This is a genomic window from Rathayibacter sp. AY1E8 (assembly GCF_002931415.1).
GTDB lineage: Bacteria > Actinomycetota > Actinomycetes > Actinomycetales > Microbacteriaceae > Rathayibacter.
Genome location: NZ_PSVI01000007.1, coordinates 1 through 56,573, shown reverse-complemented (window position 1 = coordinate 56,573; position 56,573 = coordinate 1). Strand labels below are relative to the sequence as shown.

Genomic DNA, 56,573 nt, shown 5'->3' with positions numbered 1-56,573 from the left:
GGGCTGGTCGCGCAGCTCCACGAGGACCGACAGGTCGAGCACGCTCGGCACCGGCGGGTGGTGCAGCGCGAGGATCGTGCCGTGCGGGGCCGGGCTGGAGAGCTCCTCCGCCAGCCAGTCGAGCTGCGCGTCCGAGATCTCCCCGTAGTGGGCGCCGGGCACGGTGGAGTCCAGCGCGATGATCCGGAGCCCGTTGACGTCGTGCACGCGGTCGATCGGCTGCGTGGTCGGGAGCTGGTCGAGCAGCCCCGAGCGGAACGCGCCGCGGTCGTCGTGGTTGCCCATCACCCAGATCACCTCGGCGCCGAGGCGTGCGGCCGCGGGCTCGACGACGGCGCGCAGCTTCGCGTACGCCTCCGGCTCGCCCTTGTCGGCGAGATCACCCGTGATGACGATGGCCTCCGGACGTCCGCCGGACGCCTCCAGCTCGTCGAACAGGAGCCGTAGCTGGGCCTCGCTGTCGACGTCGGAGCCGTACAGGCCGCCGTCTCCGGCGATGAAGTGGGTGTCGCTCAGGTGAAGGATGAAGTGGTTGGGCCGGGGGTACTCGGCCTGGCGGAGGGACATGATCCTCGGGTTCCACGATCGGCGGGAGCCGGATCACGCGACCCGGCGTCGGCACTTGCGCACTGCTCCAGCGGAGGCGACCCCGCTGCGATCAGTCCATCATCGCGGGGTGAACTCCGGGCCAACACCGGTCGGCGCGTCATCGAACGGTTCTCCCAGGTTGCCGGTCGCTGCGCGGTCCTCCCGGACCCCGGAGGACCGCCGCGATCAGAGCCGGGCGAGCAGCCGCGCGTAGAACTCGATGGCGCGCTCGAACTGGTCGGCCTCGACCGACTCGTCGACCCCGTGGATCCCGAGCTGCTGCCGCGGGCTGATCTCGAACGGGATGAAGCGGTAGACGTGGTCGCTGATGGCGTGGAAGTGCCGGGCGTCGCTGCCGCCGGTCTGCACGTAGGGGGCGACGACCGCGTCCGGGAACGACTCCTGCACGACCGCGCGGAGCAGGTCGTACGGCCCGCCGTCGCCGGGCTCGCCGGTGGGGGAGACGGGGGAGGGCTCGTGGGCGACCTTCACCTCGACCTCGACCTCCGGGTCGTCGATGACGGCGCGGATGCGCTCGACCACGCCCGCCACGGTGCCGCCCGGGTTGATCCGCACGTTCGCGGTGGCGCTGGCGCTGGAGGCGAGGACGTTCGCTCCGGTGCTGCCGCGCAGCTCGGTGATCGCGACGGTCGTCCGCAGCATCGCGGCCGAGCGGTTGGAGTGGGCGGCGAGCGCGCCGATGACGGCGTCCGGGTGCTCGTGCGGGCGGGCGTACCAGACGGCGTGGGCCGCGTCCGCGTGGTCGGCCGCCGCGCGCACCAGCTGGGCGATCGGCTCCGGGAGGGTCGAGGGGAACGGGTTCTCGGTCAGGCGGTGGATCGCCCTCGCGAGCCGCTGGGTGGCGAGCAGCCCGGGCGGGGGCGGCGGAGCGGAGGCGTGGCCGCCGACGTCGCGGCAGGTCAGCTCGAGGTTCATGATCCCGCGCTCGGTGACGCCGATCACGGCGATCGGGGTGGTGACGCCGGGCAGGATGCCGCGCCGCACGTTCCCGCCCTCGTCGAGCACCAGGCGGGGCCGCACCCCGCGCGCGCCCAGCAGGGCGACGACCGAGGGGGCGCCGTCGCCCGCCGTCTCCTCGTTGTGGGTGGAGAGGAGGTACACGTCGTACCGTGGCCGCTCGCCCCGCAGGACGGCCGCCTCGACCGCCTCGAGGAGGGCGACGAGGGAGCCCTTGTCGTCGAGGGCGCCGCGCGCCACGACGGAGGTGCGGCCGTCCGCGGCGACGATCGTCTCGGCCGCGAACGGGTCGTGCGACCACTCCGCCGCCGTCACGCTGACCACGTCGTAGTGGGCCATCAGCACGGCCGACTCGCCCGGCTCCTCACCGCGCCAGCGCCAGAGGAGGGAGTGGCCGGCGACTGTCTCGAAGTCCAGGGCCGCGTGCAGTGCCGGGTAGAGCTCGGCGACGAGCGTGCGGAACGCCTCGAAGCGGCTCCAATCGGTGGCCGTCTCGTCCGAGTGGGACACCGTCTCGACGCGCAGCAGGGCTTGGAAGCGCTCGAGCGCGGTCGTCGTCACCGGGCTAGCCTACGACGGCGGTGCCGGGCTCCCGGCCCCGGCGAGCGTAGGTGCGCGGTGGGACTGCCCGAGGTGTGCGTCGTCTACGTCCTCCGCGAGGGCCCGCGGGGCGCGGAGGTGCTGCTCGGCCGGAAGCGCCGCGGCCTCGGCGAGGGGCGCGTGGTCGCTCCCGGCGGCAAGCTCGAGCCCGGCGAGTCGCCCGTCGCCGCCGCCGTCCGCGAACTGCAGGAGGAGGCCGGGCTCGTCGCCCGAGCGGCCGATCTGGAGCCGCGCGGCGTGCTCGACTACTCCTTCCCGCACCGGCCGGCCTGGAGCCAGCGCTCGCACGTCTTCCTCTGCCGCCGCGTCACCGGCGAGGTCACCGAGTCGAGCGAGCTCGCCGCCGCCTTCGTCCCGGTCGAGGAGGTGCCGTTCGAGCGGATGTGGGATGACGCCCGCCTCTGGCTGCCGGGCGTGCTGCGCGGGGGCGCGCCCGTGCGCCTCCGGGTCGAGTTCGGCGCCGACCTCGCGAGCGTGGCCTCGTGGGGGCCGGCCGACGCTCAGACGAACGTTCCCGCCACCAGCAGCGCCAGCAGCGAGATCACCGAGGCGATCGAGAGCGTCAGCGAGTAGGCGGTGAACGTGCCCCGCACGGTGAGGCCGAGCACGGACTTGAAGAGCCAGAACGCGTTGGCGTTGACCATCCCGAGGAAGAGCGCGCCGGAGCCGGCGGCCAGGGCGATCAGCGCCGGGTTCACGTCGAGCACGGGGATCAGCGGGGCGACGATGCCGACCGCGGTGATCGCGGCCGTCGAGACCGAGCCGATCGCCGCGTGCAGCACGGCCGCGACGACCCAGGTGAGCAGGATCGGCGAGAGGGCCCGCCCGTCGAAGGCGCCGGCGAGCGCGTCGCCGACCCCGGTTCCTCCGACCACGGCGGCGAGGCTGCCGCTGACCCCGGTCAGGACGACGATCGGGCCGCTGCGGGTCAGTGCTCCGCCCAGTGCCGTGGCCACGGCGCCCTTCGGGAGCGTCCGCAGTGCCGTCGCGTAGGCCAGCACCAAGCCGGCCAGCAGCGCGATGTGCGCGTCGCCGAGGAACCGCAGGAGGGGGACGTCGAGCTCGGCCAGCTGGGTGAGCGAGTTCGCGGCGATCAGCACGATGGTGAGGGCGATCGGAGCGACGGCCAGCGCGAGCGGCACCCGCCGCGTCGCGAGCGCCGTGCCTCCCGTGGCCGCGCCCGCCTCGGGCTCGAGAGCGGGCCCCGGGACCGCCCCGCCCTCGAGGTCGCGCTCGTCCCGCCAGCCGCCGCGCTTCACCAGGGCGCTGTACACCAGCACGGTCAGCACGATGGTGACGATGCCCAGCGGGGCGCCGATGGCGACCATCGACGGCAGGGGAGCGCCCGCGATGCCTGCCGTGGCCAGCGCGGCGGCTCCGGGGACGACGAAGACCACGCCCACGATCATCCCGACGATGGAGGAGCCGGCCAGCAGCCCGTAGCCACCGGCACCGAGCCCCCGCGAGGCCAGACGAGTCAGCGGTGCGCTCATCACGACCAGCACGTCGGAGTAGATCGAGGGGAAGGCGACGCCCAGGGTCAGCGCGTAGGCGACCGGGAGCGCGCGCCGACCGAAGCGCTTCACGAGCCAGCGGGCGAGCAGCGGGGCCACGCCCAGCGCCTCCAGGAGCGATCCGAGCAGCAGGCCGAGCGCGATCAGCAGGCCGATGTCGCCGAGGACCGCGCCGAATCCGGACGTCATCGCGGTCACCGTCCCCTCGCCGCCCTGCCCCGAGACGAGGCCGAGCCCGAGGGCCGAGACGAGGAGGGCGATCACCGGCTCGACCTTCAGCACGACGATCAGGACCACGACGGCCACGATCGTGAGCAGGATGAGGAGCACGGGCCAGTAGTCGGTCATGGGCGGTCCTTCTGTCGAGGAGCGGGAGGGCACGGAGACCGGGTCGCCGCGAGCCGTCCAGCCCCGGCCGTGGTGCGCCGCCAGACGGACGATCGCGCGGATCCGCGGAGCCGGGAGAACGCCGCGGAGATGCGGCGCGTCAGCGGAACATACCGATCCCCGACCCTGCTCCCCGACGTCGACGACTTCTTTCGTCATGCAGCATCGCGAACACGCGGGCCGGATGCGCACGGTGCTACTTTCACCGGGCAGACGTCCTCGGGGGGAGGACGCAGCCGCATCTCTCCTCCGTGGTCACCCGCATCCGGACGGCCTCCGCCGTCCGACCCGCCAGGCGCCCTCCGTGGGGCGCCGCCGTCAGCGGGCCACACGACAGCGACGCGATCCGGCCCCGCCCGGACGCGCCCGAGCGCAGCAGGAGCACTACCCATGACGGCACAGATCATCGACGCGACCGATCTCGACGAGCTCCGGCGCGTCGGGCAGGAGCTCCGCGAGGGCGCGACCGTCATCGCGCAGACCGACACGAACTACGGCGTGTTCGCCAGCCCCTTCTCGCGCAGCGCCTGCTTCCGCCTCTACGACATGAAGAAGCGGGACGGCGCGAAGCCGCTCACCCTCTTCGTCTCCGCGCCCCGCGACTGGGCGACCTGGGCCTTCGCCCCGGAGACGGCCGACATGGACGCGCTCGTCGCAGCGTTCTGGCCGGGGCCGCTGAACGTCATCCTGCGCCGCAAGCCCGTCGTCCCGGACTGGGTCACCTCGGGCCAGGACACGGTGTCGGTCGTGCACAACCTCAGCGCCCCGATCAACCTGCTCTCGATATTCGCGGGCCTGCCGCTCGCGGCCACCTCCGCCAACATCAGCGGCACGGTGTCGACCGGACTCGTCGACTTCGACCTCGCCGCGGAGCACCTCGGCGGCGACAGCGACTACCTGATCCGCAGCACCACCGCCCCCGACTCCACGATGAGCAGCACGATCGTCTCCCTCGTGGGCGGCGCGTCGATCGTCCGTCAGGGCGACGTGGGCGCCGACGCACTGCGCGTCGTCGTGCCCTCCCTTGTCTGACCTCGGGCGCGGGGACGCCCCGCGCGGCCGCAGCGCCGCCGGGCTGATCACGGTCTACCGGATCGTCTCGCGCGCCTACTTCCACCTGCCCGTGGTCGCGGTGTTCCTGCTGGCGCGGGGCTACCCGATCCTGGCCGTGGCGCTGCTGCTGGCGCTCTACGGAGTGGTGGCGGCGCTCGCCGACGGCCCGCTCTCGCCGCTCACACGCCGCCTGTCCTCGGCGGGCGCGCTCGTCGTCGGCGAGGGCGTGAAGGCACTGGGCCTCGTCGTGATCGTGCTGGACGCGGATCCGGTCGCCGTCGTGATCAGCCAGCTGCTCGCCGGCTGCGGCTTCTCGCTGACGGCCGGGCGGGACGCCGCGCTGGCCTCCTCGCTGCGCGCCGGAGCCGATGCTCGCCGCCAGGAGACGCGGGTGCAGAGCGGAATGTTCCTCGCCTCCTTCGGCGCGGGAGTGCTCGGGGCCGCCTCGCTCGCGCTCTGGGACCGGCTGCCGTTCCTCCTCAGCGCGCTCGTGTCGTGCGCCGCGCTGGCCGTGGTGCTCCTTGCCCGCCTGCCGCTCGGCGCGAGCGCCGCCTCGGGAGTGGCGGCGCGCGCCGTGCGGCCGGCCGTCCTGCCCGCCGCGGTGCGCTTCTGGTCCCTCTACTACTCCGTGAACCGCGCCGTCCTGCTCGCCGCTTACACCTTCGTGATCCCGCTGCTGCTGTTCCAGGAGCTGCGTCTGACGCTGCCCGCGTTCGGCCTGGTGCTCGGCCTCTACACGCTCGCCGGCCTGGCCGCCGCCCGGCTCTCGCCGCTCATCGCCGGCACGCCCCTGGTCTTCCGGCTGACGGCGCTCACCCAGGTGCTGGGCCTCGCCCTGACCACCCTCGGGGTGCTCGGCGCCGCGATCGCCGGCCTGGCCCTGCTCGGGATCGCGGGCGGCTTCGTGCGGCCCGCGACGATGATCGCCCTGGCGCCGGCGATGAACGGGCTCGAGGACGGCGCCCGGGTCGCGGTGATGCGCGGACTGGAGCGCAACCAGGGGATCCTCCAGGCCGTCCTGCTCGTCGGCGCCGGGATACTCGTCCCCCTCACGGGAGGGACCGCGCCGACCCTCATCGTCCTCGTCATCCTCGCGGTCCTCGCGCAGACGATCGGGGCCGTCTCGATGCGACGACAGGAGAGGAGGGCCGTCACCGCGGAAGCGGAGTGACAGAGGAAGTCCGGGACGAGCCCGGCGGCGGCGTCCCTCATCCACGTGCAAGGAGTGAAGCAATGCAGCCCATCTACACGTTCTCCGATTCCGACAGATCGACCCTCCAGCAGTCGCTGCTGGCGGTCGCCATCGACCCCTATAAGGACTACGACCGCTTCCGCGACGCGATCGCCGCGCTGATCGACAGCGGCGACGTCCCGCAGGGCTTCGTCGACGCGCTCGCCCGCATCCGGCGCGAGCGCGACGAGAAGATCACCTACGCGCACCTGATCTCGAACAACCCGGTCGACGACGAGATCCCCTGGCTCGACCAGGACGACGCGCTCGAGGACAAGTACCGCAAGAAGCTGACGTTCGTCGGCGAGGGCCTGCTCGAGCTGCAGTCGCAGTACCTCGGCTCGCCGCTGCTCGCGTACGCCACCCGCAACAACGGCGACTTCTTCCAGGACGTCTACGCCGACAACCGCTTCTCGAACACCCAGACGCAGAAGACCGACGGCGAGCTGTACTGGCACAACGAGCGGACCGCGCACCCGGTGCGCGCCGACTTCATCTCGCTCCTGGGACTGCGCACGCCCGAGACCGACCTCGTCTACACGAAGTACGTCGACGGCCGCGAGATCCTGCGCTTCATCTCACCCGAGAACCAGGCGCTCCTGCGCGAGGCGGTCTACATCACCCCGTTCGACGAGCTCTCGCGCGCCCAGAACAAGAACCAGATCGTGTCGGACCAGCACGCTCTGCTCGAGAACGAGCACAGCTTCCGCTACTACGACACCCGGACGGTGCCGGCCGACCCGGACGACCTGCCGCACCTGTGGGCGCTCTGGCAGTTCCGCGATGCGCTCTCGAAGGTCAGCGAGCAGTACCACCGGATCCGCGACGCGGACCTGCTGATCATCGCGAACCAGGACGGCCTGCACAGCCGTCAGCTCGTCGACGTCCAGGACCGCGACAAGACCCGCTTCCGCTGGCTGCTGAAGACGTACTCGTTCCGCGACGCGGCGACCGCGGACCGCCACTCCGACTACTGGCTCGACGGCGTCCGCGGCCGAGTCACCGACTGAGAGAGAAGGAGAACGACATGACCGATCTGACCAGGAGCACGCCCCCGCACCCGCTCGACTTCCTGCCCGCGACGGCGCCCCTGGAGGTGTCCAGCGACGACGTGACCGACGGCGAGCGGCTCGCCGAGGCCCAGGGGAGCGGCGACACCAGCCCGTCCCTGCGCTGGAGCGCCGGCCCCGAGGGCACGCAGTCGTACGCCGTGACCGTGTTCGACCCCGATGCGCCGACCCTCGGCGGCATCCACCACTGGGTCCTGGTCGACATCCCGAAGGAGGTCACCGAGCTGGCCGCCGGCTCGACGGAAGTGGGGCGCCCGGCGCTCAACGACCTCGGGTCGCTCGCCTACGCCGGTGCGGCCCCGCCGCCCGGTGACCGCCCGCACCGCTACCTCTTCACGGTGCACGCGCTCGGAGTGCCGACGCTGCCGGTCGACGAGTCGACTCCGGCCTCGCTGGTCGGCTTCCATCTGACCGTCAACACGCTCGCGCGAGGCTCGCTCACGGCCCTCGCCTGAGCCGTCCCGTCGGCGCGCGCGGCGCGGACGGGCGCGCACCGGGCACCGGAGTCGATCCGGAGCCCGGTGCGCGTCCGTTCGCGGCATCACCGCCGCGGACGACGGGAGGCGATCCGCTAGGCTTCCGCTCGGCCGGGGCCCCGCCCATGGCGTCTCTGGACACCACGAAAGGGAAAGAATGACCAGCACGACGGTGATCGAATGGCGTGAGCAGGCTCCTGCGGAAGCGGTGGACGCGCTCTACGCCCCCGGTGGACTGGTCGTCTGCGCGACCAAGGTCGGCTACATCCTGATGACGACCGACGGAGCGGGCCTCGAGCGCAAGTTCTCGGCCAAGCAGCGCAACCGCAACAAGCCGGGCGTCGTGCTCTGCTCCAGCATCGAGCAGCTCACCGAGCTCGCCGAGCTCAACGAGGAGGTCCTCGCCTTCTACCAGAAGCACTGGGACCAGGACGTCCTGCTCGGTTGCATCCTCCCGTGGAAGGCCGAGGCCGTCGACCTGATCGACGAGGACGCCCGCGAGCTGGTCCGCGACGGACGGGGCACCAGCTGCTTCGTCATCCGCTTCGGCCGCCCGGCCGAGCAGCTGGTCGCCACCATGTGGGAGCGCGACCGCACCCTCACCTTCGCCAGCTCGGCCAACCCCTCGGGCGTGGGCAACCGCGGCCGCGTCGCGAACATCGGCGAGCGGATCGAGAACGAGGCCGACGTCATCGTCTCGGCCGACTCCTACGTCTCCTCGATCCAGCCGGACAAGGACGAGGACTCCCGCCACGAGCAGGGCGTCATGGTCTCGATGGTGGACGCCTCGGGCGCCCTCATCCCCGTGCAGGGCGGCGAGCGCTCGATCACCCCGGGCCCCGTGCTGATCCGCCGCGGCCTCGACTACGAGCGCATCATGCTGAACCTCGCCGAGCAGTTCAACTCCTGGGACTACCGCCAGGGCGAGTACTACTGATCCGCTAGCGGATCGCGACGACGGCCGGGCCGGGGCTCGCCCCCGACCCGGCCGTCGTCGTCCCCGGCGTCAGAGCTCGAGCACGTCGCCGGGCTCGAGCGCGTGGTACTCCCCGCCCCCCTCGCGCACGGCCCAGCCGAGCCGGTCGTGGCCGAGCGCGCGTCCCGCCTCCGAGAGGACCTGCTCGTGGGTCGCGAAGGCGTGCCGCGGCGCGATCTCGAGCAGGTAGTCCATCGCCTCGGCGATCTTCATCCACGGCGCGCCCGACGGGGCCGCGAGGACCTCGACGTCGACGCCCTCGGGGACGGTGAAGGAGTCGCCGGCGTAGTAGACGCGGCCGTCGACGAGGACGCCGACGTTGTCGATGACGGGGATGCTCCGGTGGATCACCGCGTGGCGGGCGCCGAAGAAGCGCAGCTCGAACGGGCCGACCGTCACCAGGTCGCCGTCGGCGACCGTCTCGACGTCGAAGCCCTCGGCGGCGGCGGCGACCCCGGCCGGGCCGAGGATCCGCAGCGACGGGGCCGCGTCGCGCAGGCGCTGCAGCTGCTCCGGGGTCCAGTGGTCGGCGTGCTCGTGGGTGAGCACCACGGCGACGGTGTCGGTCGTCCCCTCGACGGGCCGGGTGAAGGACCCCGGATCGATCACCAGCCGGGCGCCGTCCTCCTCGATCAGGACGGCGGCGTGCTCGAGTTTCGTCAGTCTCATGCCCCGAGCCAACCGCCTCGGCGGGCGGCGGGCAAGGCCGGGGCCGAGCGGAGACCGGATGGGCCGGGTGCTCGATTTGCGTCGATGCGGATCCGTGTGCAACACTCTTCGAGTTGCAAAAACGCGGCCCCATCGTTTAGCGGCCTAGGACGTCGCCCTCTCACGGCGGTAACGCGGGTTCAAATCCCGCTGGGGTCACCACGGCAACACGAGAAGAACCCCCGGTCTGACCGGGGGTTCTTCTCGTTTAACACCCGGGTGCTCGCCACGCGGCACCCGCTCGACGCATCGCGCCGATCGCCTCGTTCCCGCTCCGCCTCCCCGGGGCCGCATCCCGCCGGATCGGCGCTAGGATCGCATCCGCGAAGGGGAGTATCCCGCCTTTCCGCTCCCGTCAGTACGCACCGCCCCTGCGCGGCGCCGGGGCGGGACGGGTGACGCGGACCGGCACGGCCGTCCGCTCCCCGGGGAGAGACTTTCGGCCCCTCATCCACTCGGAAGGCCCCCATGCTCGATCTGCCCGTCTGGTTCGTGATCGGCTCGTTCGTCGTCCTGAGCCTGATCCTCGCCTCCGACCTGCTGCTGGTCTACAAGCGCCCGCACGTGCCGAGCCTGAAGGAGTCGGGGCTGTGGGTCGGCTTCTACGTGTCGCTGGCGCTCGTGTTCGCGCTGCTGATGCTGATCCTCGGCGGCGGCGAGCTGGCCGGCCAGTTCGTCGCAGGCTGGCTGACCGAGTACAGCCTCTCGGTCGACAACCTGTTCGTCTTCGTCATCATCATGGGCCGCTTCGCGGTGCCGGCGAAGCTCCAGCAGGAGGTGCTGATGGTGGGCATCATCATCGCGCTGGTCTTCCGCGGCGTCTTCATCCTGCTCGGCGCGCAGCTCATCGAGAGCTTCAGCTGGATCTTCTACCTCTTCGGCGCGTTCCTGGTCTACACGGCCTGGAACCAGGCGTTCGGCGCGGAGGACGAGGACGAGGGCACCGACAACCTGCTCATCCGGCTCCTGCGCCGCCGCGTCAAGATCTCGGACTCGTTCGACGGCTCCAGGATCCGCACCACGATCGACGGCACGCGCCACTTCACGCCGATGCTGATCGTGTTCCTCGCGATCGGCTCGACCGACCTGCTCTTCGCGCTCGACTCGATCCCGGCGATCTTCGGCATCACCGAGAGCCCCTTCATCGTGTTCACCGCGAACGTCTTCGCGCTGATGGGGCTCCGCCAGCTCTACTTCCTGCTCGGCGGGCTGATCGACAAGCTCGAGTACCTCAAGTACGGGATCGCGTTCATCCTCGCCTTCATCGGCGTGAAGCTCGTCCTGCACGCCCTGCACGAGAACGACCTGCCCTTCCTCAACGGGGGCGAGCCGGTGCCGGTGTGGGACATCGACACGATCACCTCGCTCGTGGTCATCGTGCTGAGCATGACCGTGGCGACGCTGGCGAGCCTGGCGAAGATGCGCCGCGAGCACCGCCACATCCAGCTGCACGACGGGCACCCCGAGGTCGTCGCGGACGACGCCCGGTCCTCCGCCGAGGAGAAGTGATCCCGCGATGACGACGACCACGGTCGACCTGCCCCAGGGGGCGCTGCGGCTCGCCGTCAGCAGCAGCACCGACGTCGGCGCCGTCCGCCGCGTCAACGAGGACGACCTCCTCGCCGACGAGCTGCTCCTGGCAGTCGCGGACGGGATGGGCGGGCACGCACGAGGGGACCTCGCGAGCGCAGCCGCCGTCGAGGCGCTGCGCGAGAACCGGCCGACGAGCCTGGGTCCGGTGGACGCGGTGTTCGACCTGGTGGAGGGCGCCAACACGGCCGTGCGCGCGCTCGACGTGGGCGGTGCGCTCTGCGGCACGACGCTGACCGGGCTGATGCTCGTGCTCCCCGAGCCCGCGGGCCCGGCCCGCTGGGCGCTGTTCAACGTCGGGGACTCCCGCGTCTACCGCTGGGACGGTGCCGAACTCCAGCAGCTGACGGTGGACCACTCCGCCGTGCAGGAGCTCGTCTCGGCCGGCCTGCTCACCCCCGAGTCGGCGGAGTCGCATCCCGACCGCAACATCGTCACCCGCGCCCTCGGCGCCGACGAGGAGGTCGAGACGGACGTCTGGACGCTGCCCGTCGTGCCGCGCGCCAGCTACCTGCTCTGCTCCGACGGGCTGACGAAGGAGCTCTCCGACCAGCGGATCGCCGCCCTGTTCGCCCGCCGCGACTCCGGCGACCCTGCCGACCTCGCTCAGGCGCTCGTGCGTGCGGCGGTCGAGGCCGGCGGACGGGACAACGTCACCGTCGTCGTCGTCGACGCCGTGCTCGACGCCCGCGCCTGAGCCGGGCGACTCCGTGCCGCGCCCGCCCGGGAGGCGGGGGAGCGCGGTGCTATTCTCGGTCCATGCTGAGTGGCCCGCACCTCCTTCCGTGCCGCGACGAGACCTCGAACTGACGGCCTCCCTCGTCGCGGTGCCTCGCCCGGCCGAGCAGCGACTCCAGGAGGAGAAGGAACCGTCATGATCGAGACCACACCCGGCACAGCCGCGCCCGCGTCGAGTGGAGCAGGGACCGGCAGGAGAGCCGAGAAGCCGCGCACCCTCGCCGAGAAGGTCTGGGACGACCACGTCGTCGTCGCGGGCGAGAACGGCGCTCCCGACCTGCTCTACATCGACCTGCACCTGCTGCACGAGGTGACCAGCCCGCAGCCGTTCGACGGCCTGCGTGCCGCGGGGCGCCCGCTGCGCCGGCCGGACCTCACCATCGCCACCGAGGACCACAACACGCCGACCCTCGAGATCGGACGCCCCATCGAGGATCCGATCAGCCGCACCCAGATCGACGCGCTGCGCCGCAACGCCGGCGAGTTCGGCGTCCGCCTGCACTCCCTGGGCGACGTCGAGCAGGGCATCGTGCATGTCGTCGGCCCCCAGTTGGGCCTGACGATGCCCGGCGTCACGGTGGTCTGCGGCGACTCGCACACCTCCACGCACGGCGCGTTCGGCGCGATCGCCTTCGGCATCGGCACGAGCGAGGTCGAGCACGTGATGGCGACGCAGACGCTGCCGCTGCAACCCTTCAAGACGATGGCGATCACGGTCGAGGGCACGCTGAAGGAGGGGGTGACGGCCAAGGACATCATCCTCGCGGTCATCGCCCGCATCGGCACCGGCGGCGGCCAGGGCTACATCCTCGAGTACCGCGGCTCCGCGATCCGCGCGCTCTCGATGGAGGGCCGGATGACGATCTGCAACATGTCGATCGAGGCGGGTGCGCGGGCCGGCATGGTCGCGCCGGACGAGACGACCTTCGCCTACCTGCACGGCCGCCCGCACGCTCCGGCGGGCGAGGACTGGGACGCCGCGGTCGCCTACTGGCGGACGCTGCCGAGCGACGAGGGCGCCGTGTTCGACGCCGAGGTCGTGATCGACGCCGACGCGCTCGAGCCGTTCGTCACCTGGGGCACGAACCCCGGCCAGGGCGTCTCGCTCTCGCAGGCGGTACCGGACCCTGACGTCCTCGACGATCCGAACGAGCGCGCCAGCGCTCTGCGAGCGCTGGAGTACATGGCGCTGGAGCCCGGCACGCCGATGAAGGAGATCCCGGTCGACGTGGTCTTCATGGGCTCCTGCACCAACTCGCGGATCGAGGACCTGCGGGCCTTCGCTGCCGTCGTCGAGGGGCGCACCAAGGCCCCCGGCGTCCGCGTGATGGTCGTCCCCGGCTCCGCCCGGGTGCGGCTCGAGGCCGAGGCCGAGGGGATCGACCGGATCGTCACCGCGTTCGGCGCGGAGTGGCGCTTCGCCGGCTGCTCGATGTGCCTCGGGATGAACACCGACCAGCTCGTCCTGGGGGAGCGCGTGGCCTCCACGTCCAACCGCAACTTCGAGGGTCGTCAGGGCAAGGGGGCGAAGACCCACCTCGTCTCGCCCCTCGTCGCCGCGGCCACGGCCGTGCGCGGCACCCTCTCCAGTCCCTCCGATCTGGAGCCGGTCCGCGAGAGAGCAGGAGTCTGACCGTGCAGAAGTTCGAGACCGTCACCGCGATCGCCGCGCCCCTGAAGCGCGCCAACGTCGACACCGACCAGATCCTCCCCGGCATCTACCTCCGCCGCATCACGAAGACCGGCTTCGAGGACGCGCTCTTCCACGGCTGGCGGCAGGACGCGGACTTCGTCCTCAACCAGGAGCGCTACCGCGGCGCCGGCATCCTCGTCGCCGGCCCCGACTTCGCCATCGGCTCCAGCCGCGAGCACGCCGTCTGGGCGCTGCGCGACTTCGGCTTCCGGGTCGTCATCTCCCCCCGCTTCGGCGACATCTTCCGGGGCAACGCCGGCAAGCAGGGACTGCTCGCGGCCGTCGTCTCGGAGCCCGACGTCGAGCGGCTGTGGGAGATCATCGAGGGCACCCCGGGAATAGAACCGACGGTGGATCTGGTTGCGCGTACGGTCACCGCCGGTGGCGAGACCTTCGACTTCGAGATCGACGACTACACTCGATGGCGCCTGATCGAGGGCCTGGACGACATCGGCCTGACCCTGCGCGACGAAGCGCTCATTTCCGAATTCGAGACCCGCCGCGAGAGCTGGCGGCCCAAGACATTGCCGGTGAAATAGCGTGAACACACTTCTTCAGGACGCCAAGGCCCTGCAGGACGCCAAGGCGTCGGGAGCACGGGTGGGAATGACGACCGAGCGGATCACCATCAACGGCGGGCGACCGCTGGTGGGCCGGATCGAGCTCAAGGGGGCCAAGAACCTGGTCACCAAGGCGATGGTCGCGGCGCTGCTCGGCGAGACCGCCTCCACCCTCCGCGACGTGCCCGACATCAGCGACGTCCGCGTCGTGAAGGGCCTGCTCGAAGTCCACGGCGTCAAGGTGAAGCAGGGCGCCGAGGTGGGCGAGCTGATCCTCGACCCTTCCAACGTCGAGTCCGCGCACTTCGCCGACATCGACGCGCACGCCGGCTCCAGCCGCATCCCGATCCTCTTCTGCGGCCCGCTGCTGCACCGCCTGGGCGAGGCGTTCATCCCCGACCTCGGCGGCTGCCGCATCGGCGACCGCCCGATCGACTACCACCTCGAGGTGCTGCGCAACTTCGGCGCCGTCGTCGAGAAGCTGCCCTCGGGCATCCGGATGTCGGCACCCGAGGGCCTGCACGGCGCCAAGGTGTCGCTGCCCTACCCGAGCGTCGGAGCGACCGAGCAGGTCCTCCTGACCGCGGTGCGCGCCTCCGGCATCACCGAGCTCTCGGGCGCGGCGATCGAGCCCGAGATCATGGACCTGATCAACATCCTGCAGAAGATGGGCGCCATCATCTCGGTCGACACCGACCGCGTGATCCGCATCGAGGGCGTGGACCGGCTCACCGGCTACTCCCACCGCGCGCTCTTCGACCGCAACGAGGCGGCCTCCTGGGCGGCCGCGGCCCTCGCGACCGACGGCGACATCTTCGTCGGCGGCGCCCGCCAGCAGGAGATGACCACCTTCCTCAACGTCTTCCGCAAGGTCGGCGGCGCGTTCGAGATCGCCGAGGACGGCATCCGCTTCTACCACCCGGGCGGCGAGCTCAAGCCGGTCATCATCGAGACCGACGTGCACCCCGGCTTCATGACCGACTGGCAGCAGCCGCTGGTCGTGGCGCTCACGAAGGCCAAGGGCGTCTCGATCGTGCACGAGACCGTCTACGAGCAGCGCTTCGGCTTCGTCGACGCGCTCGTCGAGATGGGCGCGACCATCCAGATCCACCGCGAGTGCCTCGGCGGGCAGGCCTGCCGCTTCGGGCAGCGCAACTTCATGCACTCGGCCGTGATCTCGGGACCCTCGAAGCTGCACGGCGCCGACATCGTCGTGCCGGATCTGCGCGGCGGCTTCTCGCACCTGATCGCGGCGCTCTCGGCCGAGGGCACCTCGACGGTCTCGAACGTCGGCATCATCAGCCGCGGCTACGAGAACTTCCTCACCAAGCTCGAGCTGCTGGGCGCCGACTTCTCGCTCGACGCGTAGCCGCCCACCGGGACCCCGGTGCCGCGGAGGACGACCGTCCTCAGCGGCCCGGGGTCCTGTCGCGCCCGGGCGCGCCCCAAGCGGGCGGTTCCGCGTCCTCCTCCAGGCGTCCCCGGATCCGCTTCTCGAGGAGCGCGAGCGTCGTCTCCGGCGCGGGCCGGAGGCCCAGCGGTCCGGGCGACTCGACCAGGACCAGCGTCAGGCGTCCGCGCCGCGTGCCGGCCAGGACGACCTCGAGGGCCTCGCGCGGACGCAGGCCCACCAGCACCCACCGCCGCTCCAGCCGCGCGATCCGCGCCCAGGGCACGACGATGCCCCAGTCGCCGAAGGAGACGGTCAGTCCCCGGCGGCGCGGCACGACCACCGCGTAGGGCCGCAGCGTCGGCAGCGGGAACCGCGGCTCGACACGACGGAGGCCCGCTCCGAGCCGGCCGCGTCCGAGGACCGCGACGCCGCCGGTCGCCTCCGCCTCGACGTGGGCGAGCGGTGCCACCGCCACGCGCCAGAGGGCGTCGACCCCGCCGATCACGAGGGCGACTGACGCCGAGCCGCCGACGAGGACCGCGAGCGTCAGCAGGAGGCCGTCGCCGAGCGCGGCCGCATCGCGTCCGGCCTGCGTGGCGAGCAGCACGACTCCCCACACGATCAGGAGCACCAGGCCGGAGAGCGCGATCGGCGAGTCGGCGAGGCGGCCGAGGGCCCTGCCGACGGCGTCCCACGGCGACGGGCGGCGACGCGGACGGGGCATGCCGGTACCGTACCCGGCGGCCGGGCCGCTCCTCCCACCGCGGGGCCCCGCTGCTCCCAGGCGTGGGGACGCGGCCCCTCCGATGCGGGATGCGAGGATGGGCGGGTGTCTGAGCGAAGCCGTCCGTCCATTTTCTGGTTCCTCGCGGCGGCGGTGATCCCCGTGATGACCGCCTCGGTCGACCTGCGGATCCGGAACGGCGACAAGATCCCGAGCACCGGGGCCTTCGTGTTCGCGCCGAACCACTACAGCGAGATCGACCCGATCATCACGGGCTGGACCCTGTGGCGCGCCGGCCGCGCACCGCGCTTCCTCGCCAAGGCCTCGCTGTTCTCGGTGCCCGTGCTCGGCTCGATCCTGCGCGGCTCCGGGCAGATCCCCGTCGAGCGCTCGGGCTCGGTCCGCGGCAGCGAGCCGCTGAAGACCGCCAAGGCTCTCGTGGACGAGGGCCGCTCGGTCATCATCTACCCCGAGGGCACCCTCACCCGCGACCCCGAGCTCTGGCCGATGCGCGGCAAGACGGGAGCGGTGCGGATGGCGCTGCAGTACGGCCTGCCTGTCGTCCCGGTCGCGCACTGGGGCGCGCAGCAGCTGATGGGCCGCTACTCCAAGCGGATCACCCTCTTCCGCCGCAAGCGCGTCGACGTGATCGTCGGCGACCCCGTCGACCTGTCCGCCTTCCGCGGACGCAGCCTCGACTCCGCCACACTCAACGAGGCCTCCGCGGTCGTGATGGCGGCGATCACCGCCCTGCTCGAGGAGCTGCGCGGCGAGGCGGCGCCCGAGAAGCGCTGGAACCCCTCCGAGCACAACCAGAAGGGCACGGGTCGCTTTGAGTCCGAGCAGTAGGAAGGCGCCCATCCCCGTGCCCCGCCGCGTCGCCGTCCTCGGCGCCGGCAGCTGGGGCACCACGTTCGCGAAGATCCTCGCCGACGGCGGCTCCGACGTCGTGATGTGGGCGCGCCGCGCCGAGCTGGCCCGCGAGATCACCGAGGCCAAGCGCAACAGCGACTACCTCCCCGGCATCAACCTCCCGCGCAACATCCGGGCCACGCCGCGCATCGAGGAGGCGCTGGAGGGCGCGGACCACGTCTACCTCTCCATCCCGTCGCAGTCGCTGCGGAGCAACCTCGAGGCGATCACGCCGTTCCTCACCGAGCGCACGGTGCTGGTGAGCCTGATGAAGGGCGTCGAGAAGGGCACCGGCCAGCGGATGAGCGAGGTGATCGCGCAGATGCTGCCGGTCTCTCTCGACCGGATCGCCGTCGCCTCCGGGCCCAACCTCGCCCTCGAGATCGCCAAGGAGCAGCCGACCGCGGCGGTCATCGCCTCCGAGAGCCTCGTCACCGCGCAGGAGGTGGCTCTCGCGGCGACCAACCGCTACTTCCGCTCCTACGTCAACACCGACGTGATCGGCACCGAGTTCGGCGGCGTGCTGAAGAACCTCATCGCCGTGGCGATCGGCATCGTCGACGGCGTCGGCTACGGCGAGAACACGAAGGCATCGATCATCACGCGCGGTCTCGCCGAGATGACCGACTTCGCGGTCGCGTACGGCGGACGGGCCGAGACGATGGCCGGACTCGCTGGGCTCGGCGACCTCATCGCGACGTCGAGCTCGTCCCTCTCGCGCAACAACACGGCCGGGCGCCTGCTCGGCCAGGGCTACAGCTTCACCGACGTGGTGAAGTCGATGCAGCAGACGGCGGAGGGGCTCGCCTCCGTCGCGCCGGTCCTCGAGCTGGCGCGCGCCAGGGGAGTCGACATGCCCATCGTCGAGCAGGTGTCGCAGGTGCTCGCCGGTACGCTCGATCCGAAGGACATCGCGCCGCACCTGACCACGGATTCGGACGAGCCACAGGGTGAGAGGAACCTCGATGACCAGCAAGCTCCGCGTGGCCGTTCTGTTCGGGGGGCGCTCCAGCGAGCACTCGATCAGCTGCGCAACGGCGGCCGGGGTGCTGCGGGCGATCGACCGTGACCGCTTCGAGGTGATCCCCGTCGGGATCACCTCCGACGGCGCCTTCGTGCTCGAGGAGGACCGTCCTGAGAAGTTCGCTCTCGATGCCGCGTCGCTGCCCCGCGTCGAGGACGACGGCTCCCGTGTGCGCTGGCCGGAGTCGGCCCTCTCGCGTGAGCTCACCGTGACGACCGAGGACGGCGCGACGCGCTCGCTCGGCGAGGTCGACGTGGTGCTGCCGATCCTGCACGGCCCGTGGGGCGAGGACGGCACCGTCCAGGGGATGCTCGAGCTCGTCGGGCTGCCCTACGTCGGCTCGGGCGTGCTCGCGTCGGCGCTCGGCATGGACAAGCACTTCACCAAGACGGTGCTGCGGGCCGCGGGCCTCGCGGTGGCGCCCTGGTACCTCGTGACCGAGGCGGAGTGGCGCGCCGACCCGGGCGACGCCTCCTCGGCCCTCGACGAGCTGGGCCTGCCCGCGTTCGTGAAGCCGGCGCGGGCCGGCTCGAGCGTGGGCGTCAGCCGGATCGACGAGCGCGAGCAGCTCGAGGCCGCGCTGGAGGAGGCGTTCGCGCACGACTCGCGGGTGCTGATCGAGTCGGGCATCGTCGGCCGCGAGGTAGAGATCGGCGTGCTCGGCGGCCGCCGCGGTGCTCCGGCCCGCGCCTCCGTCGCCGGCGAGGTGGTCGTCACCGGCCGCGGCTTCTACGACTTCGAGGCGAAGTACCTCGGGGCGTCCGGCATCGAGCTGGTCTGCCCGGCCGATCTCACCGACGGCGAGCTCTCCGAGATGCGGTCCCTCGCGATCCGCGCCTTCGACGCGATCGGAGCCGAGGGCCTCGCCCGGGTCGACTTCTTCCTCACCGCCGACGGCTTCGTCGTCAACGAGATCAACACCATGCCCGGCTTCACGCCGGTCTCGATGTTCCCGCGCATGTGGGGCGCGAGCGGCGTGGACTACCCGGACCTGATCAGCGAGCTGCTCGACTCGGCGCTCGACCGCGTCCCGGTCGCCGCCCGATGACGTCGGCGCTCGCGCTCCGCGTCGAGGCGGGCGCGGCCGCGGCGCCCTTCGAGCAGATCCGTGAGCAGATCACCGCTCTGATCGCCGCGGGCGAGCTGCCGGTCGGCACGCGGCTGCCGCCGGTGCGCGCGCTGGCCGAGACGCTGGGCGTCGCCGCGGGGACGGTCGCCCGCTCCTACCGGGAGCTGGAGTCGGCGGGCCTGGTCGAGACGCGCGGCCGGGCGGGCACGGTCGTCGCGGGAGGCGTGGACGCGCTGGAGCGCGAGCTGCAGGCCGCGGCCGCCGTGTTCGCGTCCCGCGCGCGCGAGCTGGGGGCGACCTCCGATGGTGCGCTCACCGCAGCGAGTCGAGCCCTCGGCGTCTGACGCTGAAGCTCAGCCGGTGGGCGTGTCCGTCGGATCGAGGGTGTCGGCGTCCGAGACGTCGGTGCACTCGCGCGTCTGCGGGACGTAGGAGACGGCGTTCGCCAGGTCGAGCGCGGCGGAGGATCCGGACGCGCGGCTCTGGTCGACGGTGATCTCCACCGCGGGATCGCGACCGTAGGTGGTCAGCGTGTAGATGTCCTCGTCCTTCTGCGTCTCGTCGATGATCCAGTCGACTCCGCTGACGTTCACGCAGAGGTCCGTCGTCGGGCCGGGCACCTCGACTCCGCAGTGGAGGATGACGGCGGCCGGGGTGCCCCAGGCGGCGGTGCCCTGAGCGTTCGTCTCGCGCTCGGGCTGCTCCGCGACCACGTCGGGCAGGCGCACCGAGACTTCCGCGCAGCCGGTGCTCGTCGCATCGGCGGCGGGCTCGAGGGCGACGCTGGCCGAGCAGCCCGAGAGCAGCAGGACGGCGGCGGCGGCGAGAAGGGGGGAGCGGAGTCGGCGGGGGGACATCGCCGTCAACGCTAGCGTGTGAACCATGGCAGAGGATCGGAGTCCCACCCTGGCCGAGCTCAGCGAGGGCGAGGTGCTCGCGAGGGTGCTGGCCCGGCTCGGCGGCCCGGGCGCGGAGACCCTGGTCGGGCCCGGCGACGACTGCGCGGTGCTGCGGGCTCCCGACGGCCGCTTCGTGGTGACCACGGACATGATGGTGCACGGCCCCGACTTCCGGCTGGCCTGGTCGAGCCCGGCGGACCTGGGCTGGAAGGCGGCGGCCTCGAACCTCGCCGACGTCGCGGCGATGGGAGCCCGTCCCACCGGGCTCGTCGTCGCCCTCGCGGCGCCCCAGTCGCTGGGCGTCGACGTGCTGGAGGGGATCGCGGGCGGACTCGCCGCCGGCTGCGCCGCGATGGCGCCGGGATGCGGAGTCGTCGGGGGAGACCTGTCCGCCTCCGCGACACTGACGCTCTCGATCACGGCGTTCGGCTCGCTCGACGGACGACCGCCGGTGCTCCGCAGCGGTGCGAGGCCGGGGGACGTGCTCGCCGTGGCCGGCCCGCTGGGACGAGCGGGGCTCGGGCTGCGCCTGCTGTTCGAGCAGGCGCGGCGGGACGGGGAGCCGTCGGCCGACCTCGCCGACCGGCTCCGCGAGCGGCATCCGTCCCTCCTCGAGGCACAGCTGCGCCCGACCGCGCCGATCTCCGCGGGCGAGGCCGCGGGCGGGACCGCCACCGCGATGATGGACGTCTCGGACGGCGTGGTGCTCGACGCCCGTCGGATGGCGCGTGCGAGCGGAGTGGCGATCGACCTCGATGCCGCGGCGGTCGACGTGCACGCGCGCGGGCTCACGGGGGTGGAGGGCGTGGACCTCGACCTGGCGAGGGCGCTGGTGCTGGGAGGTGGCGAGGACCACGCGATGCTCGCGTGCTTCCCGCCCGCCGCGGCGCTGCCGGAGGGCTTCGTCCCGCTCGGGGCCGTCCGCGAGGGGGACCCGGAGGTGCGACTGGGCGGGGTCGCGCTCGAGGGGCGCGGGGGCTGGGACCCGTACCTCGGCTGGGACGGCGCGGCGGGCTGAGGCCGGTCAGCCGGCCGTGGAGGAAGCGGGCGAGACGGGCGACGCGAGCGACGCCGGTGACGCCCACCAGATGGTGGTCTCGCCGTAGTCCTTCCTCCGCTCCCGCTCCAGGCCCGCAGGCCAGCGCGGCTCCGGGCTGCGGGAGCTCCGCTCCACGACGACCACCGCGTCCTCGCGCAGCAGCGGCAGCACACCGGCGAGATCGGCGGCCAGGTCGTCCTCGCCGAGGTCGTAGGGCGGGTCGAGGAACACCGTGTCCGTATTGAGGGCCGGGGAGCCGTCGAGGAAGGAGCGGACCGAGCCGGTCACCACCTCGATCCGCGGGGCGGGCCGCTTGTTCTTGGCCGCCGCGGTCGCGATCGCCCGTGCGTTCTCGCCCGCGGTCCTCGCGGCCTTCGGGTCGCGCTCGACCAGGACGACCGCGCTCGCTCCGCGGCTGGCCGACTCGAGCCCGAGGGCGCCGGAGCCCGCGTAGAGGTCGACCACCGTCGCGCCGTCGAGGGCGTCCCGGGCCTCGAGGGCCGAGAAGACGGCCTCGCGCACGCGGTCGCTGGTGGGGCGGGTGCCCGCGCGCGGGACCCGGAGGGTGAGCGAGCCGGCGAATCCGGCGATGATCCTGGTCACCGGACCGAGCATAGGGCGGCACCCCTGCCTGCGGCGTCCGGTGGCCGCCGCGCGGCTCCCGCCTGGCGGCACACTGCGAACTCGCGGAACCTGGACCCTTTTCCCGTCAGGACTGCGAGAATCCGTAGCTATGACGTCGCTCGAAGACACCCGCTCCGCTGTCGGCCGCCGGGCGGCACCCGAGACGCCCCTGACCCGCGAGGAGTTCACGGCGCACTGCGGCGCCGTCCTCGGGAACCTCACCAGCGTGATCGACGGCAAGTCGGCCGAGGTCTCGATGGCGCTGACGGTGTTCCTCGCCGGTGGGCACCTCCTGATGGAGGACGTCCCCGGCACCGGCAAGACGGTCCTGGCGAAGTCGCTGGCGGCCTCGGTCGGCGGCAGCGTCGCGCGCATCCAGTTCACGCCCGACCTGCTCCCCTCCGACGTCACGGGGGTCTCGGTCTACAACCAGGCGACCCGCGACTTCGAGTTCAAGCCGGGCCCGGTCTTCGCGAACATCCTGATCGGCGACGAGATCAACCGGGCCTCGCCCAAGACGCAGTCGGCGCTGCTGGAGTGCATGGAGGAGCGCCAGGTCTCGGTCGACGGCACCACCCACCTCCTCCCGCGCCCCTTCGCCGTGATCGCGACGCAGAACCCGGTCGAGATGGAGGGCACCTACTCGCTGCCCGAGGCCCAGCGCGACCGCTTCATGGCCCGCCTCTCGCTCGGCTACCCCGATGAGCGCGCCGAGCTCGAGATGATCCGCACCCGCGACTCGGCCAGCCCGCTCGAGGAGCTGCGGCCCGTCGTGGGCCTCGCCGAGCTCGAGCGGATGATGGCCTACGTGCGCTCCGTGTACGTCGCACCGCCCGTTCAGGAGTACGTGGTGGCGATCATGCAGGCCACGCGGGTGGACCCCGAGCTGCGGCTCGGGGGGAGCCCGCGCGCCACGCTCCAGCTGATCGCCGCCGCGAAGGCGCTCGCCGCTCTCAGCGACCGCGACTTCGTGGTGCCGGACGACGTGGACGCGCTCGCCGTCCCCGTGCTCGGCCACCGCCTCCTGCCCGCCACCCGCCTCCCCGGCCGCTCCGGCGCCGGATCCTCGCACTCGGTCACGGAGATCGTGCAGCGCATCGTCGCGGCCACCCCCGTCCCCTTCGGCAACCGTGGCGACTGAGGCCCGCCCCGCCGAGACGCCGTCGTCCCGTCTCGGCGGTCTGCCCGCGCTCCGCGGGATCGCGCTGACGCTGCGCGGCTGGGCGCTCGTTCTGCTGGGCGTCGCGGGAGTGGTGATCGCGCCGCTGACAGAGTTCCGCGAGCTGCTGTTCGTCGGCCTGGTGCTGCTGGGCCTGCCCCTGGGCGCGCTCGTCTCCCTGCTCCTGGCGCCGGCGTCGTTCCGGGTGCAGCGCCGCTTCGCTCCCCAGACCGTCGCGGCCGGCGACGTGGTTGAGGTCGACGTGCTGCTCGAGAACCGCGGCCGCGCCGTCCGCAGCGGGGCCCGCGCCCACGACCGGCTCGAGCGCGTGGAGCGCGGGGTCGTCGTCGGCCGGCCGGTCGCCGAGGGCGTCTTCGGGCTGCCGGGCGTCCCGTCGGGCGGCCGCGTGCGCGCCCGCTACCGTCTGCCCGCCGAGCGGCGCGGGATCCACCGCATCGGCCCGCTGCGCCTGGTGCGCGGCGACGGCCTCGGGCTCGCGCTCCGCGAGAGCGTCGTGGGGGCTGCGCAGCCGTTCGTCGTGACTCCGCGGGTCGTGCCGCTCCAGAGCGACGTCCTGGACGCGCACGGAGCAGGCGGATCGAGCCCGGTCGCGCACGCGACAGCCGGCGCCGGCACGGACGACGTGATCCCGCGCGACTACCGCCCGGGGGACGCCATGCGCCGGGTGCACTGGCGGGCGAGCGCCCGCTCCGGTGAGCTCATGGTCCGCCAGGACGAGCAGAACACCGATCCGCACGCGTGGATCCTCCTCGAGACCCGGGCCGAGCGCGTGCTCGAGCGGCGCGGCGACGACCGGCTCGAGTGGGCGGTGTCGATGACGGCCTCCCTCGCCGTGCACCTGCTCGACCGCGGCTTCGAGACCCACCTCGTCGAGACGGGTGCGGACGGCGAGCCGGAGCACTCGGAGGACGAGCGCGAGGTGGCGCACGACGTGCTGCTGCGCCTGGCCGAGCTGGCGCCCTCGCGCGAGTCGGTCGACGCGGTGACCCGGATCTCGGCCGACATGCGCGACACCGGGGGAGTGCGACCGGTCTTCGCCGTCCTCACCCGACTCCTCGAGTCGGACCTCGACGCCCTCGGCTCCCTGGCCGCGCAGTCGCGCCCCGCGATCGCCTTCGTCGTCGCCGGCACCGCTGAGGAGGAGGCGGCTCTCGCCTCGCTCGGCTGGTACGCGGTGTCCGTCGACCCGAGTGCCTCCGTCGAGGAGGCGTGGGCGCAGGCTCTCGCTCTGCGGGTGGTGGCGTGAGCCGCCGCGTCGAGAGCGATCCGCGCGCCGGGTCGGCTCCTCTGAGCGGTCTGCTCTTCCTCGCGATCACGGCCGCCGCCGCCGGGATCGGGCGGCTCCTCGTCGGCGTCGACTGGCTGGTGCTCCTCGCGAGCGCGGTCGCCGTGGTGCTCGGCGTCCCGGCCGCCGCCCGGGCTCTGCGCGTGCACCCCGTCGTCCCGCCGATCCTCGGCACGCTGACGATGGTCGGCGTGCTGACCGCGATGTTCGTGCCCGGTCGGGCCCTGCTGTTCGTGATCCCCACGCCCGGCGCCGTCGCGCAGGCGGAGGCGCTCGCGCAGGGCGGCTTCCAGTCCATCGCCCAGCAGGGGCTCCCGGCCATCGCCGACGACGGCATCTCGTTCCTCCTGATCGGCGGGGTGGTCGTGCTCGCCTGGGCGGCCGACCTGTTCGCCTTCTCCGTCCGCCTCCCCGCCCTGGCCGGTCTGTTCCCTGCGGCGCTGCTCGCGGTGCCGGCGATCGTGGACCCCTCCGAGGTGTCCTGGGCGAGCCTCGTCGTCACTGCGCTCGCCTACGCGGGCGTGCTCGCCGCCACGGCCGCCCCTCGCCGCCCGAGCGGCCCGAGCGCGGCCGCGGCCGTGCTGCCCGCCTTCGCGGCCGTGACCGTCGTCGTCCTGGGCGCGGGAGTAGTCGCCGGTTCGGCGGCAGGCTACGCGCGCACCACCGCCCCCTCGGGCGTCTCCGGCAGCCTCTTCAACGGCGCGATCGACCCGGTGGTCGCTCTCGGCGCGGACCTGCGCCGCCCGAACCCCGTGACCGTGCTGCGCTACGCCACCGACTCCGACCTGCCCGTCTACCTCCGCGTGCTGACCGTCTCGGACTTCGACGGTGACGACTGGGCGCCGAGCGAGACGGAGCAGACCGCTCCGATCGAGGCGCCGATCGCGCCCGAGGGGCTCTCCGAGAGCGTGCCGCGCGAGGCGGAGGAGGTCGACGTCTCGGTGGAGACGCTGCGGAGCCAGTGGCTCCCCGTGCCGTATCCGGTCTCGTCGCTGACGGGCGTCGGCGACGGCTGGCTCCAGGACGCGCAGGACGGCTCGATCCGCGGCGACGCGACGACCCGCTCCGGAGACGACTACCAGGTGCAGGCGCTGCGGCTCGAGCCCGACCCGCAGCAGCTGCTCGCCGCGCCCGCGCCGTCCGGCGTCGACCGGTACCTCTCGCTCCCCGACGACGTGCCCGAGATCGTCCGCACCACCGCGGAGGAGGTCACGGCGGAGGCTCCGACCGCCTACGACCGGGCGCGCGCGCTGCAGACGTACTTCCGCTCGTCCGAGTTCCGCTACTCCGAGGACACCCCCGCGGAGGAGGGCTACGACGGCGACGGAGTCGGCGTGCTCTCGGCGTTCCTGACGACGAAGGAGGGCTACTGCGTCCACTTCGCCTCGGCGATGGCGGTGATGGCGCGCGAGCTCGGGATCCCGTCGCGGCTCGCCATCGGCTACCAGCCCGGCTCCGTCGTGCCCTCCGGCGGCAGCGACCTGACCACCTACCGCGTCCTCTCCTCCGACCTGCACGCCTGGCCCGAGCTGTACTTCGAGGGGGTCGGCTGGCTGCCCTTCGAGCCGACGCCCAGCCGCGGCGCTCCGGCCTCGTACACCCTGCCGAGCGCGACGGCGTCCTCGGGCCCCACCGCCCCGGGCTCGACCGCGACCACCGCGCCCGGTGCGACCAGCGCTCCCGCCGCGACACCCACTCCGACGGCCGCGTCGGCGACGCCGACCCCCGGTGCCGTCGGCGCCTCGAGCACCACGGCGGCTCCCGCGGCGACGCTCTGGGTGCTGCTCCTGCTGCTCGTGCTCGTCCCCTGGCTGATGCGCGCCGTCCAGCGCGCGCTGCGGCGCCGGTCCGCGCGCTCCGGCTCCGTCGAGGCCGCGTGGGCCGAGCTGCTGGCGACCGCCCGCGACCTGGGCGTCCCCGTGGAGGACACGGAGTCTCCGCGCGCGCAGGAGGCCCGCATGGCTCCCGCCCTCGACCCCGGAGCGGCGGCACGTCTGCAGGGGCTCCGGGAGCGCGTCGAGCGCCGGCGCTACTCGCCGTCCGCGAGCGAGTCGGAGGCGTGGGACGACGCGACCGCCGTGGCCGCCGCGCTCCGCGGCTCCGCGGGTGCCGGTCGTCGGGTGCTCGCGTCGGTCGTGCCGCGCTCGGCGCTGGACCCGGTCGCCCGGCTCGCGCGTCCGAGGTCCGACCTATGATCGCTAGGTGATCCCGGACCCCCTCGACGCCTCGCTCGCGCCGCTGATCGGGCCGCGCACGGCGAGTGCGGTCGAGAAGGCCTTCGGGTACCGCACGGTCGGCGAGCTCCTGGGCCACTACCCGCGCCGCTACGCGAAGCGGGGCGAGCTGACGGCGCTCTCGCGTCTCCCCGTGGGAGAGAGCGTGACGATCGTGGCGGAGGTGCGCGAGGTGCGCGAGCGGCCGATGCGCAACCGGCGCGGCACTCTGCTCGAGGTCGTCATCTCGGACGGCTCGGGCACGCTCTCGCTGACGTTCTTCGGACAGCCCTGGCGCGCGGCGAAGCTCCACCGCGGCGTGCGCGGGATCTTCGCGGGCACGGTCTCGATGTTCCGCGACACCCCGCAGCTCACGCATCCCGACTACCGCCTGTTCGACGACGAGGAGGCCGCCGCGACGGAGACGGGAGGCGGTGAGCTCGCGAAGGACTGGGCCGAGCGGCCGATCCCGATCTACCCGGCGACCAGCGCGATCTCGAGCTGGCAGCTCCAGGCCGCGATCGGCGTGCTGCTGGACGGCTTGCGCGACGTGCCCGACCCGATGCCCGAGCAGGTGCGCGCCGGCCGCTCGCTGCTGGGCCTCGGCGAGGCGCTGGAGCTGATCCACCGCCCGCAGCGGGAGGGCGAGGAGGCGCAGGCGCGCGAGACGCTGCGCTTCCACGAGGCGTTCCTCCTGCAGCTCGCCCTGCTCGAGCGCCGGGCCTCGGCGCGCAGCAGCCCCGCGACCGCCCGCGTGCCCGGCCCCGGCGGGCTGCTCGAGCGCTTCGACGCCGCGCTGCCCTTCGCCCTCACCGGCGACCAGACCGAGGTGGGGCACGAGATCGCCGCCGATCTGGCCGCCGAGAGCCCGATGACCCGGCTGGTGCAGGGCGAGGTCGGCTCCGGCAAGACCCTCGTCGCGCTCCGGGCGATGCTCGCCACGGCCGAGAGCGGCGGGCAGGCGGCGCTGCTCGCTCCCACCGAGGTGCTCGCGGGACAGCACCTCCGCTCGATCGCGAGGACCCTCGGCCCGGAGCTCGCGGCCGAGCTGGTGCCGACCCTCCTCACCGGCGGGCTGGGGGCGGCGCAGCGCCGCGCGGCCCTCCTCCGGATCGTCTCGGGCACGGCGAAGATCGTCGTCGGCACGCACGCCCTCCTCGGCGACGCGGTCTCCTTCTACGACCTGGGCCTCGTCGTGATCGACGAGCAGCACCGCTTCGGCGTCGACCAGCGGGACGCCCTGCGCCGGAAGGGCGCCACCCCACCGCACGTGCTGGTGCTGACGGCCACGCCCATCCCGCGGACCGTCGCCATGACGGTCTTCGGCGATCTCGACACCTCGACCATCCGCGAGCTGCCCGCCGGGCGCCCCGGCATCACGAGCCACGTGGTCCCGCTCGCCGACCATCCCGCGTGGATCGCGCGGGCGTGGGAGCGCGCCGAGGAGGAGATCCGCTCGGGCCACCAGGTCTACCTCGTCTGCCCGGCGATCGAGCCGGGGGAGCCCGCCGAGGGCGCGCAGCCGCCCGAGGAGGACGCCGCCGCGCCGCTCACGACCGTCGCGGCGACGCTGGAGGGCGTGCGCGCGCATCCGCTGCTCGGGAAGCGCCGGTCGGCCGCGCTGCACGGGCGGATGACGACGGAGGAGAAGGACGCCGTGATGCGCTCCTTCGCCGCGGGGGAGATCGACGTCCTGGTGTCGACGACGGTCATCGAGGTCGGCGTGGACGTGCCGAACGCCTCGATGATGGTCGTGCTCGACGCGGAGCGGTTCGGGGTCTCGCAGCTGCACCAGCTCCGCGGGCGCATCGGGCGCGGCGGCGTCGCGGGGGTGTGCCTGTTCGTGACGGCGGCGGAGGCGGGGACGGTCGCACGCGAGCGGGTGGAGGCGGTCGCCGCGACGCTCGACGGCTTCGCGCTCGCCGAGGTCGACCTGGAGCTGCGCCGCGAGGGTGACGTGCTGGGCGACTCGCAGTCCGGCGGGCGCTCGTCGCTCCGCCTGCTGCGGGTGGTGCAGGACGCGGACGTGATCGTGGAGGCGCGGGCGCTGGCCGAGCGGCTCCTCGCGGAGGACCCGTCGCTCGCCGCGCACGACCGGCTCCGTGCCGCGCTCGCGCGCCGCGTGCAGGACCGCGACCGGGAGTTCCTCGCCAAGAGCTAGGCGGTGCCCGCCCGCTACTCTGTCGGCATGGCCCGCATCGCCGTCGTCCCCGGCTCCTTCGACCCCGTGACCCTCGGTCATCTCGACGTGATCGAGCGGGCCGCGCGCCTGGTCGACGAGCTGCACGTCGTGGTGGTGCACAACCCCGCCAAGACCGCGCTGCTGCCGATCGCCCAGCGCGTCTCGCTCATCGAGCAGTCGATCGCGGAGGCGGGGGTCGAGGGGCGGATCGTCGTCGCCTCGTGGAGCATGGGCCTGCTCGTCGACTACTGCACCGACGTCGGCGCGAGCATCCTGGTGAAGGGCATCCGCTCGCAGGTCGACGTGGCGTACGAGACCCCCATGGCGATCGTGAACCGCAACCTCGCGCACGTCGAGACGGTGTTCCTCCTGCCCGATCCCGCGCACGCCCATGTGTCGAGCTCGCTGGTGCGGCAGGTCTCCTCCCTCGGCGGCGACGTCGCCCCCTACGTGCCGCCCGCGGTCGCCGCGTACCTCGCCGCCGGCTGAGGCGCAGCCGGTCGTCCACCCGGGCGATCTCGGGCCGTGGACCCGTGCGCCCGCGGCAGCCGGGAGAATGGACCGGTGAGCGAGACGCGCGTGCAGGCCTGGGCCCTCGACGGCATCCCGGAGGTGACTCCCGGTGACGACGTGCTCGAGCTGATCCTCGCGGCCGTCGTCGCCGCCGCCGAGGAGGACCGGCCCGCGGACGGCGACATCCTCGTGGTCACGAGCAAGATCGTCTCGAAGGCGGAGGGGCGCGTCGTCGCCGCGGCCGACCGCGAGGACGCGATCACGGCCGAGACCGTCCGCGTCGTCGCCACCCGGGCGCACGGCTCCGGCGTCACCCGCATCGTGGAGAACCGCCTCGGGATCGTGCAGGCGGCGGCCGGAGTCGATGCCAGCAACGTCGCGGAGGGGACGGTCCTCCTCCTCCCCGTCGACCCGGACGCCTCGGCGCGGGCCCTCTGCGCGGGTCTCCGGGAGCGGCTCGGCGTGGAGGTGGGTGTGCTCGTCAGCGACACCCTGGGTCGCGCGTGGCGGGTCGGACAGACCGACGCGGCCATCGGGGCCGCCGGCGTCCTCGTGATCGACGACCTCCGCGGCGGAGTCGACGCGCTGGGGCGCACGCTCGGAGTGACCATGCCGGCCGTGGCGGACGAGATCGCCGCGCTCGGCGACCTGGTGAAGGGCAAGGCGAGCGGTCGCCCCGTCGCCGTCGTCCGCGGGCTCGCCCGCCTGGTGACGGGGGTCGAGAGCCCGGGCGCCCGCACGCTGACCCGCACGGGCCCCGACGACATGTTCCGCCTCGGCGCCGACGAGGCCTTCGCCGAGGGCTTCGCGGCCGGAGCCGCCTCGCGCGAGGAGCGCGCGTGACCGGCTGGAGCGCGGTCGTCGTGTTCAAGGGCCGCGGCGGCTCGAAGACGCGCCTCGACGTGCCGGGCCGCGCGGCGCTGGCCGAGGCGTTCCTCCTGGACACGCTCGCCGCCGTGGCCGCCGCGGAGCCGGTGGCGAGCCTTCTCCTGGTCACCTCCGACGCCGGTGCGGCCGACCGCGCACGGGCGGAGCACCCGCAGCTGGTGGTGGTGCCCGACCCGGGGACCCTCGACGCCGCCGTGTCCGGGGGAGCCGAGGCCGCCCTCCACCGCCGGCCGGGCGCCCCGGTGATCGTGCTGACCGGGGACCTGCCCGCCCTGCTGCCGTCGGACCTCTCCGAGGCGCTCGCGACGCGGTCGCTCCCGGCCGTCGTCCCGGACCGCGAGGGGAGCGGCACCACGGCGCTCCTGCTGGCGGCCGGAGCCCTCGTCGCTCCGGCGTTCGGCCCGGGCTCTCTGGCCCGGCACCGCGACGCGGGCTGCGCCGTCGTCGTGCTGCCAGGCTCGTCGACGCTGAGGCTGGACGTCGACACGCTCGCCGATCTCGGAGACGCGGAGGAGGCCGGCGTCGGCCCGCACACCTCCCGCGCGCTGGCCGCAGCGGCCTGACGCGCAGGGAGTCCGAGCCGCGGACGCGATCAGCCGGCGAGCAGCCCCGCCTCGAACGCCGCCGTCAGGCCCGCGTCGATCGCGAGCGGTGCGCCGTCGACCGAGCGGACGGGGATCGCCCGCCGGGTGCTCGACACCAGCCACGCCGCATCGGCACCGGTGAGCGCCGAGACCGGAAGCTCGCGGCGCGACGACGCGAGCCCGCGGCGCTCGCCCAGCGCGAGGACCCGCTCGACCGTCGTGCCGGCGAGCACGCTGCCCGAGAGCGGCGTCGCGAGCACCCCGTCGCCGAGGAGCACCAGGCTCGACGTCGCCCCCTCGAGGAGCAGCCCGTCGCTCGTGCGCCAGACCACGTCGTCGGCGCACCGGGACGCCGCCTCGCGCAGTGCCGCCCGGGTGACGGCGCCCGACGTGGTCTTGACGCCCGGGAGCAGCCACGGCGCGAGCGGACCGCTCGCGTACCCGCGGTCCAGCACGACGACGGCCGCGCCCTTCTCCCGGAGAGCGCTCGAGTCGGGAGTCGGAGCCGCGCGCACGGTGCACCGGGCGGAGTCGCCCGAGCCGTGGGCGGCGATGAAGCGGACCGTCAGGTCGTCGACCCGATCGTGCTCCGCCACGGCGAGGTCGACCGCTCGGGACCAGAGGGGCGCCTCCGGGATCGTCAGCCCGACGGCCCGGGCCGATCCGGCCAGCCTCTCGAGGTGCTCGCCGAGCGCGCGGGGACGTCCGTCGAGGACCGCGACGGTCTCGAAGACCCCGTCGCCGCGGAGGTAGCCCGCCTCGTCGACGCGGACGAGCGGACCCTCCGGGTCGCGGAGGACGACGGCGCCGGAGGTGATCTCGACCAGGACGGGGGTGCTCATCCGCCCATCCTGCCCCCGGCGGAGCCTCAGCGGGGGAGGAGGCCGCTCGCCACGTCGGACGGCTCGACGATCTCGCGCCACGGCTCCGGCCGGAGTCCTGCCGAGCCGAGCACGTCGGCCCCGGCGAGGAGGTCCACGTCGAGACCTGTCAGCTCGCCGATCGCGGCGACCGGCAGCTGGAACGTCCTGAAGCCGCCGAGCGGCACCAGGCCCTCGCGCACGCGCTCCACGAGCTCGCTCTGGTCGAGCAGGTACGCGCTCGTCGCGAGCGTCGATCCGTCCGGGCTCCACGCCGCGATCTTCCAGAAGCGGCGGGGGATGCCCGTACCGCGGTAGACCGGGTCGTCGTCCGCGAGCACGGGCCCGGTGAAGACGCTCAGGCGCGTGCGCCAGGTCTGCGCGTACTCGAGCACCAGGGTCTCGAGCCCGAGCCACAGCTCCTGCGACTGGTTGAAGCCGCTCGCCTGGGGCGCGGCGTTCGTGTAGCAGAAGCTGTCGCGGTTGGCCGCGGCGGCCTCGTCCCGGTCGCCCCAGACGGGGTCGCGGCGGCGGACGAGGTGGCCCCGGTCGAGGTCGTTGCGGGCGTACACCTCCGGCCCGGTCTGCTCGGAGGCGGGGATGCGGTCGTCGAGGTGCCAGTCGTCGCCGCGGCCGAGCTCGACCAGGCGCGCGCCGTCGATGTTCACGGCCGTCGAGACGGCCAGGCGCCGCTCCGGATCCAGCAGCACCTCGAAGTGCGTGTACGGCAGGAGCCGCACCGGGCGCTCGACCCTCAGGCGCGGCGCACCCGCGGGGACGCCGAGGAAGTCCGCGTCGAAGCTCACTCCTCGACCTCCGCCGTCGGAGTCGCCGTGGCTGTCGCTGTCGGGGTCGCCGTGGGCGTCGCCGGGGGAGCCTCGGTCGCGGGGACTCCCGTGCCGGTCGGAGCCGGAGCCGGTGCCTGGGTGGCGGGAGCCGGGACCTGCGAGCCGTTGCTGATCAGCAGGGCGATGTCGGAGTAGCGCGCGACGGTCGTGCCCGCGGCCGGGTCGGTGCCCGCCACCACGCCGGCCGGGAGCGACGAGTCGATGGTCGCCCCCTCCTCGACGTCGAAGCCGAGGTCCTCCAGCGCCTCCGTGGCGTCGTCGACCGAGCGGCCGGAGACGGTCGGCACGGCGATCTGGCGGCCGTTCAGCAGGGCGCTGCTGGGCTCCTCGAAGTCGTCTCCGCCGTACTTCTGGTCGGCGCGGGTCATCACCGAGTTCCAGATGTAGTGGCGGATGTTGGAGGCGTACGGGCGGCTCTCGAGCTCCGAGTTCGGGAAGCGGACCTCGCGCATCGAGGTGTGGCCGTCGATGTTGCCCACCCAGACCACGGTCGCGACGCGCGAGCTCGCGCCGTCCATCCAGGTCGACTCCGCGTTGTCGGTGGTGCCCGTCTTGCCGATGTGCTCGATGCCGTCGTCCGGGTCGGACTGGGCGGCCGTGCCGCCGGTGACGACGCGCTGCAGGGCGTAGTTCGCGACCGCCGTCAGCTCGGGGCTGAGGGCCTGGTTGCAGGTGGAGGTCGGCGGCTGGACGGCGGCGCCGGTCGCGTCGGTGATCGCGTCGATGGCGATCGCGGAGCAGGCGGTGCCGTTGTTGGCGAAGCCGGCGAAGGCGGTGACCATCGAGAGGGGGGAGATGAGCGTGTCCGAGCCGAGGACGGCGGACGGCTTGTAGTCGACCTCGCCGCCGTCGGCCGCCTTCACGCCGAAGCCGACCGCGCGGTCGCGGATCGCGCAGAGGTCGAGCTGCTGCGCCATCGAGACGTAGACGGTGTTGATCGACTGCATCGTGCCGGTCAGCACGCTGTAGCTGCCGTTCTCGCTGTCGTCGTTGTTGACCTCGTAGGAGGTGTCGAGCTCGCCGCCCGGCGCGCAGCTGGCGGGGAAGCCCGAGAAGGTGCGCTCGCGGCCGTTGATCGTCTCGTTCAGGGTGCGTCCGCTCGCGAGCCACTGCGCGAGCGTGAACACCTTGTAGGTCGATCCGACCTGGAACCCGGCGGAGCCGCCGTAGGCCGTGTCGGTATTGAAGTTGACGGCGGAGAAGTTCGCGCCGTTCACGGCGCCGGCCGCGTCGTAGTCCTTGTTCTGCACCATCGCCAGGATCCGGCCGGTGCCGACCTCCATCGAGACGGTCGCGCTGCCGATGTTGGTGTCGAGGGTGGGGACCTTGGGGACGGCGTTGTTCGTCGCGTTGGCCGCGGTGTCCTGCAGGTCGCGGTCGAGCGTCGTGTAGATCTTGTAGCCGCCGCGCTGGAAGTTCGCGAGGCGGGTGTCCGCGTCGTCGCCGAACGCCGGGTCGTTCTGGACGACGCGGGTGATGTAGTCGCAGAAGAAGGCCGCGTTGCCGGCGGTCTGGCAGCCCGTGGGCGTCTGAGTGATCGCGGGGACGACCTCCTCGGCGACGGCGGCGTCGTGGTCGGCCTGCGAGATCTTCCCCTCCTGCAGCATCTGGTCGAGGACGTAGTCGCGGCGGACCTTGTTGTCCGGGATGTTCTCGGGCTGGTCGATCCTGAGGCCGTTGGGGTTGTTGACCGTGGCGATCAGGCTCGCGGCCTGCGCCAGGCTCAGGTCGGCCGCGGTGGTCGAGAAGTAGTACTCGGCCGCCGCCTGGATGCCGTAGACCTGGCCGCCGAAGCCCGCGATGTTGAGGTAGCCGAGGAGGATGTCGTCCTTGCTGTACTTCTTCTCGAGGTCGACGGCGAGCTTCATCTCCTTGAGCTTGCGGCTCGGAGTGGTCGCGGTCGCCTCCTCGTAGGCGGCCTCGGAGGCCGCCTCGTCGGTCGCGCTCAGCGACTCCGCCTTCTGCACGAGGACGTTCTTGACGTACTGCTGAGTGATGGAGGATCCGCCCTGGAGGTCCCCGCCGACGATGTTGCTGAGCACCGCGCGGATCGTGCCCTGCAGGTCGACGCCGCCGTGGTCGTAGAAGCGCGGGTCCTCGGTCGAGACCGCCGCGTCCTTCACGGACTGGCTGACCTGGTCGAAGGCCACCTCCTCGCGGTTCTGCGCGTAGAAGGAGGCGAGCAGCTCGTCCGAGCCGTCGGTGCGCTTGGCGTAGATCTCGGTCTTCTGGGCCAGCTGGCCGAGCTCGAGGTACTCGGGCACCGTCTCGAACAGCCCGATCGGGTTGTTCTCGGCGAGACCGGTGACGGCGAGGGCGGGAGTGACCCCGACCGTGATCAGCAGGCCCCCGGCGAGGCTGGCTCCGACGATCCCGAGGACCCGGGCGAGCACGCCGCCGCGGGCGGTTCCTTGCGCAGACATGGCTACGAGAGTAGGCGACGAGTCTGGATCCGTCGTGCGGCCGCGCTCGGGGGCCCGGATGCCCGCCCTCCCGGCTCCGGGAGCGGCGGCCGCCGGTACGGTGAGCGGGTGACCAGAGCCCGAGCATGACCGCCTCCGCCGACCCCGCCGAGACGCGCCGCCGCGCGGTGCTCGTGGTGGCCGTCCTCGCCTCCTTCGTCGCCTTCCTCGACGGCACCGTCGTCAACGTCGCCCTGCCCGCCATCACCCGCGAGCTCGGCGGCGGGCTCGCGGTGCAGCAGTGGGTGGTCGACGGGTACCTGATCACGCTCGGCGCGCTGATCCTCGTGGCCGGCTCGCTCGCCGACCGCATCGGCCGGGCCCGCAGCATGACCATCGGCCTGATCGGCTTCGGCGTCACCTCGCTGCTGTGCGCGCTGGCCCCCACCGCCGAGGTCCTCATCGTGGCGCGGATGCTCCAGGGTGCCGCCGGCGCGATCCTCGTGCCCAGCTCGCTCGCCCTCATCATCGCGACCGTCCACGGCGCCGCGCAGGCTCGGACCATCGGTGCGTGGACGGCCTGGACCGGCACGGCGACGATCGCCGGGCCCGTGCTCGGCGGCCTGCTGGTGGACGCGGGCTCGTGGCGGTACGTCTTCGCGCTCAACCTGCTGCCGATCGCGGTGACGCTGGTCCTGCTGCGCAGGCTCGGCGCGGTCGACTCGGGGACCCGGGTGCCGATCGACGGCGTCGGCGCGGTGCTCGGGGTGATCGGCCTGGGAGGGCCGGTGTTCGCGCTGATCGAGCAGGAGCGACTCGGGATCCAGCATCCGCTCGTGCTGACCGCCCTGATCGGGGGAGTCGCCGCCCTCGTCGCGTTCGTCGTGTGGGAGCGGCGAGCGGCGCATCCGATGCTGCCGCTGTCGCTCTTCGCGTCGCGGAACTTCACCGTCGGCAACGTCTCGACGGCGTTCGTCTACGGAGCGCTCTCCTTCGGCTTCTTCGCGCTGGGCCTGTTCCTGCAGCAGACCCTGGGCTTCTCGGCGACCCTGGCCGGGCTCGCGACGCTCCCGCCGACGATCCTGCTGCTCCTGCTCTCGCAGGTCTCCGGGTCGCTGTCGGCGCGGTTCGGTCCGCGGCTCTTCATGGGCGTCGGACCGCTGATCGCCGCGGCCGGGTTCCTCCTGCTCTCCTTCGTCGACGAGGGCGCCGACTACGCCACGCAGCTGCTGCCGGGCATCCTCCTGTTCGGCTTCGGCCTCGCGGTGACGGTCGCTCCGCTGACCTCGACGATCCTCGGCGCGGTGGAGGACGGGCACAGCGGAGTCGGCTCCGCTGTGAACAACGCCGTCTCGCGCATCGCGGGGCTGGTCGCCATCGCCGCGACCTCGCTCGTGGTCGGCGACTCGCTCGACGTCGAGGGCTTCTCCCGTGCCGCCGTCGCGACCTCCGCCCTCCTGGTGGCCGGGGGCGTCGTCTCCCTCCTCGGCATCCGCAACCCGGCTCCCGCCGACCGCTGACGACTGCTCGGGGAGCGTCTCCGACCCCCGTCCGGGGTGCGGCGCTCCGTGTTCACGCGGTGTCCGCCGATCCTTCGACGGAACGTGGATGAAATAGTTGTCGCTACATGGAATACTGATCGACGTCGATGCGCTTGCATACATCGGACGGGGACGCTCTCCCCGCGACGACCGTCACACTCGAGGAGAAACCATGACCGACACCGTCACCATCCCCGGCTACAAGGCCGGCACCTGGGTCATCGACCCCACCCACAGCGAGGTCGCGTTCAGCGTCCGCCACCTGATGATCAGCAAGGTCAAGGGCAAGTTCGAGCGCTTCACCGCCACGTTCACCACCGGCGAGAACCCGCTCGACTCCAAGGTCGAGGCCACCGCCGAGGTCGCCTCCGTCAACACCAACGAGCCCAACCGCGACGGCCACCTCCGCACCGGCGACTTCTTCGAGGCCGAGAAGTACCCGGAGATCCACTTCGTCTCGACCGCCGTCCGCCCGAACGGCGACGACTTCCTCGTCGACGGCGAGCTCACCATCAAGGGCACCACCAAGCCCGTCACCTTCGAGGTGGAGTTCGGCGGCTTCGGCACCGACCCCTACGGCAACTACAAGGCCGGCCTCACCGCCAAGGCCACCATCGACCGCACCGACTTCGGTCTGACCTACAACGCGGCCCTCGAGACCGGTGGCGTGCTCATCGGCGAGAAGGTCACCATCACCCTCGACCTGCAGGCCGCCCACCAGGCGTAGTCCGAGCCGATCGACCGGAGCCGTCCCTCCCCCCGGGGAGCGGACGGCTCCGTCGTTCCCGGAGCCGGTCCGGGATCAGAGGATGCCGAGCTCCGTCAGCTGCTCGGAGATGCCCGCGCCGTCGGGCGCGAAGACCCAGGTCGTGCCGCTGGTCAGGGAGCGGTCCTCGGCCTTGGAGCGGCCTCCCGCGAGCACCGCCTCGCCGGTGGAGAGCTGGCGGATCGCGATCGCCGCGACCTTGTCGGGGTGCTCGTCCGCGAAGTCGGAGTAGATCTCCTCGTCGTGCTGCCCGTCGTCGCCGACCAGCAGCCAGCGCACGTCCGGGAACTCGGCCGCGAGTCGGCGGAGGTTCATCTCCTTGTGCTGCTTGCCGCTGCGGAACCAGCGGTCGTGCGTCGGGCCCCAGTCGGTAAGGAGGAGCGCTCCGGCCGGGTACAGGTGCCGCGACAGGAAGCGGGTGAGCGCCGGGGCGACGTTCCACGCGCCGGTGGAGAGGTAGATGACCGGGGAGCCCTCGTACTGCCGGGCGAAGCGGTCGAGGAAGACCGCCATGCCGGGCGTGGGCATCCGGGCGTGCTCGTCGAGCACGAAGGTGTTCCAGGCGGCGACAAAGGGGCGGGGGAGCGCGGTGACCATCACCGTGTCGTCCACGTCCGACACGACTCCGAGCCGCGACTCCGGACGCACGATGAAGACGGGCGCCTCGACGGGCTTCGAGCCCGCGGTCGAGAAGGTGATGGTGTGCCAGCCGGGCTCGAGCGTGATCGGGAGGTCCGCGTCGACGACTCCGCCGCGGTCGGCCGTCACCCGGTGGGTCTGCCCGTCTGCTTCGACGGTCACGACGGCCCCGCTCACGAAGACGCTGGTGAAGCTCCGCCAGCCGCGCACGCCCTCGACGGGGCGGACCTCCTCGACCCCGGGAGGGGTCGGCCGCGTGTAGAGGACGCGGGCCAGGACGCGCAGCTGCGTCGTCGAGCCGTAGCCGGTGTAGGGGATGACCCTCGGGACGTAGCCCTTGCGCTTCACGCGCCTCATCCGGAAGGAGTGGAGTCGGTCCTCGAGGCGGGCGGCGCGGTGCATGACCTCCGCCTTGCCTGCGCTCAGGGGCTTGCTCTCGGGCGTCAGCGGCATCCGCCCAGTCTGTCAGACCGGATGCCGGACCGCGGATCGCGCTCTCACGCGATCGTCAGGCTCCGGTGGGCTCGATCAGCTCGGGGCCGTTCGCCGAGACGGAGCCCACGGCTGCACCGACGCCGTGCACCTCGAGCTCCTCGGACAGCTCGGCCGCGCCCTCGGCGGCCGCGCGCAGCAGCTCGCCGTCCCCGGGGGACGCCGGGTCCAGCCAGTCCTCGATCAGCTCCGGCTGCAGCAGCACGGGCATCCGCTCGTGCACCTCGGCGAGCGGCCCGGCGGAGGGGCGGGTGAGGACCGTCGCCGAGAGCAGCCACGGAGAGCCCGGCTGGGCCGAGCGCCACCACTCGTAGAGACCGGCGAACAGGAGGAGCGAGCCCTCGCCCGGCGAGACGTAGACGGGTGCCTTCGCCCCGTCCGCGCCGACCCGCCACTCGTACCAGCCCGAGGCGGGCACGATCGCGCGCCGGGAGGCGTAGGACTCGCGGAACGAGGGCTTCTCGGCGACGGACTCGATCCGCGCGTTGAACAGCGGCGGCCCCGCGGACGGGTCGGCGGCGGAGCGGGGCACCATGCCCCAGCGGGCTCCGGCGAGCCGACGCCGCGGCGGGCTGCCCTCCTCGACCCCCTTCATCGACTCCGCGACGACGGCGATCCGCTGGGCCGGCGCGATGTTCCAGGACGGCTCCGGCAGGTCGGCGCCCGGCTCGTCGATGTCGAAGAGCGCCACCAGGTCGGCGGTGGTCTGCGAGAGGACGAAGCGTCCGCACATGGTTTCTCCCGGGTGGATCGGACCCGCGGAGCCGTCGCCCTTCCGGGGGCGCGAAACACGAGGGACTTTCGATGAGACGACCCCGACCGGCGGTCGCCGTGCGTACGATTGTAGGAACCACGACCGAAGGAGCCCGCCGTGCCTCTTGGAAACCTCGTCGATCGACCGTTCGGTGAATCGTCCCAGGTCCGCAACGAGCCGGTGCAGGTGCGCAGCGCCGCCCGTCTCGCCTCGCTGCTCGACGCGGCGGCCGCCGTCGTCGACGAGGTCGGCTTCGACCGCCTGACCACGGCGATGGTCGCCGAGCGCGCGGGAGCCGCTATCGGCACGGTCTACCGCTACTTCCCGGACCGCATCGCCGTCCTCCAGGCGCTGCGCGAGCGGGCCCTCGAGCGCTTCCGCCGCCGCGTCATCACCGAGATCCGCGACACCCACCCGGGCAACTGGTGGGGCGCGGTCGACTGCGCCATCGACGCCTTCTGCGAGATGCACCGCAACGAGCCGGGCTTCCGCTCCATCCGCTTCGTCGACACGATCCACGCCCCCGAGGTCGCGGGCGAGGCGTTCGAGGCCGGCTTCTTCGCCCGCCGCTTCGCCGAGATCCTCGCGTCCGAGTACGGCCTCCCGGGCGGCGCGCAGCTGTCCTTCCGCCTCGAGGTGACCATCGAGGTCGCGGACGCGCTGCTCACGCGCGCGTTCCTCATCGACCCCAACGGCGACCAGCGCTTCATCGACGAGAGCCGCTCGCTGCTGCGCCACTACATGACCTCGCACTACGGAGCCGTCGAGGAGTCCTGACCCGCTAGGGCTGTCAATGCCCTAGTCGCTCCCGGAACATCCCGCAACACTTCGCGGTCCGGGTTTGCAGGCGGCTGCTAATGGTGTTTTCCTTGCCGCCTGGCCCCGTTCGGGGCCGCGGGCCGTGCAACGGCCGGACGCGCGGAGCGAGAGCGGGCACAGTCGTGGACCAGGGACAGATCGGCGCGCACACCGCCGGACGGCGGGCGGCCTCGTGATCGAGTTCCGCAACGTCAGCAAGCAGTACCCGGACGGCACGCGGGCGGTCGACGACTTCTCGCTCGTGCTGCCCTCCCGGCAGACGACCGTCTTCGTCGGCTCCTCGGGCTGCGGGAAGACCACGATCCTCCGCATGATCAACCGGATGATCGAGCCGACCTCCGGCACCATCGAGATCGACGGCGAGGACATCTCGTCCCTGCCCGCCGTCGCGCTCCGCCGCCGCATCGGCTACGTGATGCAGAACTCCGGCCTCCTGCCGCACCGCAAGGTCATCGACAACATCGCGACCGTGCCGCGGCTGAACGGGGTCGCCAAGAAGCAGGCGCACGCCCGCGCGCTCGAGCTGATGGACACGGTCGGACTGGACCGTGCGCTCGCCGCCCGGTACCCCAGCCAGCTCTCCGGCGGCCAGCAGCAGCGCGTCGGCGTGGCGCGCGGCCTCGCGGTCGACCCGAACATCCTGCTGATGGACGAGCCGTTCGGCGCGGTCGACCCTCTCGTGCGCGCCGACCTGCAGCGCGAGACCCTGCGACTCCAGGACGAGCTCGACAAGACCGTGGTCTTCGTCACCCACGACATCGACGAGGCGTTCCTGCTCGGCGACCAGGTCGTCATCCTCGAGAAGGGCGGCCGGATCGCGCAGAAGGGCTCGCCCGCCGAGATCCTGGCGAACCCCGCGAGCGAGTTCGTCGCCGGCTTCGTCGGTGCGGACCGCGGCAAGCGCTCGCTCCGGATCGAGGAGCGCGACGGCGCCCGCATCGTGGTCGACGGCGACGGGCGTCCGACCGGAGTGCTGCGCGCGCAGGACGGCCCCGCCGCGTGAACTGGGTCGTCAACAACACGGACGCGATCGTTGCGAACCTGCTGGCGCACCTGGCCCTGTCGGTCCCGCCGATCCTGCTCAGCTTCCTCGTCTCGCTGCCGTTCGGCTGGTTCGCGAACCGCTACCGCTGGAGCCGCGGCACCCTGCTGACAGGGCTCGGCGTGCTCTACGCCATCCCCTCGCTGGCCATGTTCATCCTGCTGCCGGTCCTGCTGGGCATCCCGCTCCGCTCGACCGCCAACGTGATCACGGGCCTCACCCTCTACGGCGTCGCGCTGATGGTCCGCACCACCTCGGACGCACTGGGCGCGGTGTCGGACGACGTCCGCCAGTCGGCGACCGCGATGGGCTACTCCGGCTGGGCGCGCTTCTGGCGGGTCGAGTTCCCGCTGGCCGGCCCGGTCCTGCTCTCGGGCCTGCGCGTGGTCACGGTCAGCACGGTCAGCCTGGTGACGGTCGGCGCGGTGCTCGGGATCCAGAGCCTCGGCCTGCTCTTCACCGACGGCTTCCAGCGCGGCATCACCGGTGAGATCGTCACGGGCATCGTCCTCACGATCGTCCTCGCGCTGGTGCTCGACGGACTGCTGGTGCTGATCGGCCGTCTCCTCATGCCCTGGACGGCTCTGGACCGCACGCGCCGCTCGCGCAGACCGGTCGCGGTCGAGAGGGCGGTGACGTCGTGAACCTCATCGCCGAGGCCTTCGCCTGGATCGCCGACCCCGCGCATTGGACCGGGGTCTACGCGATCCCGACCCGTGTCGCCCAGCACGTCGGCATCAGCCTGCTGGTGCTCGTGATCGCGGCCGCGATCGCGATCCCGATCGGCTACCTGATCGGGCACACCGGGCGCGGCAAGGGCATCGCCGTGCCGGTCGCAGGCGGACTGCGCGCCCTGCCGACGCTGGGCGTGCTCGTCCTCGCGGCGATGAGCCTGGGGCTCGGCCTCGGCGCTCCGGTGATCGCCCTCGTCGTGCTCGCGATCCCGTCGGTGCTCGCCGGCGCGTACTCCGGGCTCGAGGCGGTCGACCGCCGCACGGTCGACGCGGCGCGCTCGGTGGGCATGACCGAGTGGCAGATCCTGACGAAGGTCGAGATCCCGCTGGGGCTGCCGCTGCTGATCGGCGGGCTCCGCTCGGCGGCGCTGCAGATCATCGCGACCGCCACGCTCGCCGACTACATCGGCGCCGGCGGCCTCGGGCAGTACATCTTCCGCGGAGTGAAGTCGGGGGACTACCCGCAGATGCTCGCCGGCTCGATCCTGGTGATCGTGCTGACGCTCCTCAGCGAGGTCCTGTTCGCCCTCCTCCAGCGGCTCGCCGTGCCGCGCGGAGTCGTGCTCGGCCTGGCCGGCACCGCCGGCCGCACAGGTTCCCGCGCCTCGTCGCCCCGACGACGCGCGGTGATGGGAATCCCCATCGAAGAAGGGAAATAGCAATGTTCACAGCACATTTCACGAAGGGCCGTGTCGCGCTCAGCGCACTCGCGGTCGGTGCCGTCGTGGCACTGGCAGGGTGTTCCTCGAGCGATCCGCTCGATGAGGGATCGGGTGCGACTGCGGGCAGCGAGACCATCGTGGTCGGCTCGCAGGACTACTACTCGAACGAGATCCTCGCCGAGATCTACGCGCAGGCGCTGGAGAACGACGGCTTCACCGTCGACCGCCAGCTGCGCATCGGCCAGCGCGAGATCTACCTGCCCGAGATCGAGAGCGGATCCATCGACGTCTTCCCGGAGTACGACGGCAGCCTCCTGCAGGCGCTCGAGCCCGACGCGACGGCCACCACCGCCGACGACGTGTACTCCGCGCTCGGCGACGCGCTGCCCGACGGCCTCCGCGCCCTCGACGCCGCCGAGGCCAGCGACCAGAACTCGTACACCGTCACCCAGGCCTTCGCCGACAAGTGGGACCTGACCGACATCGCGTCGCTCAAGAACGTCACCGACCCGATCGTGGTCGGCGGCAACTCCGAGCTGCAGACGCGCCCCTACGGGCCCGACACCCTGCAGTCGAAGTACGGCATCACGACCACCTTCCAGGCGATCGAGGACAGCGGCGGATCGACCACCGTCGACGCGCTCACCAGCGACCAGATCCAGCTGGCGAACGTCTACACGGCCGACCCGAACATCCAGAAGAACGACCTCGTCGCTCTCGAGGACCCGGACGGACTGTTCGTGGCCGACAACGTCGTGCCGATCGTCTCGAGCAAGATCACGGACGACGCGGCCGAGGTGCTGAACGCGGTCAGCGCGAAGCTCACGGCGGACGACCTCGTCGCCCTCAACTCCGAGAGCGTCAACGAGCAGAAGTCCGCGTCCGCGATCGCGGGCGAGTGGCTGAAGTCGGCGGGTCTCGTCGACTGATCCTCCCCGGATCCACGCCCGGAGGCGCGTCACTCGTCGAGGTGACGCGCCTCCGCTCTGTTCAGGAGCTTCTTCCCGAGGAGCACGAGCAGGGCGAAGACGACGATGACGCCCACGAAGACGTAGCCGGCGCCGTGCAGGCTCTCCGAGAGCTCCCGGTAGCTGCCCGCCGCGGCCGCGCCGACGCCGACGTAGGCGGACGACCAGAGCACGCACGCCGGGATCGTCCAGGCCATGAAGGTCCGATAGCGCATCCCGCTCATCCCCACCGTCAGCGGGATCAGCGAGTGCAGCACCGGCAGGAATCGCGAGAGGAACACGGCGAACCCGCCGCGCCGCGCGAGGTAGCGCTCGGCCTTCAGCCAGTTCTTCTCGCCGAGCCGGCGTCCCAGGCGCGACGCGCGGATCCGCGGCCCGAACCAGCGGCCGAGGTAGAAGCCGACGGACTCGCCGCAGAGGGCGCCGATGACGACCGTGACGGCCAGCGCCGCGAACTGCAGCGGGCTGGTCACGCCGGTCGCGCTGACGATCACGATCGTGTCGCCGGGGACGACGAGGCCCGCCAGGATCGTGGTCTCGAAGAAGATCGCGAGTCCGGCGAGGAGCGTCCGCCAGACCGGGGGGACGCTGACGACGAAGTCCAGGATCCCGGTGAGGGTGTCGTTCACCGGGCGCCCCCGCCCGCCGCGGATTCGATCAAGGGCTGGGGCCGACGGCGGCTCCGGATGCTCGGCATGGCTCGATCGTAGGGGCGCACGGCTGGGCGGCGGCAGGGCTGCGCCCGGGAGGCCGGTGGACGCCGAGCGGTCAGGGGACGGCGACGAGCGCGGAGGCCGCCGGGCCGGTGCCGTTCGCCGTGACCGCCTGCACCGAGAGGGTGTAGCTGCGGCCCGGGACCAGCTTCGTGAAGGTCTGCGAGCGCTTGGTCGCGGCGACCACGGCGCTCCAGGCTCCGGCTCCGCTCGTGTCGGACCCGTCGCGCGACACCCGGTAGCCGGTGACCGCCGAGCCACCGGTCCCCGCGGGGGGCGACCACGCGAGCGTCGCCGTGCCGTCCGAGCCCGCCGTGGCGGTGACCGCGGTCGGCGCGCCGGGGAGCCCGGCGGCGACGAGGGTCGCCGTCAGCGTGGTGCTGCTCCCGGGAGTGACGACGCTGTGCGAGGCGGCGCCGCCGTCCGACCAGGACGAGAACCGGTAGGCCGTGCCCGACGCGTCGGTCTGGTCCGGGACCTCCAGCTGGAGGGCCGAGCCCGCCCACGAGACGACGGTCGTGCCTCCGGCGACCTCGGTGCCGTTGACGACGACCGTCCGGCCGGCGGGAGCGGTGGCCAGGGTGACGGAGACCTTCTGTGGGGAGAACGTCCGCGTCGCCGTCGTCGACACTCCGCTCGAGTCCGTCGCCGTGACGCTGATCAGGAGGTCGCTGTCCGCGGCGGCGGCGAGGTCCTCCGGGCCGGGGGCGACGAAGGAGAGGTCGTTCCCCGCCAGCGGCCCGAGGAAGGGATGGGTGTGCTGAGCGTGGCGACGCTGGACGGTCCAGGTGAGCGCCGAGGCGGGAAGGACGCCGTCCTCGGCGTCGGTCGCCGTGGCGCGGAGGCCGTAGCTCCGGCCCGTGACGAACATCCCTCCGTCGGCGGGTGCGGTGATGCTCACCGTCGGGGCACTGTCGCCCGAGGTGATCCTCGTCGTCGCGGGGGCGGAGACGGCTCCCTTCGGATCGCGGACGCGGAGGGACGCGGTCCAGCTGCCGGCGGCGTAGCTGTGGGTGAAGGTCGGGCCGGTCGTGATGCGGTCGGGGGTGCCGTCGCCGAACGACCACAGGTAGGTCAGGGCACTGCCCTCCGGGTCGCTGCTGCCCGAGCCGTTCAGCCGCGCGGCGAGAGGAGCCGCGCCGGAGGAGGGGGCGGCGGTGAGGGCCGCGGTCGGGGCGCGGTTCGCCGCGGCGGTGTAGGCGAGGCGCCGGACCTCGCCGCCGTTCGCGTAGCTGGTGTAGAAGAGGTCCTGGGTCCCGCGCGAGGGGCCGAAGGCCATGGCGACGGCGCTGCTGCCGCCGAGGCCGGTCACGAGGTCGCCGGCCGCGCCGGTGCGGCCGAGGGTCCGGATCTTCCCGCACACGTAGTCGCCGAAGAGGTACGCGCCGTCGTAGGCGGCCGGCCAGACGCCGCGGGGGACGTAGGCGCCGCCCGTGATCGAGGCGCAGCCGCTGCTGTGCGCGTAGTCGTGGACCGGGTCGGTGAGCCCGGCGGGCGCCGCGGCTCCGCAGTTCGAGGCCGAGCCGGTCTTCGCGCAGTGGCCCTCACGGGTGTTCCAGCCGTAGTCGGCGCCGGCGACGCCCTGGTCGATCTCCTCCCAGGCGTCCTGGCCCACGTCGTTGATGCGGAAGACGGTGCCGGTCGCGTTCGGGTCGAAGGCCATCCGGAACGGATTGCGCAGGCCGCTCGCGAAGGTCTCGCGGCAGCGCAGGCCCTCGGCGGCCGGGGCGAGCCGGCAGGAGGCGGTCCCGGTGCCCAGGTAGGGGTTGCCGGCCGGGACGCCGCCGGTGAGGGTGATCCGGAGGATCTTGCCGTTCAGGATGTTCGGGTCGCGGGCGGCGTCGTTCCGGCCGCCGCAGCCGCTGCCGCCCGGCGAGCCGACCCCGCCGCGGTAGTCGCAGCCGCCGTCGCCGACGCTGACGTAGAGCAGGCCGTCCTTGCCGATGGCGAGGTCGCCGCCGTTGTGGTTGCTCGCGGGGGAGTAGATGCCGTCGAGGAGGACGCGCTCGGAGGCCGGGTCGATGCGGTCGTCGGTGCCGAGCTGGAACGAGGAGACGCGGTTGCGCGGGGCTCCCGCGGGGTTCACCGTGCCGCCGGCGTTGGTCGGGCAGGAGGAGTCGGAGCCCTTCGCCGTGTAGTAGACGACGACGGTGCGCGAGCCCGGTGCCGGGTCGACCGCGAGGCCGAGCACGCCGCGCTCGCCGTTGGCGCAGACCTTCGAGCGCAGGTCGAGGGCCGGGGTGGCGACAAGGCTGCCTCCGCGGATCACCCGGATCGCTCCGGTCTGCGAGGAGACGAGGGTGCGCCCGTCGGTCGTGAAGGCGAGGGCGGTCGGCGCGGGGACGGCCGCCACCCGGGAGTCGGTGAAGCCGGCGGGCACGACGGGAGCGGCGGACGCCGGACCCGCGGGCCCGGCGACGAGCGCGGCGGCCGTGATCGCCAGGACGGTGAGCAGGGCGAGACCGCGGGGGCGGATCCTCGAGCGGGGCATCGGTGACTCCGAGACGGTCGGCGCTGCTGAGCGAGCGGCGGTCTGCGGCGGTGCAGAGGGCGCTGTCGGCGATGACGCGGGGCCAGGATAGGCGCGCGCGGCGGAGGGGCCGTGTCCCCCTTCAGGGTCAACACTGGGGGCTCCGGGCGCGGTGTCCCCGGGCCGCTCACGTCGAGCGGGGCTGCAGTGCGTCGGCCCGCCGGTTCACTCCAGAGCGGGCAGGACCACCGCGCGGACCGCCTCCGAGAACCGGGCGTAGCCGGCCTCGTCGAAGTGCAGGCCGTCGTCGACGAAGAGGGAGGGGTCGACAGAGCCGTCGGAGGTGACGAGCGCGTCGGCGGTGGGGACGAAGGTGACGCGGTCGTCCGTCTCGGCGTAGGCGCTGACCGCGGTGTTGGCGGCGCGGACCTCGGCGCCGACGGAGGCGCGGGCGGGCGTCTCCGCGATCTCGACGTAGAACAGCTCGGCGTCGGGGGCGACCTCCTCCACGCGCTGGAGGTACTCGACGACGGCGCCGGCGGTCTGGGCGCCGGTGCGCGAGCCCTCCTCGCCGCTGATGTCGTTCGCTCCCACGTACACGATCACGGCGCGGGGATCGAAGGGGGCGACCATGCGGTCCAGCCATGCGAGGTGATCGGCGACGGTCGTGCCGCCGATCCCGATGTTGTAGGTCTCGAGCGGGCGCAGGTCCTCCTTGGAGGTCGTCCAGCGGCCGATCGTGGAGCTGCCAGTGAGGACGATGCTGTGCTGCGGGAACCCGGCGGCGAAGCGCCTCTCGAGACCGGCGACGCGCTCGGCCATGTCGACGGAGGAGGTGGGGCCGGGGTCGGGGGAGCTCGCGAGCGGAGCGCCCGCGCCTCCGCTCCGCGAGGCGAGCGAGAGGGCGATGCCCGCGCCGGCGAGGACCAGCGCGAGCACCAGCAGCGCGACCAGGAGGCGGAGGCGGATGCGGCGGGGGCCGGGGGCGGAGCCGGAGGGCGTCGCTCGAGTCATGGCTCGATCCTCGGGCATCGGCGGGGGCGCGTCGTCCACGAGGAGGCCGTCCGAGGACCCGCGCACCCGGTGGCCGTCTCTCCGTCACCGGATCGCCGTGATCGGATCCGCGCAGAACATCACAGAGGATGCACAGCCGTGCAACACTTGCACATCGCCATCGCCATCGTCGCCGCCGGCCGACTTCCGATGGACGATCACGACGAGGACTCATGGCACGCGCACGCATCACCTGGGTGGACACGGCGAAGGGCATCGCGATCATCCTGGTCGCCCTGGCCCACTCCGTGCAGTGGACCACGACGGCCGGGATCGCCCCCGACTCGTGGAACGAGATCAACCTCCTCCTCATCACCTTCCGGATGCCGCTGTTCTTCCTCGCCTCGGGGCTGTTCGCCGGCTCCGTGCTCACCCGGTCGTGGCCGGAGCTCTGGCGTTCGCGGCTGAGCCTGCTGGTCTGGGCCTTCCTGCTCTGGTCCGTGGTGCGGTTCCTCTTCTTCCTGGTGGTGCCCAACCCGGGCGGCACCGACGAGTCCGACCCGCTCGCGCTGCTCCTCCAGCCGGTGATGCCGCACAACGGGCTCTGGTTCCTCTACGCGCTCACGATCTTCTTCGTGGCCGCCAAGCTCGCGCAGGGCCGGATCGACTGGCGGGTGCAGATCGGCATCGCGACCGCGATCGCCGTGGTCTGGTACGCCGTCCGCTCCAGCACCTCCGAGGGCACCGGGAACATCGCCTGGGACGGCATGGCCCGCTACCTGATGTTCTTCCTGCTCGGCCTGTACCTGCGGAACGCGGTGATCGCGTTCGTGGAGCGCCGCGGGATCCTCAGCGGAGTCGGCTTCGGCGTGCTGTTCCTCGTGCTCGCCGGCGTGATCCTCGCCGTCCGCGCCCGCTTCCCGCTGCTGACGATCGGGCTGGTCCTGGTGAGCGTGCTGGCGGTCCTCGCCGGGCTCGTGGTCGCCCGCTTCCTCTCGAACCGGCGCGGCGCGGGCTGGATCACCTTCATCGGCCGCAACACGCTCCCGGTGTACGTGGTGCACGTCCTCTTCGTCTCGCTCGCCACGAGCGCCCTGCTGCTCTTCGACGGAGAGCGCTGGCTCGACGTCATCGGGCCGGTCGTGCCGCTCCTGGTCTGCGGGATCGGCGTCGCGGCAGCACTGGGCTACTGGCGCCTCACCCGCGACCTGCCCGTGCTGAAGTACGGCTTCCAGGCGCCCGCCTGGTTCTCCGGCTCCCGCTCGCGCGTCGACGCCGGCTGACCGCGGGGCGCCCGCCGACGGCACATCGGCATCGGCTACGGGAGTCTCTTCACCGGGCGAGTCCGTCGATGGCGTCGCGCAGTGAACGGATTCCCACGGCCGGTCTCGCGGATGTGCGCCTGGGATTTCGCTGGAGGTCCGTGAAAAGAAATCTCAGCGATTCTCCTCCTGTCTGATCGCTCGGCGTCGAGAGGGCTGCGGCGGCGGGTCCGACGGAGGCGAGCCCCGCTCGGCAGTCGCCGCGCGGGGGACTCCCTCGACGTCGAGAGGGACTGTCTCGACGTCGAGTGACCGGTCGGCGGGAGCGCTCGGAGGGGCGTCCGGGGCCACCCCGGAAAGGGTGCCGCCAGGAGCTCGCGGAAGGCCGCACATCCGCCCCAGTACTGGGATCGAAGGCCGTCGAACCCCATCCGCCGACCTACTCTCGGAGCTGTGAACGAACTCCTGGACCCGCTCCTGCTGTCGAGATGGCAGTTCGGTCTGACGACGATCTACCACTTCCTGTTCGTGCCGCTCACGATCGGCATGGCGCTCACCGTCGCGATCTTCCAGACCTGCTGGGTGCGCACCGGGAAGGTGCACTACCTGCAGCTGACGAAGTTCTTCGGGAAGCTCTTCCTGATCAACTTCGCGATGGGCGTCGTGACCGGGATCGTCCAGGAGTTCCAGTTCGGGATGAACTGGAGCGACTACTCCCGCTTCGTCGGCGACGTCTTCGGGGCGCCGCTGGCGTTCGAGGGCCTGCTCGCCTTCTTCCTCGAGGCGACCTTCATCGGCCTCTGGATCTTCGGCTGGGACAAGCTGCCCGAGAAGCTGCACCTGGCCACCATCTGGCTGACCACGCTCGGCACCACGCTCTCGGCCTACTTCATCATCGCCGCGAACGCGTTCATGCAGAACCCGGTCGGCTTCCGCATCAACGAGACCAAGGGCCGCGCGGAGCTCACCGACATCTGGGCGCTCCTCACCAACAAGGTCGCTCTCGCCGCGTTCCCGCACACGATCTTCGCCTGCTTCATGGTCTCGGCCGCCGTCATCATCAGCGTCGCGGCCTACCACCTCTCGCGGAACCAGCACCTCGAGACCATGCGCCCCGCGCTGAGGTTCGGCGCCTGGATGATGCTCGTCAGCGGCGGCCTGACCCTGTTCACCGGCGACTCGCTGGGCCTCGCGATGGTCGACACGCAGCCGATGAAGATGGCGGCCGCGGAGGCGCTCTACAGGACCTCCACGGGCGTCGACGCCTCCTTCTCCGTCTTCACCTGGGGCACGCCGGACGGCTCGAGCGAGCTGTTCTCGATCCGCATCCCCTACCTGCTCTCCTTCCTCTCGACGCACACCTTCTCCGGCACGGTCGAGGGCATCAACGACCTCCAGGCGCAGTACACCCAGGTCTACGGGCCCGGCGACTACACGCCGATCATCTGGGTCACCTACTGGTCGTTCCGCTGGATGATGGCGCTCGGCGTCCTGGCCATCGGCGTGGCCGCGGCCGGCCTCTGGTTCACCCGGAAGGGCCGCGAGCCGAAGCAGTGGATGTGGAAGGTCGCGATCTGGGCCGCCCCGCTGCCGCTGATGGCGATGATCGTGGGCTGGGTCTTCACCGAGATGGGCCGCCAGCCGTGGCTCGTGTTCGGACTGCTGAAGACCGCCGACGGAGTCTCGCCCGGAGTGAGCGGCCTCGAGGTCCTGATATCGCTGCTCGCCTTCACCGCGATCTACGGCACGCTCGCCGTGGTCGAGTTCCGCCTGATCAAGCGGGCCGCGCAGGCCGGCCCCGACGACGCTCCCGAGGTCGACGAGGAGAGCGGTCGCCCGCAGCTCGTCGGCACCGTCTACTAGGAGGCACCCTCATGGATCTCGCCGTTCTCTGGTTCTGGATCGTCGCGTTCTTCTTCATCGGCTACTTCGTCCTCGACGGGTTCGACTTCGGCGTCGGCATGTCGCTCCCGTTCCTCGGGCGCGACGACACCGACCGCCGCGTGCTGATCAACACGATCGGCCCGGTGTGGGACCTGAACGAGACGTGGGTGATCGTCGCCGGCGCCGCCCTGTTCGCCGCGTTCCCGGAGTGGTACGCCACGCTCTTCAGCGGGTTCTACCTGCCGCTTCTGCTCATCCTGCTCGCGCTGATCGCCCGCGGCGTCTCGTTCGAGTACCGGCACCAGCGTCCGGAGGCGCAGTGGAAGCGGCGCTTCGACACGATGATCGTCGTCGGCTCCGCGGTGCCCGCCTTCCTCTGGGGCGTGGCCTTCGCGAACATCGTGCAGGGCGTCCCGATGGACGCCGACCACAACTTCACCGGCACCGTCCTGGACCTGCTGAACCCCTACGCCCTGCTGGGCGGAGCGACGACCCTCCTGCTCTTCTTCACGCACGGAGTCGTCTTCGTCGCCCTGAAGACGGAGGGGGAGATCCGCGAGCGTGCGCGCCGCCTGGCGACCCGCGCGGGGCTGCTCACCGTGGTCGTCGCCGCGGTCTTCCTGGCCTGGACCAACCTCGGCCAGGGGAGCACCGCCTCCTGGGCGCTCTCGGCGGGCGCGGCCGCGACCCTCGTCGGCGGCTGGCTCGCGATCACGCGAGGCCGGGAGGGACGCGCCTTCGCGCTGCTGGCCGGCACCATCGCGCTCGCCGTGCTCGCCCTCTTCGCGACGCTGTTCCCCGCGGTGATGCCGGCCTCGAACGTCCCCGCCTACGGGCTGACGATCGAGAACGCCTCCAGCACGCCCTATACGCTGACGGTCATGAGTTGGACCGCCCTGGTGTTCGTGCCGCTCATCGTCGGCTACCAGGCCTGGACCTACTGGATCTTCCGCAAGCGCATCAGCCGCGCGCACATCCCGGTCGACGCCCACTGACGTGAAGCCCCTCGATCCGCGCCTGCTCCGCTACGCCCGGGCGGCCCGCGTGTTCCTCCTGCTCGGCGGGGCGCTCGCGCTGGCCAGGACCCTGGCGATCGTCGCCTTCGCGTGGCTGGTGGCGCAGCTGGTGGCCGGTGCGGTCGACGGGAGGAGCGCCGACGACCTCGCGCCGCTGCTGGCCGCCCTGCTCGCGGTCGTCGCGGCGCGGGCGGCTCTCGCCTGGGCGACCGAGGTGAACGCGGTGCGCGGAGGAGCAGGAGCGAAGGCGCAGCTGCGGCAGGCGGTCCTCGCCGCACTGGTCGAGCTCGGCCCGGCGGGCCGCTCCGAAGGGGGCTCGGGCGGGGTCGTCGCGCTGCTGGGCGGCGGACTGGACTCCCTCGACGGCTACTTCGTCCGCTACCTCCCGCAGCTGATCGCCACCGCGGTGGCGACGCCGCTCCTGACGCTCGTGGTCTTCCTCGCCGATCCGCTCAGCGCGGTGTTCCTGGTGGTGACCCTGCCGCTCATCCCGGTGTTCATGGTGCTGATCGGCTGGGCGACCCAGGCCGTGCAGGCACGGCAGTGGGAGCGGCTGCAGGCCCTCGCGTCCGGCTTCGTCGACACCGTCGGCGGCCTCGCGACGCTCAAGATCTTCGGGCGGGCCGAGCGGCAGGCGACGCGGATCCGCGCGCTGACCGAGGACTACCGCGTGCACACGATGAAGGTGCTGCGGGTGACCTTCGTCAGCGGCTTCGTGCTGGAGCTCGCCGGCTCGCTCTCGGTCGCACTGGTCGCCGTCTCGATCGGGCTGCGGCTCGTCGACGGCTCGCTGGGGCTGGCCGTCGGGCTGTTCGTCCTGGTGCTGGCGCCGGACGTGTTCCTGCCGGTGCGCCAGGTCGGTGCCGAGTTCCATGCGGCGGCCGACGGGGTGCAGGCTGCGGACCGCACCTTCGCCGTCCTCGAGCGCGCGGCGGCGCTGCCCCCTCGCGGGACGGCTCCGGCGGCGACGGGGGCGCTCGAGCTGCGGGGTCTCGCGGTCGACGACGGACGCGGGCGGACGCTCGCTCCTGTCGACGCGGTGCTCCCCGTCGGGTCGATCACCGTGGTGATCGGGCCCAGCGGGTCGGGGAAGTCGACGCTGCTCGCCGCGCTCGCGGGCTTCGTGCCCTTCTCGGGCACGCTGCTGCTCGGCGGGTCGCCGGTCGCGGATCTGCGGTCGACGCTCGCCTGGGCGGGCCAGCGGCCCGACCTGCTCCCGGGGAGCGTCGCCTCCGCCGTCGGGCTCGGAGCACTCTCGCCGGACCCCGAGCGCGTGCGGCGGGCCCTGGCGATCGCCGCCGTCGACGTGGACCCCGAGCGCCGGCTCGACGCCGAGGGGACGGGCCTCTCGGGCGGGCAGAGCGCCCGCGTCGCCGTCGCCCGCGCCGTGCACCGCCTGCTCGAGCGCGGGTGCGCGGTGCTGGCCCTGGACGAGCCGACCGCCGCCCTCGACGAGGAGTCCGAGCGGGCGCTGCTCGCCGGACTCCGGACGCTGGCGGAGAGCGGGACGATCGTCGTCGTCGCCAGCCACCGGCCCGCGACCGTCGCGGCGGCCGACGCCGTGATCGCCTTGGCGCCGGCGGAGGCGGTCGCGAGGTGAACCGCTCCGACGTCCTCCGCGCCGCGATGCCCGGGCCGCGCCGCTTCCTGCCGGGTCTGTCCTTCGGGCTGCTCTCCTCCTCCGCCGTCGTGGCGCTGCTGGCCTGCTCCGCCTGGCTGATCGTCCGCGCGGCCGAGCAGCCGCCGATCCTGTTCCTCTCCATGGCCGTCGTGGGCGTGCGGGCCTTCGCGCTGGCGCGGGCCTTCTTCCGCTACCTCGAGCGGCTGACCGGCCACGACGCCGCCTTCCGCGCGCTCGCGGAGCTCCGGTCGGGCGTCTACGAGCGCCTGGTGCCGGTCGCGCCGGACGGGCTGGGCCGCGTTCGCCGTGGCGACCTGGTCTCCCGGGTGGTGGCGGACGTCGACGCCCAGCAGGACGTGCCGCTGCGCGTCGTGCAGCCGCTGGTCGTCGCGGCGCTGGTCGCTGCGGTCTCGGTGGTCGGCGTCTGGCTGCTGCTGCCGGCGATGGGCGCCGTGCTGCTGGCGCTGCTGGTCCTCGCCTTCGCCGGTGGGGCCCTGGGCGCCGGCCGGCTCTCCGCGCAGGCGGATCGCGAGCTGGCGCCGCTGCGCGGGGAGCTCGCCGAGCGCCTCAACCTGCTGGTCACCCGCCTCGACGTGCTCATCGCCTTCGATGCGGCGGGTGACGCTCTGGCGGACGTGGCACGCGCGGAGGAGTCGCTCGCCCGGGCGGCGCGTCGGCGGGCGGCCTCCGCCGGACTGGCCGCGGCCGTCCTCGCCCTCTGCTCGGGCGGTGCGGTCTGGGCGGGCCTCGCGCTCGGGATCCCGGCGATCGGCGACCTCGGCGGTCCGGCGCTGGGAGTCGTCGCGCTCGTGCCGCTCGCGGTCTTCGAGGTCGCCGCCGCCGCGCCGCTCGCCGTGCAGGCGGCGCGCACCGCGCTCTCGAGCGCTCAGCGCCTGGCCGATCTGGACGCCGAGGCGGCGTCGCCGGCGCTCGCGACCGACGCGGACGTGGACCCGGATGCCCCGGCTCCCCGGGGCGCCGGCATCGTCCTGCGCGACCTGTCGGTGAGCTGGCCCGGCGCGCACACGCCCGCGCTGCGGGGCGTCTCGCTCGACCTGCCGGAGGGTGCGCGCGTCCTCGTCACCGGCGGCAGCGGGTCCGGGAAGACCACGCTCGCGCACGCTCTGGTGCGCTTCCTCGACCACTCCGGCAGCTACCTCCTGGGCGGAGTCGAGGCGCGCACGCTGCCGCAGGCGGAGGTGCGGAAGCGGGTCGGGCTCGTGGAGCAGCAGCCGTACCTCTTCGACGACACGATCCGGCAGAACCTCCTCTTCGCGCGGCCCGAGGCCGATGGCGCCGTGCTCGAGGCGGTGCTCGAGCGGGTCGGGCTCGGCCCCTGGCTTGCTGCACGCGGCGGGCTCGACGCGCGGGTGGGGGAGCGGGGCTCGCTCGTCTCGGGCGGCCAGGCTCAGCGGATCGCCCTCGCACGCGCACTCCTGGCCGACTTCCGCGTCCTGGTGCTGGACGAGCCGACGGCGTCGGTGGACGCTCCCGTGGCCGACGCCCTGCTCGGGGATCTGCTCCGCGCCGCCGAGGGGCGGACGGTGGTCCTGATCGCGCACCGGGTCGATCCCGGCCTGGAGTTCGACACGCGGATCCGGGTGGCGGACGGCACGGCGGCTCAGGAGCACCGGGCCGCCTGAGCAGGCGCCCGGCTCCGCGGGGCGGTCGGTCCGAGCGGCCGTTCAGCCGTGCTCCGTCCGGACCGAGGCCCGCGCCAGGGAGGCCGCGCGCGCCAGGCGCCCGCCCTCCGCCTCCCAGCGGTCGAGGACCGCGTCCGCCCGGGTCCGCGCCGCACCGCGCAGCCCGGCCAGGAGCGGAGCGACGACGTCGCGGGCCAGCGGGTCGCTCAGCTCGTCCACGCGGGAGTCGCGGACGAAGCCCTCGAGCCGGGTGAGGTCGGAGCCGCGCAGCCACTCGGCTCGGGACTGCAGCAGCACGACGGCCGCCAGCCGCGGCTCGAACACCGCCTGCTCCCACAGCTCGGAGGAGAGGGCGGTCACGTCGTCGTGCTCGAGCGAGCGGAACTTCCTCAGCGCGTCGCGGACGGTGCCGCGGACCGCCCCGACCGAGGCGCCCGTCGAGTCGAGCCCTGATCCCAGGCGCTCGCGCACGTCCTGCGCGCGCCAGACGTCGCCCTCGTACTCCAGGGCCGAGCGGATGAAGTCGCCGGGGTCGCTCACCCCTCCATCATGCGTCGCGCGTCAGCCCCGGCTGGCCCAGACGGCCCGTCCGATGCCGTCGTACTCGACGAGGCGGCCGTCGTCCTGCAGCACGAGGCGGTAGGGCGCGACGACGCCGGTCTGGCCGATACCGAAGGAGATCCTCGGGAACCGCAGCCAGAGGATCCGGGAGTCGGCCACGTCGAGCCGGCCCTCGGAGCTCATCGAGAAGGCGGCACCGGAGGCGGAGGAGGTGTTCGTCGCCCAGTCCGCACCGCTCGGCCCGTAGACGACGAAGTTGCCGTCGCGCTGCATCTCCGCCCGCCACTGCCCGCTCGCCGAGGTCAGCCGCGTGCCCGCGACGACGAGGCCGCTCGGGGAGAGCGAGTCGCGCACGACGAGCGCGGCACTGCTCCAGAGGACGCCGGAGTCGTCCGCGATCCGGAGATCGCCCTCGCGGAGGACCATCGTCGCGCCCGGCTCGCCGGACGTGTCCGAGGCCCACAGGGGCGCGCCGTCCGCGGTGTAGACCACGGCGTTCCCGTCGTCCTGCATCCGGAGGACGTTGCCCCGGCCGCGGGTGCCGCTCGCCCAGAGAGCCCCGCCCTGCCCGTAGACGACGAGGTTGCCGTCCGCCTGCATCACCGCCGTGGTGCCGCCCGGGGTGGCGAGCCGGTTCCCCGCGTAGAGGGTGCTGCCGCGACGCAGGGTGTCGGTGCGCGGCTCGTCGATCCGGCCGCCGATGCTGCTGGCCCAGGCGGCCGAGCCGCTGCGGCGGTAGATCACGAGATTGCCGTCGTCCTGCATCCGCAGCTCGCCGCCCGGGTCGGCCACCGTGCCGCTCGCCCAGACCGGGCGCCCGTCCGCGGCGTACACGACGAGGTTGCCGTCGTCCTGCATCCGCAGGCTGTCGCCGCGCCCCTGCGTGCCCGAGGCCCAGGTGGGACGGCCGCCGGCGGCGTAGACCACGGCATTGCCGTCGGTCTGCATCACGAGGGAGGAGGCGCCGTCGGGGGACACCAGGCGCTCGCCGCGCGCGAGCTGCTCGCCGGCACGGAGGACCGCGGCGGAGGCGACGGCGGAGGACGCCGAGGGCGGGGCCTCGACCGCGGCGGCGGGCAGCGAGCCCAGCAGGAGCGCGCTCGTGGCGGCGAGCGCCGCGACGGAGGCGGTCAGGGAGCGGCCGGGGCAACGTCCTCCGGATGCAGGACGACGGGAACGCCGTGGTCTACAC

The 56,573-nt window shown here is 72.8% G+C and carries 51 protein-coding genes, 1 tRNA gene and 1 pseudogene (1 of these 53 running past the window's edge); 36 read left to right on the top strand and 17 right to left on the bottom strand.

Annotated features, from left to right (window positions below):
- Both C5C74_RS03480 and C5C74_RS03475 read right to left on the bottom strand, forming a co-directional pair.
- Window positions 1-567, bottom strand: partial view of a phosphodiesterase gene (locus C5C74_RS03480; RefSeq protein WP_104350987.1) — the 5' portion only. It extends 387 nt beyond the left edge of the window; the window shows 567 of its 954 coding nt (coding positions 1-567); it begins with the start codon at window positions 565-567; the stop codon falls past the left edge of the window.
- Between the two features lie 207 nt (window positions 568-774).
- Window positions 775-2,127, bottom strand: a complete 1,353-nt coding sequence (locus C5C74_RS03475; protein ID WP_104350986.1) for a M20/M25/M40 family metallo-hydrolase — start codon at window positions 2,125-2,127, stop codon at window positions 775-777.
- A 57-nt stretch (window positions 2,128-2,184) separates the two neighbouring features.
- Between C5C74_RS03475 and C5C74_RS03470 the strand changes: the two genes are divergently transcribed.
- A complete protein-coding gene (locus tag C5C74_RS03470) occupies window positions 2,185-2,739 on the top strand; it encodes an 8-oxo-dGTP diphosphatase (RefSeq protein ID WP_181065444.1) in 555 nt (184 codons plus the stop codon).
- On the opposite strand, the gene C5C74_RS03465 is transcribed toward C5C74_RS03470, so the two are convergent.
- Entirely contained in the window at window positions 2,667-4,028 is a 1,362-nt protein-coding gene (locus C5C74_RS03465; RefSeq protein ID WP_181028702.1) for a GntP family permease, read from the bottom strand. The two genes, C5C74_RS03470 and C5C74_RS03465, sit on opposite strands and share 73 nt — an antisense overlap.
- Before the next feature lie 429 nt (window positions 4,029-4,457).
- Here C5C74_RS03465 and C5C74_RS03460 point away from each other — a divergent pair, with 429 nt between their 5' ends.
- The 5 genes from C5C74_RS03460 to C5C74_RS03440 all read left to right on the top strand — a co-directional run bounded on the left by C5C74_RS03460 (window position 4,458) and on the right by C5C74_RS03440 (window position 8,834).
- Complete coding sequence (locus C5C74_RS03460; RefSeq protein ID WP_104225616.1) at window positions 4,458-5,099, top strand: L-threonylcarbamoyladenylate synthase; 642 nt, start codon at window positions 4,458-4,460, stop codon at window positions 5,097-5,099.
- Window positions 5,092-6,291, top strand: a complete 1,200-nt coding sequence (locus C5C74_RS03455) for a hypothetical protein (protein WP_104350985.1) — start codon at window positions 5,092-5,094, stop codon at window positions 6,289-6,291. The genes C5C74_RS03460 and C5C74_RS03455 overlap by 8 nt, the downstream gene beginning before the upstream one ends.
- 62 nt (window positions 6,292-6,353) lie before the next feature.
- A complete protein-coding gene (locus C5C74_RS03450; RefSeq protein ID WP_104223082.1) occupies window positions 6,354-7,361 on the top strand; it encodes a TauD/TfdA family dioxygenase in 1,008 nt (335 codons plus the stop codon).
- A gap of 17 nt (window positions 7,362-7,378) precedes the next feature.
- Window positions 7,379-7,876, top strand: a complete 498-nt coding sequence (locus C5C74_RS03445) for a YbhB/YbcL family Raf kinase inhibitor-like protein (protein WP_104223083.1) — start codon at window positions 7,379-7,381, stop codon at window positions 7,874-7,876.
- Window positions 7,877-8,054: 178 nt separating this feature from the next.
- A complete protein-coding gene (locus C5C74_RS03440; protein WP_104223084.1) occupies window positions 8,055-8,834 on the top strand; it encodes an L-threonylcarbamoyladenylate synthase in 780 nt (259 codons plus the stop codon).
- A gap of 69 nt (window positions 8,835-8,903) precedes the next feature.
- Here C5C74_RS03440 and C5C74_RS03435 read toward each other — a convergent pair whose 3' ends face one another.
- A complete protein-coding gene (locus C5C74_RS03435; protein ID WP_104350984.1) occupies window positions 8,904-9,542 on the bottom strand; it encodes an MBL fold metallo-hydrolase in 639 nt (212 codons plus the stop codon).
- 125 nt (window positions 9,543-9,667) lie between these two features.
- Here C5C74_RS03435 and C5C74_RS03430 point away from each other — a divergent pair.
- The 6 genes from C5C74_RS03430 (at window position 9,668) to murA (ending at window position 15,531) form a co-directional block, all read left to right on the top strand.
- Window positions 9,668-9,743: transfer RNA gene (locus C5C74_RS03430), tRNA-Glu, on the top strand.
- Between the two features lie 306 nt (window positions 9,744-10,049).
- On the top strand, window positions 10,050-11,090 hold the full coding sequence (locus C5C74_RS03425; RefSeq protein WP_104350983.1) for a TerC family protein: 1,041 nt from the start codon (window positions 10,050-10,052) through the stop codon (window positions 11,088-11,090).
- A 7-nt stretch (window positions 11,091-11,097) separates the two neighbouring features.
- A complete protein-coding gene (locus C5C74_RS03420; RefSeq protein WP_104350982.1) occupies window positions 11,098-11,868 on the top strand; it encodes a PP2C family serine/threonine-protein phosphatase in 771 nt (256 codons plus the stop codon).
- Between the two features lie 177 nt (window positions 11,869-12,045).
- Window positions 12,046-13,542: a 3-isopropylmalate dehydratase large subunit gene (gene leuC / locus C5C74_RS03415; protein WP_104223088.1), complete on the top strand. Its 1,497-nt coding sequence runs from the start codon at window positions 12,046-12,048 to the stop codon at window positions 13,540-13,542.
- Between the two features lie 2 nt (window positions 13,543-13,544).
- The gene (gene leuD / locus C5C74_RS03410; protein ID WP_104223089.1) at window positions 13,545-14,141 is read left to right on the top strand and encodes a 3-isopropylmalate dehydratase small subunit; all 597 of its coding nucleotides are present in this window, start codon (window positions 13,545-13,547) and stop codon (window positions 14,139-14,141) included.
- A 67-nt stretch (window positions 14,142-14,208) separates the two neighbouring features.
- Complete coding sequence (gene murA / locus C5C74_RS03405) at window positions 14,209-15,531, top strand: UDP-N-acetylglucosamine 1-carboxyvinyltransferase (RefSeq protein ID WP_181067970.1); 1,323 nt, start codon at window positions 14,209-14,211, stop codon at window positions 15,529-15,531.
- 40 nt (window positions 15,532-15,571) lie between these two features.
- Here murA and C5C74_RS03400 read toward each other — a convergent pair whose 3' ends face one another.
- Window positions 15,572-16,279 carry a hypothetical protein gene (locus tag C5C74_RS03400; protein ID WP_104350981.1) on the bottom strand — a complete coding sequence of 236 codons (708 nt, stop codon included), beginning with the start codon at window positions 16,277-16,279 and terminating at the stop codon, window positions 15,572-15,574.
- 105 nt (window positions 16,280-16,384) lie between these two features.
- Here C5C74_RS03400 and C5C74_RS03395 point away from each other — a divergent pair, with 105 nt between their 5' ends.
- The 4 genes from C5C74_RS03395 to C5C74_RS03380 are packed head-to-tail and all read left to right on the top strand — an operon-like array spanning window position 16,385 to window position 19,628.
- Complete coding sequence (locus tag C5C74_RS03395) at window positions 16,385-17,128, top strand: 1-acyl-sn-glycerol-3-phosphate acyltransferase (protein ID WP_244229445.1); 744 nt, start codon at window positions 16,385-16,387, stop codon at window positions 17,126-17,128.
- A 16-nt stretch (window positions 17,129-17,144) separates the two neighbouring features.
- Window positions 17,145-18,260, top strand: a complete 1,116-nt coding sequence (locus tag C5C74_RS03390) for an NAD(P)H-dependent glycerol-3-phosphate dehydrogenase (RefSeq protein WP_181027083.1) — start codon at window positions 17,145-17,147, stop codon at window positions 18,258-18,260.
- On the top strand, window positions 18,157-19,263 hold the full coding sequence (locus C5C74_RS03385) for a D-alanine--D-alanine ligase family protein (protein WP_104223094.1): 1,107 nt from the start codon (window positions 18,157-18,159) through the stop codon (window positions 19,261-19,263). The genes C5C74_RS03390 and C5C74_RS03385 overlap by 104 nt, the downstream gene beginning before the upstream one ends.
- Window positions 19,260-19,628: a GntR family transcriptional regulator gene (locus tag C5C74_RS03380; RefSeq protein WP_104223095.1), complete on the top strand. Its 369-nt coding sequence runs from the start codon at window positions 19,260-19,262 to the stop codon at window positions 19,626-19,628. Before C5C74_RS03385 ends, C5C74_RS03380 begins: the two co-directional genes overlap by 4 nt.
- A 9-nt stretch (window positions 19,629-19,637) precedes the next feature.
- Here the strand turns inward: C5C74_RS03380 and C5C74_RS03375 are convergent, their stop codons facing one another.
- The gene (locus C5C74_RS03375; protein ID WP_104223096.1) at window positions 19,638-20,141 is read right to left on the bottom strand and encodes a DUF3515 family protein; all 504 of its coding nucleotides are present in this window, start codon (window positions 20,139-20,141) and stop codon (window positions 19,638-19,640) included.
- A 25-nt stretch (window positions 20,142-20,166) separates the two neighbouring features.
- On the opposite strand from C5C74_RS03375, the gene thiL reads away from it, so the two are divergent.
- A complete protein-coding gene (thiL, locus tag C5C74_RS03370; RefSeq protein ID WP_104289004.1) occupies window positions 20,167-21,201 on the top strand; it encodes a thiamine-phosphate kinase in 1,035 nt (344 codons plus the stop codon).
- 6 nt (window positions 21,202-21,207) lie between these two features.
- Here thiL and C5C74_RS03365 read toward each other — a convergent pair whose 3' ends face one another.
- A complete protein-coding gene (locus C5C74_RS03365; protein ID WP_104350999.1) occupies window positions 21,208-21,825 on the bottom strand; it encodes an RsmD family RNA methyltransferase in 618 nt (205 codons plus the stop codon).
- A 130-nt stretch (window positions 21,826-21,955) separates the two neighbouring features.
- On the opposite strand from C5C74_RS03365, the gene C5C74_RS03360 reads away from it, so the two are divergent.
- The 7 genes from C5C74_RS03360 to cofC all read left to right on the top strand — a co-directional run bounded on the left by C5C74_RS03360 (window position 21,956) and on the right by cofC (window position 30,670).
- Entirely contained in the window at window positions 21,956-22,987 is a 1,032-nt protein-coding gene (locus C5C74_RS03360) for a MoxR family ATPase (protein ID WP_104237904.1), read from the top strand.
- The gene (locus C5C74_RS03355; RefSeq protein WP_104350980.1) at window positions 22,977-24,272 is read left to right on the top strand and encodes a DUF58 domain-containing protein; all 1,296 of its coding nucleotides are present in this window, start codon (window positions 22,977-22,979) and stop codon (window positions 24,270-24,272) included. Before C5C74_RS03360 ends, C5C74_RS03355 begins: the two co-directional genes overlap by 11 nt.
- Window positions 24,269-26,506, top strand: a complete 2,238-nt coding sequence (locus tag C5C74_RS03350; protein WP_104350979.1) for a DUF3488 and transglutaminase-like domain-containing protein — start codon at window positions 24,269-24,271, stop codon at window positions 26,504-26,506. The genes C5C74_RS03355 and C5C74_RS03350 overlap by 4 nt, the downstream gene beginning before the upstream one ends.
- A 7-nt stretch (window positions 26,507-26,513) precedes the next feature.
- The gene (locus C5C74_RS03345; protein WP_374953488.1) at window positions 26,514-28,685 is read left to right on the top strand and encodes an ATP-dependent DNA helicase RecG; all 2,172 of its coding nucleotides are present in this window, start codon (window positions 26,514-26,516) and stop codon (window positions 28,683-28,685) included.
- Window positions 28,686-28,712: 27 nt separating this feature from the next.
- Window positions 28,713-29,195: a pantetheine-phosphate adenylyltransferase gene (coaD, locus tag C5C74_RS03340; protein ID WP_104223138.1), complete on the top strand. Its 483-nt coding sequence runs from the start codon at window positions 28,713-28,715 to the stop codon at window positions 29,193-29,195.
- Window positions 29,196-29,270: 75 nt separating this feature from the next.
- Window positions 29,271-30,062 carry a coenzyme F420-0:L-glutamate ligase gene (locus C5C74_RS03335; protein ID WP_258064085.1) on the top strand — a complete coding sequence of 264 codons (792 nt, stop codon included), beginning with the start codon at window positions 29,271-29,273 and terminating at the stop codon, window positions 30,060-30,062.
- Complete coding sequence (gene cofC, locus C5C74_RS03330) at window positions 30,059-30,670, top strand: 2-phospho-L-lactate guanylyltransferase (RefSeq protein ID WP_104225626.1); 612 nt, start codon at window positions 30,059-30,061, stop codon at window positions 30,668-30,670. The genes C5C74_RS03335 and cofC overlap by 4 nt, the downstream gene beginning before the upstream one ends.
- Before the next feature lie 29 nt (window positions 30,671-30,699).
- On the opposite strand, the gene C5C74_RS03325 is transcribed toward cofC, so the two are convergent.
- Genes C5C74_RS03325 through C5C74_RS03315 form a run of 3 tightly spaced genes read right to left on the bottom strand, consistent with a single transcriptional unit; the run spans window position 30,700 to window position 34,822 of the window.
- Complete coding sequence (locus C5C74_RS03325; protein ID WP_104225627.1) at window positions 30,700-31,533, bottom strand: aminotransferase class IV; 834 nt, start codon at window positions 31,531-31,533, stop codon at window positions 30,700-30,702.
- 26 nt (window positions 31,534-31,559) lie between these two features.
- Window positions 31,560-32,357, bottom strand: coding sequence for a DNA/RNA non-specific endonuclease (locus tag C5C74_RS03320; RefSeq protein ID WP_244230625.1), 798 nt, complete (start codon window positions 32,355-32,357; stop codon window positions 31,560-31,562).
- Window positions 32,354-34,822 (bottom strand): transglycosylase domain-containing protein, encoded by a 2,469-nt coding sequence (locus C5C74_RS03315; protein ID WP_104350978.1) that lies wholly within the window; start codon window positions 34,820-34,822, stop codon window positions 32,354-32,356. Before C5C74_RS03315 ends, C5C74_RS03320 begins: the two co-directional genes overlap by 4 nt.
- A 125-nt stretch (window positions 34,823-34,947) precedes the next feature.
- Here C5C74_RS03315 and C5C74_RS03310 point away from each other — a divergent pair, with 125 nt between their 5' ends.
- Together C5C74_RS03310 and C5C74_RS03305 are read left to right on the top strand one after the other, a co-directional pair.
- Window positions 34,948-36,321 (top strand): DHA2 family efflux MFS transporter permease subunit, encoded by a 1,374-nt coding sequence (locus C5C74_RS03310; protein ID WP_104225629.1) that lies wholly within the window; start codon window positions 34,948-34,950, stop codon window positions 36,319-36,321.
- 193 nt (window positions 36,322-36,514) lie between these two features.
- The gene (locus C5C74_RS03305) at window positions 36,515-37,069 is read left to right on the top strand and encodes a YceI family protein (RefSeq protein ID WP_104223105.1); all 555 of its coding nucleotides are present in this window, start codon (window positions 36,515-36,517) and stop codon (window positions 37,067-37,069) included.
- Between the two features lie 75 nt (window positions 37,070-37,144).
- On the opposite strand, the gene C5C74_RS03300 is transcribed toward C5C74_RS03305, so the two are convergent.
- Window positions 37,145-38,200, bottom strand: a complete 1,056-nt coding sequence (locus C5C74_RS03300; RefSeq protein WP_244230626.1) for an App1 family protein — start codon at window positions 38,198-38,200, stop codon at window positions 37,145-37,147.
- 55 nt (window positions 38,201-38,255) lie between these two features.
- A complete protein-coding gene (locus tag C5C74_RS03295; RefSeq protein ID WP_104350977.1) occupies window positions 38,256-38,972 on the bottom strand; it encodes an SOS response-associated peptidase in 717 nt (238 codons plus the stop codon).
- Window positions 38,973-39,110: 138 nt separating this feature from the next.
- On the opposite strand from C5C74_RS03295, the gene C5C74_RS03290 reads away from it, so the two are divergent.
- From C5C74_RS03290 to C5C74_RS03270, 5 genes are all read left to right on the top strand, one after another.
- A complete protein-coding gene (locus C5C74_RS03290; protein WP_104223107.1) occupies window positions 39,111-39,770 on the top strand; it encodes a TetR/AcrR family transcriptional regulator in 660 nt (219 codons plus the stop codon).
- Window positions 39,771-39,984: 214 nt separating this feature from the next.
- Window positions 39,985-40,815, top strand: coding sequence for an ABC transporter ATP-binding protein (locus tag C5C74_RS03285; protein ID WP_104225631.1), 831 nt, complete (start codon window positions 39,985-39,987; stop codon window positions 40,813-40,815).
- The gene (locus tag C5C74_RS03280) at window positions 40,812-41,498 is read left to right on the top strand and encodes an ABC transporter permease (protein ID WP_104223109.1); all 687 of its coding nucleotides are present in this window, start codon (window positions 40,812-40,814) and stop codon (window positions 41,496-41,498) included. Before C5C74_RS03285 ends, C5C74_RS03280 begins: the two co-directional genes overlap by 4 nt.
- Entirely contained in the window at window positions 41,495-42,247 is a 753-nt protein-coding gene (locus tag C5C74_RS03275; protein WP_104350976.1) for an ABC transporter permease, read from the top strand. The genes C5C74_RS03280 and C5C74_RS03275 overlap by 4 nt, the downstream gene beginning before the upstream one ends.
- Before the next feature lie 2 nt (window positions 42,248-42,249).
- Window positions 42,250-43,179: an ABC transporter substrate-binding protein gene (locus C5C74_RS03270; protein WP_104223111.1), complete on the top strand. Its 930-nt coding sequence runs from the start codon at window positions 42,250-42,252 to the stop codon at window positions 43,177-43,179.
- Between the two features lie 29 nt (window positions 43,180-43,208).
- Here C5C74_RS03270 and C5C74_RS03265 read toward each other — a convergent pair whose 3' ends face one another.
- The 3 genes from C5C74_RS03265 to C5C74_RS03255 all read right to left on the bottom strand — a co-directional run bounded on the left by C5C74_RS03265 (window position 43,209) and on the right by C5C74_RS03255 (window position 47,415).
- Window positions 43,209-43,847: a DedA family protein gene (locus C5C74_RS03265; protein WP_104223112.1), complete on the bottom strand. Its 639-nt coding sequence runs from the start codon at window positions 43,845-43,847 to the stop codon at window positions 43,209-43,211.
- Between the two features lie 139 nt (window positions 43,848-43,986).
- Window positions 43,987-46,422 (bottom strand): PQQ-dependent sugar dehydrogenase, encoded by a 2,436-nt coding sequence (locus C5C74_RS03260; protein WP_181134641.1) that lies wholly within the window; start codon window positions 46,420-46,422, stop codon window positions 43,987-43,989.
- A gap of 204 nt (window positions 46,423-46,626) precedes the next feature.
- Complete coding sequence (locus tag C5C74_RS03255; RefSeq protein WP_181134640.1) at window positions 46,627-47,415, bottom strand: GDSL-type esterase/lipase family protein; 789 nt, start codon at window positions 47,413-47,415, stop codon at window positions 46,627-46,629.
- A 212-nt stretch (window positions 47,416-47,627) separates the two neighbouring features.
- On the opposite strand from C5C74_RS03255, the gene C5C74_RS03250 reads away from it, so the two are divergent.
- The 5 genes from C5C74_RS03250 to cydC all read left to right on the top strand — a co-directional run bounded on the left by C5C74_RS03250 (window position 47,628) and on the right by cydC (window position 54,820).
- Complete coding sequence (locus tag C5C74_RS03250) at window positions 47,628-48,677, top strand: acyltransferase family protein (RefSeq protein WP_104348320.1); 1,050 nt, start codon at window positions 47,628-47,630, stop codon at window positions 48,675-48,677.
- A 432-nt stretch (window positions 48,678-49,109) separates the two neighbouring features.
- Entirely contained in the window at window positions 49,110-50,519 is a 1,410-nt protein-coding gene (locus tag C5C74_RS03245; RefSeq protein WP_104223116.1) for a cytochrome ubiquinol oxidase subunit I, read from the top strand.
- Between the two features lie 11 nt (window positions 50,520-50,530).
- Window positions 50,531-51,535 carry a cytochrome d ubiquinol oxidase subunit II gene (gene cydB / locus C5C74_RS03240; protein WP_104263596.1) on the top strand — a complete coding sequence of 335 codons (1,005 nt, stop codon included), beginning with the start codon at window positions 50,531-50,533 and terminating at the stop codon, window positions 51,533-51,535.
- A gap of 1 nt (window position 51,536) precedes the next feature.
- On the top strand, window positions 51,537-53,156 hold the full coding sequence (gene cydD, locus C5C74_RS03235; protein ID WP_104350974.1) for a thiol reductant ABC exporter subunit CydD: 1,620 nt from the start codon (window positions 51,537-51,539) through the stop codon (window positions 53,154-53,156).
- The gene (cydC, locus tag C5C74_RS03230) at window positions 53,153-54,820 is read left to right on the top strand and encodes a thiol reductant ABC exporter subunit CydC (RefSeq protein WP_104350973.1); all 1,668 of its coding nucleotides are present in this window, start codon (window positions 53,153-53,155) and stop codon (window positions 54,818-54,820) included. The genes cydD and cydC overlap by 4 nt, the downstream gene beginning before the upstream one ends.
- Window positions 54,821-54,862: 42 nt before the next feature.
- On the opposite strand, the gene C5C74_RS03225 is transcribed toward cydC, so the two are convergent.
- Window positions 54,863-55,360 carry a DNA alkylation repair protein gene (locus C5C74_RS03225; RefSeq protein WP_104225639.1) on the bottom strand — a complete coding sequence of 166 codons (498 nt, stop codon included), beginning with the start codon at window positions 55,358-55,360 and terminating at the stop codon, window positions 54,863-54,865.
- A 21-nt stretch (window positions 55,361-55,381) separates the two neighbouring features.
- Window positions 55,382-56,573 (bottom strand): annotated as a pseudogene (locus C5C74_RS03220) (hypothetical protein); the annotation flags it as partial.

Bases quoted from the DNA above. Each gene is read 5' to 3' on its own strand.
- C5C74_RS03465 (WP_181028702.1), bottom strand. From the start codon at position 4,028: ATGACCGACTACTGGCCCGTGCTCCTCATCCTGCTCACGATCGTGGCC.
- C5C74_RS03255 (WP_181134640.1), bottom strand. From the start codon at position 47,415: ATGACTCGAGCGACGCCCTCCGGCTCCGCCCCCGGCCCCCGCCGCATC.
- murA (WP_181067970.1), top strand. From the start codon at position 14,209: ATGACGACCGAGCGGATCACCATCAACGGCGGGCGACCGCTGGTGGGC.
- C5C74_RS03305 (WP_104223105.1), top strand. From the start codon at position 36,515: ATGACCGACACCGTCACCATCCCCGGCTACAAGGCCGGCACCTGGGTC.
- coaD (WP_104223138.1), top strand. From the start codon at position 28,713: ATGGCCCGCATCGCCGTCGTCCCCGGCTCCTTCGACCCCGTGACCCTC.
- C5C74_RS03310 (WP_104225629.1), top strand. From the start codon at position 34,948: ATGACCGCCTCCGCCGACCCCGCCGAGACGCGCCGCCGCGCGGTGCTC.
- C5C74_RS03300 (WP_244230626.1), bottom strand. From the start codon at position 38,200: ATGCCGCTGACGCCCGAGAGCAAGCCCCTGAGCGCAGGCAAGGCGGAG.
- C5C74_RS03315 (WP_104350978.1), bottom strand. From the start codon at position 34,822: ATGTCTGCGCAAGGAACCGCCCGCGGCGGCGTGCTCGCCCGGGTCCTC.
- leuC (WP_104223088.1), top strand. From the start codon at position 12,046: ATGATCGAGACCACACCCGGCACAGCCGCGCCCGCGTCGAGTGGAGCA.
- C5C74_RS03400 (WP_104350981.1), bottom strand. From the start codon at position 16,279: ATGCCCCGTCCGCGTCGCCGCCCGTCGCCGTGGGACGCCGTCGGCAGG.
- C5C74_RS03325 (WP_104225627.1), bottom strand. From the start codon at position 31,533: ATGAGCACCCCCGTCCTGGTCGAGATCACCTCCGGCGCCGTCGTCCTC.
- C5C74_RS03360 (WP_104237904.1), top strand. From the start codon at position 21,956: ATGACGTCGCTCGAAGACACCCGCTCCGCTGTCGGCCGCCGGGCGGCA.
- C5C74_RS03250 (WP_104348320.1), top strand. From the start codon at position 47,628: ATGGCACGCGCACGCATCACCTGGGTGGACACGGCGAAGGGCATCGCG.
- C5C74_RS03435 (WP_104350984.1), bottom strand. From the start codon at position 9,542: ATGAGACTGACGAAACTCGAGCACGCCGCCGTCCTGATCGAGGAGGAC.
- C5C74_RS03270 (WP_104223111.1), top strand. From the start codon at position 42,250: ATGTTCACAGCACATTTCACGAAGGGCCGTGTCGCGCTCAGCGCACTC.
- thiL (WP_104289004.1), top strand. From the start codon at position 20,167: ATGGCAGAGGATCGGAGTCCCACCCTGGCCGAGCTCAGCGAGGGCGAG.
- C5C74_RS03420 (WP_104350982.1), top strand. From the start codon at position 11,098: ATGACGACGACCACGGTCGACCTGCCCCAGGGGGCGCTGCGGCTCGCC.
- C5C74_RS03460 (WP_104225616.1), top strand. From the start codon at position 4,458: ATGACGGCACAGATCATCGACGCGACCGATCTCGACGAGCTCCGGCGC.
- C5C74_RS03385 (WP_104223094.1), top strand. From the start codon at position 18,157: ATGACCAGCAAGCTCCGCGTGGCCGTTCTGTTCGGGGGGCGCTCCAGC.
- C5C74_RS03375 (WP_104223096.1), bottom strand. From the start codon at position 20,141: ATGTCCCCCCGCCGACTCCGCTCCCCCCTTCTCGCCGCCGCCGCCGTC.
- C5C74_RS03425 (WP_104350983.1), top strand. From the start codon at position 10,050: ATGCTCGATCTGCCCGTCTGGTTCGTGATCGGCTCGTTCGTCGTCCTG.
- C5C74_RS03440 (WP_104223084.1), top strand. From the start codon at position 8,055: ATGACCAGCACGACGGTGATCGAATGGCGTGAGCAGGCTCCTGCGGAA.
- C5C74_RS03445 (WP_104223083.1), top strand. From the start codon at position 7,379: ATGACCGATCTGACCAGGAGCACGCCCCCGCACCCGCTCGACTTCCTG.
- C5C74_RS03260 (WP_181134641.1), bottom strand. From the start codon at position 46,422: ATGCCCCGCTCGAGGATCCGCCCCCGCGGTCTCGCCCTGCTCACCGTC.
- C5C74_RS03450 (WP_104223082.1), top strand. From the start codon at position 6,354: ATGCAGCCCATCTACACGTTCTCCGATTCCGACAGATCGACCCTCCAG.
- cydB (WP_104263596.1), top strand. From the start codon at position 50,531: ATGGATCTCGCCGTTCTCTGGTTCTGGATCGTCGCGTTCTTCTTCATC.
- C5C74_RS03295 (WP_104350977.1), bottom strand. From the start codon at position 38,972: ATGTGCGGACGCTTCGTCCTCTCGCAGACCACCGCCGACCTGGTGGCG.
- C5C74_RS03380 (WP_104223095.1), top strand. From the start codon at position 19,260: ATGACGTCGGCGCTCGCGCTCCGCGTCGAGGCGGGCGCGGCCGCGGCG.